The following is a 56,270-nucleotide window of genomic DNA, read 5'->3' on the forward strand; positions in this document are numbered from 1 at the left end:
TCTGTCCCGTACTGATGGAGGAAGGAAGTGTAATTTTTCCGTTTTTGAGGGGAATAGATAATAGGTATTTATCTACGGATTTATTAAAAAAACTGGCTTCCTGTCTGGATTTCGGATCCATAATAAGAGAATAGAAATCCGTATCCATGACAATTTTTTCTATTTCCTTGCCCGAGTAGCCGGAAGCATACAGACCGCCAACGATGGCGCCCATACTGGTTCCTGAAATATAATCCACTTTCACTCCCAATGAATCTAAGACTTTCAGTACTCCGACATGTGAAAAACCTTTGGCACCACCACCGGCAAGCGACAGTCCTATTTTTGGGTTTTTCGGAATCACCAGATTTTTTTTTATCTGAGATTGAATCCATACTAATTGGAATACGAAAAGAAGAATCAGGAGTTTTCTCATAGTTAATCTTTTATATAAATCCGTTTCACCCGAGGCGAAATGGACGTTAATACTTCATAGGTTATCGTTTTGCAGTAGCCTGCGAATTCTTTTAAACTTGGCTTGGTGTTGAAGACCGTTACAGTATCACCTTCTTTTACATTAGGAATATTGTCTACATTGATCATCATCATATCCATACAGATATTTCCGACGATAGGAGCCAGGGTTTTGTTGACCCCTAAATTTCCTACCTCATTTCCGATCATTCTAGGAATTCCGTCTGCATATCCTACCGGAACTGTAGCGATCCTTGTAAGATGATCCGCTTTATAGCGTCTGCTGTATCCAACAGATTCTCCACCTTCAACCATAGATATTTGTGAAATTACGGTTTTAAAACTTACCACGGACCGTAGTTGTTTCTGAATTTCATTGTCTGGCGATTCACCCAGCATTCCAATACCGATTCTTACCATATCATACTGATGATCGGTATAGCTTGTAATTCCCGAAGAATTCAGGATGTGGCGGATAGGAGTGTAGCCCAGTTTTTCTATCAGATAGCTGGAGTTCTTTTCAAAAACTTCGAACTGTTTTAAAGTAAATTCTTTTTCCTCCGGCATATCTGAAGAAGACAAATGACTGAACAAACTTTGAACCTTCAGATTTTTTTGGCTTAAAGTTTCACTTAGCTGATCCAATTCAAAATCTTTAAAACCAAGACGGTGCATTCCCGTTTCCAGTTTGATGTGGATAGGATATTTTTTGTCGTATCCTGATTTCTGTACCGCTTCATAAAACAGTTCCAGCACTCTGAAGCTGTAAATTTCTGGTTCCAGGTCATATTCAATGATGGTCTGGTAGCTGTGCTGTTCAGGATTCATTACAATAATAGGAGTAGTGATTCCTTTTTTGCGAAGCTCAACCCCTTCATCAGCATAGGCCACCCCAAGATAATCGATGTGGTGATGCTGTAGAAATTCCGAAACTTCATAACTTCCCAGACCATAAGCATTGGCTTTTACCATAGCCATCATTTTGGTACCCGGTTTCAGCAGTGACTTATGATAGTTGATATTATGAAGAATCGCATTGAGGTTTACTTCCAGAACAGTATCATGTTTTCTGAGCTCAAGAATATCTTTTAATTTTTCAATTTCAAATTTTCTGGCTCCTTTCAGAAGAATAATCTGATTTTCTATTTCACTAAGGTATTTACTTTCAATCAACTCTTTAGTATTTATGAAAGTATAGGTTTTAGATTTAAATAATTCACTAAACTTTGAAATTTCATCACCGATCAGGAATACCGAATCGAAACGCTGCTCGTTCACAAGGTCGGAAACTTCTTCATACAATTCTTTTGAATTTGCATTTACCCCAACAATATCTGTAAGGACTAAAGATTTTCCGGATTTGTTGTATTCGTTCAGAAACTGAAGGGCAGTCTTTAAAGAATCCAGATCAAGATTGAAAGAATCGTTGATGATAATATTCCCTTTAATTCCTTCGATGGATTCAAGCCTCATTTCGACGGCCTTTAAAAGGTTGATTTTTTCGACGATCTTTTTATTTTCGATGTTCAGTTCCTTGAGGACGGTAATAAGCGCCATAGCATTGGTTAACGTCGCTTCGTCTCTCTGATGGGCCGGAAAACTGATTTCTTCACCAAAATATTCAACGATGATGTTTTCATCTTTGGAAATATTATTTTTGATGAAGACTTTGTTCTCTTTTTTGAATCCGTAAGAAATTAATTTTTTCTCCGAATAGATTTTTTTTATTTTTTCGTCAACCAAAGAATGGTCACCATTATATATGATGACTTCCGAATCTTTGAAAAGTTTAATTTTTTCATCAATCAGTTGTTCCTCGGAAGAGAAGTTGGCAGCATGAGCAGTTCCGATGTGGGTAAGCAGCCCAATTTGAGGATGGAAAATATTTTCCAGTTTTTCCATTTCATCCGGCTTTGAAATTCCCACTTCAAAAATTCCAAGCTTGTGTGAGCTGTTGATCTGAAGTAGAGAAAGGGGAAGACCAATCTGAGAATTGAAACTTTTCGGACTTTTTACAGTAGGAAATTCATTCCACAGACATTGATACAGCCATTCTTTTAAAATGGTTTTTCCATTACTTCCTGTGATTCCGATAGATTCTAAATGAGAATTTTCAAAATGATATTTGGCTAATTTTTGAAGAAACTCAACGGAATTCTCAACTATGATCCAGGTTACATTTTGGTATTCGGGATCGTGATGCTCGGAAATAATGACATTGATACCTCTGTCAATTGCAGATTCAATAAATTTTTCACCAGAATTCTTATGCGTATTGATGGCTATAAATGCCGTATTCTTTGTAGAATAGATAATCCTGCTGTCGTAGGCTATATTTCTGATCATTATACTTCCGTCTCCAATAACCTGTGCATTGGTGATCTCTGCAATGTGCTGTACTGTGTAGTTCATTGGTACCCTTTCTGCTTTATTTTTATGCGGAACGGCAAAAAGGTAAAACTGCAAAAAGGATAAAGGTCACTACATAACCCCATTTCCTTTTTTCCTATTTTACAATAAAGCTTTTCCGCTTATCATTTAATATTAAGTAATAAATATATGTATGGTTTTTGGCTGCCAGTTTTTGCTATTCAGCAATTTTACTGTTCAGCCTTTTCACCTTTTATTTTCTTTTCAAAAGTACTTCATCAATAAAAACCCTGCGGCTTACCGCTTCATAGCTCTCAGTTTCACCAAGTTCTACAAGATTGTCTCCCTGAGACGTTCTCATAGAATAATTGGCTAGATTACCTGTTCTCTTGCAAATAGCATGCACTTTTGTAACATATTCGGCTGTCGCCATCAGATTGGGCATTGGCCCGAACGGACGTCCTAAAAAATCCATATCCAACCCTGCGATCACTACTCTGATACCGCTGTTGGCAAGCTGATTGGAAATATCTACAATGCTTTCGTCGAAAAATTGGGCTTCATCAATTCCTACCACATCACAATTGGAAGCCAGCAGCAGAATTTCATTAGGATTATCTACTGCAGTACTGCGAATTTTATTCTGATTATGAGAAACGACATCCTCTTCAGAATACCGGATGTCCAGTTTCGGTTTAAAAATTTCTACATTCTGTCCTGCCATTTCTGCCCTTCGTAATCTGCGGATCAGCTCCTCGGTTTTTCCCGAAAACATAGAGCCACAAATCACTTCCATCCAACCACTTTGTTTGGAATGATTAATTGTATTTTCTAAAAACATTTGTTAAATTAGCCGTATATTTTTAACATCAAAAGTAAGCAATTTTAATAAGAATCTTATTATGCAGAATATCCAAGATTTAAAGGAAAAGATTTTTTTTGAATCCATGAATATCATTGATAATCTGGACAAAATACATAACGTAGACGAATTACTTTCCAGGCAAGATCTTGTAGATGAGCTTGCTAACAGGATTTCTTTTTTGAAACTGCTGGAAAAAAATATGGAATATTTTGTGGCGGATGAACCGGCGCATCATCTGGAAAATCAACATATTTCTTTTGCGTCCGGAGAAGCAGACTATCATGACTCCGGAAATGAGGTTACAGAAGAAGAAGCCATCTTTAATAATGAACTGAACGAAATTGATGAGCATGAACATTTTGCAGAGGAACCGGAGGAAGAAGAGGCTATCTTCAACAACCAGCTGAATGAAATTGTTGAAAATGAATTCCATGAAAATATTGTAAGCTTTGTAGAAGAAAACAATATGGAAAATCCAGTTGAATCTCAGGGAGAAGCATCTCTCAATGAAGAGGAAACTGCATTCAGTAACCACTTGAGTGAAACTGAAGAACCTCGTGATGCTATTTTAAGCTTTGTGGATGAAGAAAAAATTCTTGCCGATGCTACTCCTGATTCAGATGAAGATATTAACGAAGATATGTTCAATGATGAAGTTACGGAAGAAGAAGCCATCTTCAATAATCAGCTGAACGAAATAGACATCAATGATGATTACCTTGCTGAAACCAAAGAAAAAGAAACTGATTTTGCAGCAGTAAATGAGGTAAAAGAAAATACACCCAAAGAAATCATCCCAAGTATTTTTGATACGGAAATGCTGGATGATGAAATACTGATTGAAGAAAATGAAGTAGAGTTTATTTCCCATACCTCGATAGAGCAAGGGGAGATGACTACAGAAACATCTAATGTGGAACACGTTCTGAATGAGATTAAAAATGACCATTCTGAAGAAGATAAAAAAGAAGAAAATATCCTTGCCGAAGTCTATGACAGAAGGAAAATAATGGATATTGACAAACCTGTTCCCGAAGAAACAGACCAACATCCTTCTGATGAAAGTTTTGAAAACTTAGACGAATATCATCAGGAGAGAAAAATAAAATTAGCCAATATCAAAGGATTAAAAGCAGTTCAATCGCTTTTTGATGACGATCCTCTGGAAAGAGAAACGTCGCAGAAAGAAGAACAGCCTGAAACTATGAAAGAAGATACAGGCAGTATCCTTAAATCAAATATTCCTACCCATCTTATGGAGGCTGAAAAGTTGAAGCCGGAATTCAAACTGGATCTGAATGACAGAATTGCCTTCTCCAAAATGTTGTTTGACGGAAGCCAGGCAGACCTGAATGAAACCGTAGCCCAGCTGAACCATTTCAGAACCCTGGAAGAAGCTAAAGAATATCTGAGCGATCTTTATTACGAAAGAAAATGGAATAAGGTGGATGAATATGCCCAGAGACTTTGGATATTGGTGGAAAATAAATTTTTATAATTTTGAGCGGAATCCTATATTTTGTTCCCACACCGGTTGGGAACCTGGAAGATATGACCTTCAGAGCCGTAAACGTCCTGAAAGAAGTAGATTATATTTTGTGTGAAGACACCAGAACTTCCGGAATACTTTTAAAACATTTTGAAATCTCCAAGCCTTTAAGATCATATCATTTGCATAATGAGCACCAGGCAACAGAGAAAGTGATTGCGGACCTTAAAAACGGTCAGAATATCGCTATTATTACCGATGCAGGAACACCGGGGATTTCAGATCCCGGATATTTGCTGGCAAAAGCCGGAGCAGATAATGGTGTCGAAATGATATGCCTTCCGGGAGCAACTGCTTTGATTCCAGCTCTTGTGGTTTCAGGACTTCCGAATAACGAATTTTTATTCGCCGGATTTTTACCACAGAAAAAAGGAAGACAGACAAAGCTGAAGCAGCTTGCTGAGGAGAAAAAAACAATCGTTCTTTACGAAAGTCCTCACAAGATCAATACGACATTGGAACAGATCAAAGAATTCTTTGGAGAAGAAACCAAAGTAAGCCTGAGTCGTGAAATCTCTAAGAAATTTGAAGAAACTAAACGCGGAACAATCAATGAATTAATTGAGTTCTCTAAAACCAAAACTTTAAAAGGAGAAATCGTTCTTATTGTCAACAATTCTATTTGATTTTCATTGAAGAAGCTTATTTTTGTATTGTGTTCTACAGCCTGTGTAGCACAGACTAACCAATATATGAAAGTGATTCTGTCGAAAAAGACAGGGAAGGAGGTCAGTTCTTATTCAGAAGGATATGGAACAGTTTATGATCCGGATTCTAAAAAGCAGGGAATTGTAGATTCATTGGGTACTATTACCTTTGAATCTCCTTATAAAGGGGGTATTTTACATGCTTTTAAAAATAGGTTCATTCTTTATTCGGAGGTTGGCAGCAAAAGAAAATCAGCGATTATTGATGAAAAAGGCAACGAACTGATTCCTTTGGATGATCAGGAATTCGACACCCCATGGTGGAGTAAAGAACGGATCATTGCTTCAAAACAGGGGAATGAAGCTGTTTATGATTATAACGGAAAAGAAATCATTCCTTATTCAGATAAAATCAGGTTTTCCGGAAAGAACAGATTTTTTGTTTTAAAAGATAAAAAATGGTTTCTGTATGATTTTAGCGGGAAACAGATTAGCGACCGGGAATTCAAAGAATATTACAGCTTTGAAGACGGTAGAGCACTGATCACGAATGAAGATCATCAGTCTGAGATCATCGGAAGCAATGGGGAAACTCTACATAAATTTTCGAAGCAGATAGTAGACATTAATGCATATCCTTATCTGATTACCAGAAATAAAGCTACCGGAAAATACGGGCTTATTGATACAGAAGAAAATATAATTGCAGATGAAGTTTTCAAAGAGATCACCCCTGAATATTTTGGGAAGAAAGAATATATTTATCTGATTAAAAACAACAAAACAACGGTTTTTAACAAGAAAGACCGTCAGCTTTATCCCAATAATTTTATCCATTTGAACCCTCTATTCGGGAATCTGTTCAGTACATACAATGAGAAATCAAAAAAATCCGGGATTATTGACCTGCAGGGAAATATGATTAGCCCTCAGGAATATGATTATATCAGGAATTTTAGCATTTCCGGAAGAAACTTTATCTACCTCAAAAAAGGAAATGAAGAAAAGTTTCTGGATAAAGACCTTAAGAACGTTATAGGTGAAGGAGTCAATATTATCGGATTTTATCCTGAAAGTCTTATTGTTCTGAAAGAGAATAGGTATTACAAATTTTCAGCAGCAGATCAGTCTATGACAGAGCTCAGGAATATCAGCCTGATCAAGGATGAAGATGTTGACTATTTCAGCTTTCTCAATGAATACTCAAAACCGCTTGTCTGTAAAAATTCAGAAGGTTTTTATGGTATTCTGAATGGAAAAGGAACAGAAATTGTACCGTTCATTTACGAAGATATAATCACGTTTGGCAATGCTGAAAATGAAATCGTTGTAAAAAAAGACGGGAAATACGGGGTTTCTAATTTCCAGCATGAACCTTTGAAAGAAATTGTTTATGATCAGTTTTTGTGGCAGAAAGAAGTTTTGAAATTGGATAAGAATAAAAAATCCGACTTTATTTATTTCACAAGATTTAAAAATAATGCTGTCAGGCTTTAACTAATATAAAAGAAATTCATCAAAAAAGTTCAGTATTTTAATGATTTGAATGTGTTGAATAACAATTTATAATATCTTTGCAAACCGTTTAATTCCGGAGGGAATTATATATATTGTATGAGTCAGCTCTCACAAGCTGAATGAGTTATAAAAAAATAATTATCAATAGATATGAGAATATTAGAAGGAAAAGTAGCACTAATTACCGGAGCTACAAGAGGAATCGGTAAAGGTATCGCTGAAATCTTTGCTCAGCAAGGGGCAAAAGTAGCATTTACCTATGCTGGCTCTGTAGACAAAGCTAAAGAATTAGAAGCAGCTTTAAGTTCTGTAACCCAAATCAAAGGATATCAGTCTGACGCATCAGATTACGATGCAGCTCAGAAATTGGTGGAAGAAGTAATGGCGGAGTTCGGGCAGATTGATATTTTGATCAATAATGCAGGGATTACAAAAGATAACCTGTTATTGAGAATGTCCAAAGAAGATTGGGATAAAGTAATCAAAGTAAACCTGGATTCGGTTTTCAACCTTACAAAAGCGGTGATCAAACCGATGATGAAGGCCAGATCAGGATCTATTATCAATATGACTTCAGTAGTTGGAGTAAAAGGAAATGCCGGACAGGCAAACTATGCAGCCTCTAAAGCTGGGGTAATAGGATTTACAAAATCTGTTGCATTGGAGCTGGGTTCCAGAAATATCAGATGTAATGCTATCGCTCCGGGATTCATTGAAACGGAAATGACGGCTGTTCTGGATGAAAAAACAGTTCAAGGATGGAGAGAAGAAATTCCGATGAAGAGAGGTGGGCAGCCTGAAGATATTGCCAATGCATGCGTATTCCTTGGCAGCGAGATGTCAGCTTATATTACCGGGCAGACTCTTAATGTAGATGGAGGAATGCTGACGTAGAAAGATGAAAACAGTACAGAATATTGTATTATTCTTATCAGTTATATTATGTATCGGTCTGGTGTATATTAGCATGTTTAATGTATACCAGACCGATGATTATATATGTGCCTACGGTACCCGTGTAGAAGGACTTTGGGGAAACTTTACCCATACCTATCTGTATTGGGGTGGGAGATATTTTGGATACACGGTAAATATGCTCAATCCTGTTGCTTATGATGTGAGCGGGATTGTTCCCAAAGTATATCCGCTTTTTTTAATGCTTTCCTTCATTGGTGTTTCAGTCATTAATTTTAAAGCTTATTTCAGATATTCGTCCGTAGAAGCTTTAAAGAAAAGCCTTATGCTTTTTTTCTTTTATACCATACTTCTGGTAAGTATTCCTGAGCATTATTTCTGGATAACAGGTGCTAATATTTACTACCTGCCAGTAATTTTATCTGGATTGCTTCTTTATTTTTTCAAAAGAAATGAAGATACCGGAAAACAGGTATGGAATTTTCTGTCTCTATTTCTGATTATACTTCTGATGGGATCCAACGAAATGTTGGCTTTGATTCTTGAAGGCCTGTTACTGGTAATGTATTATCAGAAAAGTAATAAGCAGAATTTGCTATTTCTATTGGTAGGAACTGTATTTTTACTTGTAAGCTTTCTGGCTCCCGGTAATTTTAACAGGATGGGAGATGCTGAAGGAGGATTGATGAAATGGCTGAAAAGAATTGCCCTTTTTGGGGCCAATACAGCATATGTTGGCTTTAAAGTTCTTTTGGTAATCCCGTTATTTATTAAAGTTTTTGAAAAAGAGCTTAAAAATATTGCTCAGAAAATAACAATTAAGAAGGCTGTCCTGTTCTGGGGTATTTCATTGATTCCTTTGCTTTTTACAGGGTATTTACTCAATTCTATTGCAAGACAGTTTGAAAATATAATATTTTATTTCTTCATCACTTTTGCGTTGTTGCTTATATTTAAAATCGAGAATATTAAAAGGCTTTGGTGGGTTTCATTATTCATTATTTTCCTTCCTGAACTTAAGATTTTTCCAGAGAAATATTCATATTTTAATATAGATCTTAATGCTTCCAATATAGCTATGGAACTTTGTACCACAGATCTGAAAGAATATAAAAGGGAAATGGATGAAAGAGTCCATACCATTAAAAATTCTCCTAAAGATTCTGTTGTAGTTGAAAAGATAAAAGTAACTCCAAGGATTTTACATTTTGCTGAAATGGCTTCAGAAAATGAAGATGAAAGTTTTATCAATGACCAGCTTCAGAAATATTTTGAAAAGAAATATATCAGAACAAAATAAACAAAAGCCTTTCGAAATCCCGAAAGGCTTTTGTTTTATAGTATTTTTTAGTCTTTGAAAACCTGGTTTTCCTGTTCCTGAACCCTGATAAATGTGGTTCTTTTAGAAAGTTCCTTCAGTTTGGATGCTCCTACATACGTACAGGTAGAGCGCACGCCACCCAAAATATCTTTCACCGTTTCGGCAACAGGGCCTTTATAAGCTACTTTCACCGTTTTTCCTTCAGAAGCACGATATTCTGCAACCCCTCCGGAATGTTTATCCATAGCGGTTTTTGAACTCATTCCGTAGAACAGGCGGTATTTTTTGCCGTTTTCCTCGATCATTTCACCACCACTTTCATCATGACCGGCAAACATTCCGCCCAGCATAACGAAGTCGGCGCCACCTCCAAAGGCTTTTGCAACATCTCCGGGAACTTTACATCCGCCGTCAGCAATAATATGACCACCCAGACCATGAGCTGCATCCGCACATTCAATAATAGCAGATAATTGTGGGTAACCAACTCCTGTTTTTACACGGGTGGTACACACTGATCCAGGCCCGATGCCTACTTTTATAATATCTGCCCCTACCAAAAGAAGCTCTTCCACCATTTCTCCGGTCACTACATTTCCCGCAATAATAATTTTATCAGGAAAATTAGCCCTTGCCTTCTTCACAAATTCAACGAAATGCTCAGAATAACCGTTGGCTACATCTATACAGAGAAACTCAATTTTAGGGTGCTTTTCGAGGATCAGGCGGATTTTTTCCTCATCTGCCTTTCCGGTTCCGGTACTTAAGGCGATATACTGATGAATACTTTCCGGCTGGCTGTCCAGAAACCGGCTCCATTCTTCAGGCGTATAATGTTTGTGTACTGCTGTGATGATCTTATCTTTTGCCAGTTCTACAGCCATTTCAAAAGTACCTACTGTGTCCATATTGGCTGCAATCACTGGAACTCCATTCCATTTTTTGCGAGTGTGTTTAAAGATAAATTCCCTTTCTAAATCTACTTCTGAACGAGACTTCAAAGTGGAACGTTTGGGGCGGAACATTACATCCTTGAACCCCAGTTTTATGTCATATTCTATGCGCATTTTGTAATTATTTGTCAGAATAAAGGTAGTAAATAATCTCAAATAGATTATTTTTGAAGCGATGGATTTTCCTGTAACTTTTCATATTTTCGGTAAAACGATCCTTGCGCATCCTCTTTTTGAGGCTGTTGGAATGTTTCTAGGTATGCGCTATTATTTTTATCTCAAAAGGAAATCCAGTGAAAAACTGTCTTTTAATACTTCTGCAGCTGTTTTGATAGGAGCTACAGCAGGCGCTTTACTGGGATCCAAGCTGATCGGAAACCTGGAGAATCCTTATACGATATTTGAAAATTTCAGTTTTCAGAAATTCTGGTCCAGCAATACCATTGTAGGGGGGCTGGCTTTTGGTCTTTTGGGAGTAGAGCTGGCAAAGAAGATTGTCCATCATAAAGAGAGCACTGGAGACCTTATTGTTTTTCCTTTAATGCTGGCCATTATCATCGGAAGAGTGGGTTGTTTTCTAACCGGGATTTACGAAGAAACCTATGGTATTCCTACAGACTCTGTTTTTGGAATGCATTTAGGAGATCAATATCTGAGACATCCTGTTGCGTTGTATGAAATTGGCTTTCTGATACTACTTTGGATAAGCTTAAAATATATTCAGTATCATAAAAAATACCATCCGGGCTTTCTTTTTCAGCTCTTCATGCTGAGCTATTTTACATTCAGATTCCTTTTGGATTTCATTAAACCAAGGGTAGAAATTGCCGGGAACCTCGGAACGATTCAGCTTGTATGTATTTGGGTAATTATTTACTACATTTATACAATTAAAAATACCCAGTCACCCTATTTAAAATATTCAAGATGAAAACTTTAACCATTTTAGAAGCTGGAAATCTGCTAGGTTTAGTCATTCTGATCATCGGAATGCTGATTTTAGGGGCAGTATTTATTTCCATTATTGTCACTTTTGTTGTAAAACTGATCTATGAAAGGAAAGGCGATAAGAAATTCACTAGAAAACAGTTTATACAGACCTTTGTGATTTGCCTTTTGATCTGTGGTCTTATCAGTGGCTATATTTGTGGATAAGGATTTTAAAATTAGATTATGCCGGTAAGAAACTATACCTATTACGATTATACCATCAGCCTTTGTCCGGAATGCCTGAAAAGGGTAGGAGCAAAGATTATCATAGAAGATGAAGCCGTTTTTATGACCAAAAGATGTCCGGATCATGGCTTTTTCAAAACGAAAATTGCTTCTGATGTTCATTATTATAAAAATATCAGAAACTATAACAAAGCTTCTGAAATGCCTCTTCATTTCGGAACAGATGTGGAATACGGATGCCCGTATGACTGTGGACTTTGTGTAGATCACGAGCAGCACAGTTGCCTCTCTATTGTAGAAGTTACGGACCGTTGCAATCTTACGTGTCCCACCTGCTATGCGATGTCTTCTCCACATTATGGAAGCCACAGAAGCCTGGAAGAGATTGAAGCCATGTTTGATACCATCGTTAAAAATGAAGGTGAGCCGGATGTTGTTCAGATCAGTGGAGGAGAACCTACCATTCATCCAGAGTTTTTCAAAATTATGGATATTGCTAAGTCCAAACCGATTAAGCACCTCATGCTGAACACCAATGGGATAAGGATTGCCAATGATCCGGGGTTTGCTGAAAAACTGGCAACCTATGCTCCGGAATTTGAAGTTTATCTTCAGTTTGATTCCTTTAAGCCGGAGGTACTTGAAGATTTCAGAGGTAAAGATCTTACCTCAGTAAGAATGAAAGCGCTGGAAAAACTGAATGAACTCAATCTTTCCACCACTTTGGTTATCGTTCTTCAAAAAGATAAAAATATAGACGAGATCGGAAAGATCATTGAATTTGCCCTGAAGCAGAAATGTGTAAGAGGAATTACCTTTCAACCGGTAGAGATTGCAGGCCGGAACAGAGAAGATTCTGCTTACGAGAAAATTACATTAACGGAGGTGAGACAGGAGATTCTCAATCAGTTTCCTCTTCTGAATTCTGATGACATCATTCCGGTGCCTTGTAATCCGGATGCTTTGGCAATGGGGTATATTTTAAAGCTTGAAGGAGAGATCATTCCATTGACCCGATATATCAATCCTGCAGATCTTCTGAACAATGAATCCAAAAATACAATTGTTTATGAACAGGATAAAGGATTGCATATGCAATTACTCGATATTTTCAGCACCGGGATTTCTGTAGATAAAGTAAAACCTAAAGTAAACCAGCTGCTTTGCTGCTTACCGGAAGTATCGGCTCCTGAACTGGATTATGATAACCTGTTCAGAATTATCATCATGAACTTTATGGATGCTCATGATTTTGATGTACGGGCAGTGAAAAAGTCATGTGTACACATTGTAAATAAAGATCTGAAACTAATCCCATTTGAAACGATGAATCTTTTCTACAGAGACGATAAAAAGAATTATCTCGAGGAGCTGAGAAAAGAAGATAAGGTGTTATTTTAAAAAATAATAAACAATAAAAAAGCGTGAAGTTTTATTTCACGCTTTTTCTATCTTTAAATAACAATTATTGAGCCTCCTTTGCGGTGTCAAAAACCATTACTTCTTCCAGAGTTTTCATATACTCATAAGCCGTAAGATCAAACTTTACAGGAACAATAGAGATATATCCGTTCGCCAAAGCTGTTTCATCAGCATCTTCAGAATCATCCATATTGTTGAAATAGCCTGTCAGCCAGTAATATTTTTTTCCATGCGGATTAACTCTTTCGTCGAAGCTTTCCTCCCATTTTGCATGAGCCTGTTTGCAGACTTTTACGCCTTTTATTTCTGAGGCAGGAAGTTTCGGGATATTGACGTTCAGAACAATTCCTTTCGGCATTGGGTTTTCAAGCGTTCTTCTTACAATATTCTGAATATAGTCTTTCGCCTGGGTAAAATCTGCTTCCCAGCTGAAATCCAATAAAGAGAATCCAATAGCAGGAATTCCTTCCACACCCGCTTCTACAGCAGCAGACATCGTTCCGGAATAAATGACATTGATAGACGAATTGGCTCCATGATTGATTCCTGAAACGACAATATCAGGTCTTCTTGTCAGAATTTTGTCAAGTGCCATTTTTACGCAGTCTACAGGCGTTCCACTACAGGAATAATCTTTCTGTGGACCATCAAGGGTAACTTCTTCGTAGCTCAACGTAGAATTGATCGTGATAGCGTGGCCTTTACCACTTTGAGGAGAGTTGGGTGCTACCACCACTACTTCTCCGATTTCGTTCATAAAACTGATAAGATTTCTGATACCAGGAGCTGTAATTCCATCATCATTAGTAACCAGAATAAGCGGTCTTTCCATATATTATCTTAATTTTTTATACAAATGCAGTACAGTCTGTTCATTTTGAGAATTGAACAAAAAGAATTTTCAACACATCAAATGTAGTTAAAAATAAGACGCAATAAAACAGCAGGTTTGCCATTTACTGATTTAATTTCGGCAATGAATATCCTGTATTTTAATAAGAAAGGAAAACTTTATACCAGAAAAAGGGAAATTCCTGAGGGGATATATTTTTTAAAATTTTAGCTCAGCTGATCATCTATCCCATGCCAGGTAACATTGAAATATGATGGCAGAAATAATTCATTATCTTCTTTGTCAGTCTAATGGTTTCCTTCCGGTAATGATGTTATAAAGAACGACAATAATAGCGATAACAAGCAATACATGTATCAGATAACCTGTGCTGATCCCGGGTACAATTCCCAGCATTCCTAAAAGCCATACAACGATACAAATGACTGCGACTAACCATAATAAGCTTCTCATAATATTACATTTTAAATTTATACACTTAAATATTAGCATATTTTATGCCTTTATAGCTTAAAAATAGTTTTTGTGGTATCTATTTATTTGCATTTAATGAAATGTTTTTTGTTTCGTTGCCAGGGATTTATACTTTTGTCCGATGGGAATAAACTACTTCGGAATCACTATACTACTGGCTATTGCTGCCATGGCTGTTTATTTTTGGAATAAAAGAAGAATCGTTGCCAATTTCCTTTTGGGCGGGCTTATCCTGATCGGACTAAGTCATCTTGATTTTCTGGACTTTGCAGGAAAACTTGGCCCCATATCAGTAGCTATCATGGTTGTTGGATACCTGGGGCTTAATCTGACGTACCTTTTTTATCTCATCAACAAAAAAGAAGGATGGCACATTGTATACGCGTGTTGTTTTTCCATTTTCTTTCTGTCTTTTTGCCTTGCCTATATGGACTATGGAAAGTATTATGAGCATAAAAGCGGTATATTGTTAAGGGTATTTGCTTCATTTTTCCCTCTTTACCTTCTTGAAATGAGAAATAATGGAAAAATTTGAATTAGTATTTCATAGAATAAAAAAATATAAAACTATACGATATTTGTAAATAAGGTCTTAAATTTGATCATTTGTAACAGTTCGCAAATTATTGCTACTTATTACAATACTTATTTTTTAAAAAATTAATAAATAAAGACAGTTTATGTGGAAAAATTTCAAACTGAATAAATTTTTACTCCTGATTCCATTAACCAGTCTAATGTTTTGCTTCAACTCGCCAAAGAACGATGATGAAAAGATGCAGACGATTATGGTGAGCGTAAAAAATACACTTTCTTATCTGCATTATAGCCCAAAATCTATCAATGATGCCTATTCGAAGGATGTTTATAAGCATTATTTCGAGTTGGTAGATCCTGCAAAAAGATATTTCCTGCAATCTGATATGGATGAATTCAGCAAGCATGAAACAAAGCTTGACGATTATATCAGCCAGGGAGACCTTACGTTCTATAAGCTTACGATTGACAGACTCTACCAAAGAGTAGACGAGATCGATAAGATTACACAGGATATTTTCAGCAAGCCTATTAACCTTAATGAGGATGAAACCCTTACCCTTGAGCCAAAGCTTAAGAAAACACCTGTGAACAAACAGGAGCAGTATAATGAGTGGAAGAAATTCATCAAATACAATATCCTTCAGGAAGTTGAATCGATGAACAGTAAGGAAGAAGCTCAGAAAGAGAAGAAAGACTCTGTACAGAAATACAAGCTAAAAGATACGATCAAGTTCAAAGTTCTTACTCAGGACGAGAAGATCAAAAAAGCTACAGATGAGGTAAAAGATCTTGTAAAAGATACCTTCACCCGATTCAAAAAAAGAAAGAAAATGGATTGGTTTACGGTGTATATGAATGCGTATACAGAAGTATTCGATCCGCATACCAACTATTATTCTCCAAAAGATAAAGAAGACTTTGATACTCAGTTTACCGGAAAAGTAATCGGTATCGGAGCACTGATTCAGGAGAAAAAAGGAAACCTTTATCTGGGGGCCCTTACCATTGGAGCTCCGGCATGGAAGTCTAAGCAGCTTTCAGAAGGGGATAAGATCTTAAAAGTAAAATCAAAGCCGAAAGATGACGCAGTGAATGTTGTGGGAATGCTTTCTGATGAAGCAGTAAGACTGATCAGAGGGGAGAAAGGAACACCGGTTACGCTGACTGTTCAGAAAAAAGACGGTACGATCAAAGATGTAACGATGATTCGTGAGGAGGTTGCCATAGAAGATACTTTTGCCAGAAGTATTGTAGTGAATACTCCAAACGGTAAGAAATACGGATTTATCAACCTTCCAAGCTTTAATGCCGATTTTGAAAATGCCAAAGGAAGAAATGCTTCCGATGATATTAAAAATGAAATCATTAAGCTTAAAGCTCAGAACATTGAAGGAATCATTCTTGACCTTAGAAATAACGGTGGAGGTTCTTTGACGGAAGTAGGTGATATTATGGGACTTTTCATGGATGCCGGACCTTATGTACAGGTGAAAGACGGAAACGGGAAAATACAGACCCTAAAGAACAAATATGAGACGCCTATCTGGACAGGTCCGCTTGTGATCATGCAAAATGAACTTTCCGCTTCGGCTTCTGAGATCCTTGCGGGAGTGATGCAGGATTATGGAAGAGCAATGATCATCGGATCTCCGCAGTCATTCGGAAAAGGAACCGTTCAGACCTTTGTAGACCTGAACAGATTCCTGAATACAGAAGATGATTTCGGATCTTTGAAACTGACGATCCAGAAGTTCTACAGAGTGACGGGAGAATCTACCCAGAGAAAAGGAATTGTTTCAGATATTCAGATGAAAGACTTCTTTACCTATGCTGAAGTAGGAGAAAGATATGATGATTTTGCATTGGCTTGGGATAAAATTCCACCTACAAAATTCCAGAAACTGAACTATTTCAATATCCAGGCCCTTGAAAAAGCAAGTGCAGCCAGAATGGCTAAAAACAGCAATTATCAATTGTTGCTTGAATCTGCTCAATGGAGAGAAAAACTGGATAAAGAGGAGAATATTACGCTTAATATCGATAAGTTCAATGAACTGATGAAGCACAGAAAATCTCAGATCGAAAAATTCAAGAGTCTGACGAAATTTGAAAACGGATTACAGTTTACCATGTATCCTAGTGAGGTTGAAAGAGAGAAAAAAGATGAAGCTTTCAAGAAGAAATCTGAAATGTGGATCAAGAATCTGAAAAAAGACCTTTATCTGCAGGAAGCAATGAATATTGTAGCAGAAATGGGAACAAAATCATAAACATAAAAAAACCGATAATGAAAATTATCGGTTTTTTTATTGAGTAAAATAAGTTGATTACTTGATTTCTACACATCCCACTCTTCCGCCTGCATTTCCTGTAGGCTGAGTATGGAAGTCATCTGCCGCCGCATGTACGATCAGGCCTTTTCCGATGATGTTTTTAGATTCATCAGTACAGCCAAGACACCATTTATCAGTCTTGAAAGTCAATGTTGCTGTTCCGCTCTGATCAGCCACCAGATTTCCTATATCTCCCATATGGAAATGTTCCGCACCCCATTTACCATGATCGTTCTTGGATGGATTCCAGTGTCCGCCTGTAGAAGTTCCGTCTGCAGCAGAGCAGTCTCCTTTTTCATGAATGTGTACAGCATGGATTCCAGGAGTAAGGTTGGTAATATCCAGTTTCATGATAACTTCATTTCCTTGTTGGGTAAACTTTGCCGTTCCGCCTGTTTGTGTTCCGCTTTTGGCATTTACGCTGTACGTTTTTGTAGTTCCGCATGAAACAGCAAAAACTGCACATCCTGCCAGTAATGCTAATGTTTGTACTTTCATTTTTAAAATGATTTATAGTGATTATACGATAAAATTATAAAAGTTTTTCCAATACTCTTTATGATTCCAGTCTTTTTTTCAGATGGAGTGGGAATGCTTCGGCAAAATCAGCTGAGGTTTGCCCCTGGTATTTAGCATGATGAAAACTTTGAGAAAAGAATGAAAATGCTTATTTTTAACATGATGTGCATTAGTTTTCATTATAATTACAACAGAGAGGCAGGAAAATGATCATTTTATATACATTCATACAGGAAGAAAAACATCAGGATCTTTTGAATCAATATTTAAATGTATTTTCTGAAGAGCTGAAAACAGACCTCCTGAAGTACAGAAGATGGCAGGATGCCCAGCTTTCGTTGCTGGGTAAGGTTTTGCTGCTGCACGGGCTAAGGACCTATTACGATATTTTTGAAACAGAAATCAGGTTTTCTTCAAATCATAAACCTTATTTAAAAGATGATCCTGTTCATTTCAATATCTCTCATTCCAAAGAGATGGTAGTCTGTGCAATGGGTGAATTTCCAATAGGAATAGATGTAGAATTTTACGACACAGCTGTGAACTATAAGGACTTCGAATTTCAAATGACACCGGGGGAGATAAAGAAAATTCATGAAGCTGAAGATAAAATCAAACATTTTTTTACCTATTGGACAGAAAAAGAAGCCGTTATGAAAGCTCATGGCGACGGAATGATGCTTCCGCTGGACTCTTTTGAAGTCCTGAACAATGAAAGCGTTATTGACAAACAAAAATTCTTCACAAAAGACATTTTAATTGATCAGAATTATTGCAGCTGTATCGCTTCAAACGATATTAATATCAATCATATAGTCCCTTTTATTGAGTATGTTGAATTTTAATTATTCTATCTAAATAGCAATAAAGGACAACTGAAATATCCTTTAGATCAATATCTTTGTCGCGCTATCTTATTTTATTTTGGAAGAATATAAAAAACGCATCGTAAAAACGATTCAATACATTGATACCCACCTTGACGCTGATCTCTCCCTGGAAAAAATTGCGGAGATCAGTGCCTATTCGCCGTTTCATTTTCACAGAATATTCAGGCTGATCACAGGAGAAACCCTTCAGAACTATATTATCAGGAAGAAAATAGAGAAAAGTGCTTTTTTCCTGGCGATGCGAAAAGAAGTGGAGATTAAGGAAATCTATTTTGAACTTGGGTTTTCCAACCATTCAGTTTTCAGCAAGACCTTTAAAAAATATTATGGAGTACCTCCTTCCGAATTCCGAAAATCTGCTCCTGAGAAATTTCACAAGATTTTACAAATACAAAGCAAGAACGGACAAATTGATACAGTTTTCAGCCAATACATTTGCAGTATCGATAACCTGTTAAACTGGACGAAAATGAATTTAAAAATCGAAGTAAAAGAAATGCCGGAAATGAATCTGGCTGCTGTAATGAGCTTGGGAATTGCTCAGGTGGAACCCTCTTACAATATACTCATTGATTGGGCAAAAAAGAAGCAGTTATTCCCACGGGAGCATGTAAAAATGATTTCTGTATACCACGACAGCTTCAAGGTGACTCCTCCGGATAAAGTACGGATTCACGCCTGTATGCTATTGGATGAAAAGCTGGAACACTCAACAGGAGAAGTTTTTTCAGAGACTATAGAAGCCGGGAAATTTATCGTAGGAAGAGGAGAAGTAACGCTTAATGATTTTGAGCAATGTTGGGTGTCTCTGTTCCTATGGATGAATGAGCATGGCTATTCTACGAGAAGAACATTTCCGTTTGAGATCTATCATTCCAATTTTAAAGAACATCCGGAAGGGAAAATGATCGTGGATTTCTGCATCCCGATTCAGTAAATACAGGCAAAAGATCTGAGGTCGGGAGCGGAAAGAAGGAAGTAACGAAGTTTAAGTAGTCTCCTTTCTTTCGGCTTCCGGCTTTTTTTACCATTCAGTAACAAAAGAATACCCTTCGGTAATAATTTTTTTACAAAAGGACCTTTGTTATAGTACTTTTGATCCAGAAAATAATAGCCATGAAAACGAAAGGACAAAAAATATTACTTCTGATTACTCTTCTCACTTTTATGATGGGATATTCCCAGGTAAAAGTCTCAGGAAGGGTAACCTTTAAAAATAAAGGGATAAGTGAAGTAAATGTCACCCTGAAAGATACTTATGATGGGACTACTACTGATGCACAGGGGAATTTTTCCTTTGAAACCTCAGAAAAAGGCGAGCATAAAATCGTTTTTACCCATCCCAAATATGAAGAAACTGAAAAAAGTGTCAATATTGAAAATCAGGATATTACCATCAGCACAGATCTTAAAGAGCAGATTAATGAAATTGATGCGGTTGTAGTTTCCGCAGGTTCCATTGAAGCCAGTGACAAAAAGCGGGCAACAGCATTACTTTCTCCTATTGATATTTATACTACAGCAGGTGCTGACGGGCAGATCACATCGGCTTTGACCTATCTTCCGGGAGTACAGAAAGTAGGAGGCACTGAAGGTTTGTTTATCCGCGGAGGTACCGGAACAGAATCCAAGATCTTTATGGATGGCAGTCTTATCAACAACTATTTCTCCAATTCTGTTCCGGGAATTGCTGGAAGAGATCAGTTCAATACTTCACTTTTTAAAGGAAATATATTCTCAAGTGGCGGATATTCGGCATTATATGGGCAGGCACTTTCAGGGGTACTGATGCTGGAAAGTGTGGATCTTCCGGATCAGACATCGTACAATATTGGTGTTTCCCCTATTTTTCTGAATGCAGGATTTCAGAAGCTGGGAGAGCAGAAAAACTATTCTTACGGAGCTTCCGCAGGGTATTCACTTCTAAGTTTGATGCAGAATATCTTTCATTTTAATACAGACTTTATTGATGCTCCACAGGGGCTGAACAGTGATTTTAATTTTAGATTTAAAACAAAATCAGGCGGATTTTTCAAATATTATGGAATGTACAACACCAATAAAATGGGAGTGAAAACGGAAAGTCTGGAACCAGGATATGACTTTGGGCTGGTAAGACTGAAGGGAAGCAGCAGCTATCATAACCTGTCTTTCAAACAAAAATTCGGAAAATACCTTTTGAATGTAGGAGGTTCCTATTCATACAACAGATCAGATCTTAATTTCTCTACTGAAACTGATGATGTAGAAAGCAATCGATCAAGATTACTGACGGATGGAAACTATATCAACTTCAAAGCGGTTCTTGAAAGAAAAATTAACAGAATCAGTGCTGTAAGAGGTGGTTTTGAACTGAATAATACCGACGAAAAACTGAATTTCGGGGAGGTTCAAAAGCATTACAAAGACCTGATTTCGGCAGCTTTTGTAGAAACAGATCTGGGATTCAGTAATGCATTGTCTGCAAAAATCGGATTGAGAGCGGAACATTCTTCTTATCTGGGACAAAATAATATTGCGCCTCGTTTTGCAATAGCCTATCGCCTGGCAGAGAACTGGACTACTTCTTTAGCATATGGTCTTTTTTATCAGAATCCGGAAAGCAAGTACATCAATGGACCCGCCAATCTGGATTTTCAGAAATCACAGCATTATGTTCTTCAGATTCAGAGAAGTTCGGAAGGAAGAAGCTTACGTCTTGAAGCTTTTTATAAGAAATATGACCAGCTTGTAAAAACTTATAATATTCTGCCCGGAAAGCAGCAAAGCCAACAGGTACAGACCGCTTTAAACAATGATGGCTATGGATTTGCAAAAGGGCTGGAGTTATTCTGGAAAGACAAAAAGACATTTAAGGATATAGATTACTGGCTGACTTATTCTTATCTGGATTCAAAAAGAGACTTCCTTAATTATCCGGTAAGTTTAAAACCGGAATTTGCTGCAGAACACACGTTTTCTGCCGTAGTCAAAAAGTTTATACCGGAGTGGAAGTTTGGAGCCAATCTTTCCTACACTTATGCAAAAGGGCGCCCATATTATGATATAGCGACTGAGTTTAATGATGGAAAAGCCGTTAACTATACCAGACACGAAGGGAGGCTTAAAGATTATAATGCGCTTAACCTGAGCTTCAATTATCTACCCAATATTGGAAAGAAAGGGGCAAAAGCATTTCCCATATTTGTATTGAGCATTACCAATATTCTTGGATCAAAAAATGTATATGGATATAATTTTTCTGTGGATGGATCCAGAAGCTCAGCAATTGTTCCACCCGTTAATACTTTTGTTTTTGTAGGAGCATTTATAAGCTTTGGAGTAGATAAAACAGAAGATGCCATCAATAATAATTTATAAAAACATAACTTCGGATCATTAATAAACTAACTTTTAAAATTCAATATCATGAAAAAATATCTTTTAAGTTTTGCTTTAGCTTTTATGAGCTTAACGGCTTTTGCTCAGTCAGATTATGAAAAAATAATGTCTGAAAAAATTGCGAAAATAGAAACCTGCAAAACTCCTGAGGAGTTCCAGGCGCTGGCCAATGATTTCCAAAGGATAGGAAGTAAAGAGAGTTCGCAATGGCTTCCTCAGTATTATGCTGCATTTTCTCAGATTCAGAAAGGAAGAGTTATGATGAGAAACGGAAATATGCAGGATCTGGATGGGATAGCTGCACAGGCAGAAAAATATCTGGGTACGGCACAAAGTCTTGCCGGAGCGGATAATGCAGAGATTCGCCTGTTGAAAAAAATGACCTATTCTTTAAGAATGATGGTCAATCCGCAACAACGTTTTATGACAGACGGAGTAAGGGCTACCGAAGAACTCAGCAGTGCAGAAAAACTGGATCCGGGAAATCCAAGAATTGCACTGATCAAAGCAGAAGATACGTATTTTACTCCTGAACAGTATGGGGGAAGTAAGACCAAAGGAATGGAAATGTTCAAAGCTGCAGTGGCAAAATTTAATGCATATAAGCCTAAAACAGCATTGGATCCGAATTGGGGGCGGGGAGAAGCAGAATATTTTATGAGTCTGCCTGCTGAAACTAAAAAATAAAGATAGAAAGGAGCCGGAAGTCAGATTCTTTGGAGAGCATATTTCTGATCAGTAAGATTTCCGGTTTCTTTATTTTCATCGGGAAACAGATCATCCTGTCCAGAGACAAATAACCTGTTTTTCAGTAAGAAATAATTTTTGATCCTTTAATAAAAGCTAATTTTGAAATAAGTAAATCAATCATGAAACGTAAGGATATTATAACAATGTTTTGGATTTCGCTCACCGTCTCCATGTTTTTCTTTTTTGCCTTTACATCAGAGAGAACCCTTGAGAACTTTGGGCTTACGATACTTATTTCTCTGCTTTATACGGTGGTGCTGGGAGGTGGAAATGGACTGCTCAACAGTTTTCTCAACAAAAGATTCCCCTGGTCTGAAAATACATCCAAAAGAGCCGCAATCAGCATTGTTTCTATCATTATTGCCAATATCATACTGGTCTATTTCTGTAATTACATCAATTTTGTATTGATTCAGAAAGGGGCTACTACCGAGGAGTATTTCTCAGGAAAGTTTAATCTTTCCAATTGGTTTACAATTAATATAGCGCTGCTTATATCTGCTTTTCTCCATGCCAAAAGCTTTATGGAGGAACTGAAAAAAACGTCCAAAAAAGAGGTTGTAGAGCAGAAACTTATTGCCAAATCTGCCAATGCCCAATTCGAAAGTCTGAAGAACCAGCTGGACCCGCACTTCCTGTTTAATTCTCTGAATGTTTTAAGTTCTTTAATTGATGAAAATCCTAATCAGGCCCAAAAGTTTACCGCTTCAATGTCAAAGATTTATCGGTATGTACTTGAACAAAAGGATAAGGAACTGGTGACGGTAGAGGATGAAATAGAATTTGCCAAAACCTATTGTGATCTTTTAAAAACCAGATTCGAAGACAGTGTCGATTTTGTTTTTGATGTCAAAAAAGAAGACTATCGGAAATATGTAGTACCTCTGTCATTACAGCTGCTTTTGGAAAACTGTATTAAGCACAATTTTGCAACGTCATCAAAACCTCTGGTCATTAGAATTTTTTCAGAAGGAGAGATTCTTTGTATTGAGAATAATCTGCAGGTAAGAGAGCAGATCAAAGAAAGTTCCGGAATTGGGCTGTCTAATATTGTACAGCGCTATTCTTTACTCACTAAAAGAAATGTTTTCATTGAAAAATCTGAAGATTATTTTAAAGTAAAACTTCCGATGCTGGCCAATAAGCCTAATATTGTCAGTGCAGAACAAAGTCAGGATTCCAAGAACTATAAAAAGGCACAGAAAAGGGTAAAGGAAATCAAGGATTTCTATATGAACCTGATCTCTTATTGCATTGTGATCCCTTTTTTGATCTTCATTAATCTTTTTACTAAAAGTTCATTTCACTGGTTTTGGTTTCCGGTGCTGGGTTGGGGAATAGGAGTGGCTTCTCATGCTTTTCAGGTTTTCGGAGTGGGAGAGTCCTGGCAGGAAAAGAAGATCCGTGAAATTATGAATAAAGAAAAAAATAAAAACAATGGAAACTTTTGACGAAGATGATATTCAATATCAGAAAGCAAAAAGACAAGTTGAGAGGTTAAGGGGCTTCTATGCTCACCTCTTTGTCTATATTGCGGTGAATGTAATGATTGTTTATTACAATTATACCCATCTGAAACCCGGAGAAAGCTATTTTCAATTCAAAAACTTCTTTACAGCTATCGTTTGGGGAATCGCTCTTGTGGCTCATGCAGCGGTAGTTTTTCTATCTAAGATCCCTTTTTTTCAGGATTGGGAAGAGAAAAAGATCCGTGAACTGATGGAAAAAGAAAAGAGAAGACTGTAGAGTAACGGATTGGTAAAACTTTAATACTACCTTCCTGATTGCTAGATACTCAATATTTCTTGCTCCTGTACTTTTGTCTAACTACTTTATCTTAATCAAAATGAACACATTAAAAACCCTCTTCATGATCTCTATGGTTGCCTGGTTTCTCAGTGAATTTTTGTACAAAAACATATTGAAGTCCAGCAAGAATGATCAAAAGGATAAAGATAAATCCACACTTAACATTTTGTGGCTGGCTATTCCTTTTTCTATTGCCTCTGCAATTACGGTTGATTCTATGACCACATTACCCATCGTTCATGGAATTTGGATCCGCTATGTGGGATTGGCATTCATTATTATCGGTATTATCGTAAGATTTATCATCATCAGGTCGCTGGGAAAATATTTTACAGTGGATGTTACCATTAGAGAGGATCATAAAATAAAGAAAGAAGGTTTTTATAAATACCTGAGACATCCTTCTTATGCCTTTTCGCTGCTTACCTCTTTGGGACTCGGATTGTACCTCAATAACTGGCTCTCATTGCTGCTTGCTTTTGTCCCTCCGTTTTTAGCCTTTATCTACCGAATCCAGATCGAAGAACAGGCTCTTGTAGAAAAGTTTGGCGAAGAATACATTGAATACAGAAAAACCACAAAGAAACTGATCCCGTTTATCTACTAACTTCTCTAAAGGGTTTTATCTGGCATAAAACATCATACCTATTTATATTGGCCACTAAAGCACGAATAAAAAGGATTCGTGTATTAGTGGCAAAATTATGCGGTTTATTTTCCACCAATTCAGAGATTCAGTAGATGTTTAGGAGAAGCCTGCTTGATCTACGAGAATCTTTAATTGCCACGAATAAAATTCTTTGATATTAAGATTAGTAAACATAATCAGTGATATTTGAAGAGTAGCAAGGAAAAAATTCGTGCATTAGTGGCAAAATCTATCAGCACAACTCTTGCTGAAAATTTTTGATCTTCTCACGTCTTCCAATAAGCAGCAATCCAGGTAATCCGTATAGTATAATGCTGTATTCTCCAAATTTTACCATTCGGAAAGCATATTCTACCGTTCGGTAACATAAAATTGATTTAAGGCCTTTTCCCATCCTATCTTTGACTCAGGAAAAACAAACAACTAACCTTAAAACAAAACGTTATGGAAATTTTATCAAACAAAGAGACCGCTTCTTATCAAAGAGCAGCAAAAAGAGTAAAAGAATTGAAAGAATTCTATGGAAACCTTACTTCATACTGTATCGTGATCTGCTTTTTAGCATTTCTGAATATTATGACTTCTCCGGGATATTTATGGTTCTTATGGCCAATGCTTGGCTGGGGAATTGGAGTCGCTTTTCACGCCGTAAATGTATTTGGGATTGGAAAAAGCTGGGAAGAGAATAAGATCAGAGAACTGATGAATGAAGAAAAAGGAAAAACTAAAACATTATAATCATTTAAAAAACTTTAAAAAACAATAGATCATGAATACTTACAAAACTTACAGCAGAGTTCAGCAATTGAAAAAATTCTATAAAAACCTTATGTGGTTTGGGATCATTGCAGTAATCCTAATTGGAAAAGACTGGCTACAGGATGATTTACAGTATGCCATATTCGGAGGACATCTGTTACTGGCTATCTGGGCTATCGTGTTAATTTTTAAAGGAATCTCCTTATTTATCTTTAACAACGAGTGGGAAAGAAAGATGCTGGAAAAGGAAACGGCTAAAAACTAAACATTATAATCACAAAATAACTTTTAAAAACGATACATCATGGATTACAACACAGCATATACCAGAGTTCAGCAGCTGAAAAAATTCTATAAGAATCTTATGTGGTTTGCCCTCATCAGCGCAGTGATCATTGGAAATGATTGGCTGAATGACGGGATTCATTACAAAATATTTGGCGGACACCTGTTTCTTACCATTTGGGCTATTATTCTTGTGGTAAAAGCATTTTTCCTTTTTATTCTTGATGATGAATGGGAAAGAAAGATCATAGAAAAAGAAACCGGGGAAAATAAAAAACCGATTGATTTTTAAAATCCGCCTGTTTTTATCTAATTTTATTTCCCAAACTTTATCACTAAAACTATAGACTCAATGATCAAAACTGTCATTATCGAAGACGAAAAACCAGCTTCAAGGAAATTAGAGAGAATGTTAAGTAATTTTCCTGATATTGAAGTGGTTGCTAAAATAGAATCAGTAGAAGAGGGGGTAGCCTGGTTTTCTGAAAATGAACATCCACAGCTGATCTTTTCTGATATTGTTCTGGGAGACGGGCTGTCGTTCGATATTTTTGAAAAAGTCCCTACCAGAGGCTTTATCATCTATACGACTGCATTTGATCAATATACCCTAAAAGCCTTTAAACTAAATAGTATAGATTACCTATTGAAACCAATTCTTGAAGAGGATCTGGCAGGCGCTGTGGAGAAATTTAAATCCTTTATTCCCTCCAATAATGATATTGGAACCCAGGATATAAAGCAGCTGATCAGAAAAGAAAAATCGATCCTTTCAAGAGTGCTGGTAAAAATCGGATATAATTTAAAAATTGTTCAGACCCAGGAAATAAGCTGTTTTTTCAGTGAGAATAAGATCGTTTATCTCCAGACCGAAGACCGTACTTATCCGTCAGATTTTACTTTAGACGAACTGGAAGATAGTTTGGAGGAGAAAAAGTTTTTCCGGGTCAACAGACAGTTTATCATCAATTCCGATTATATCAAAAACATCCATACTTCCCCTTATTACAAAGTTGATCTTGAGTTTCAGCCTCAGGAAGAAATCACGGTAAGCAGAGATCGTGTCAAAGATTTTAAGGATTGGCTTGTAAGCTAAACCTCTCAATAAAAAACTGATCGCTTCCGGCTCACATTCCGTATTATTTTATCCGGAACAGGAATTCTATATCCATTCACTCAAAAAAATACCATTATGGAGCTTATTTTATTCCTTTTTAAACTCTACCTCTCTATTTTCTATTAACGGGAATTATTGGGTATAAAAATCACTGACAGACTTGGTAAACTGGTGGAAGGCTTCAGTTACTTCTGTTTTGTGTTTATGAGTGAGCGGAAAAGGGACCATATGAGAATAATCAAAGGGAAAATCTTTTATTTCAACTTCTACATGGATGTTCCTGTAGCCTCCCTGTAAAGTATTCAGAGCTTCCATCGGTGGAGCAACAGTATCTTTTTCGAGAACATAAGCTTTTACCTGAGACCGGATCGCCTGAATTCTTTCTTCCCTTTCCTTTTGAAAATAATTGTACCGGAGCATCTTCTTGAACCAGCTTTCCTGGGGATGCAGATCATCATCCTGATAGTGTTTCAGGCGGGTATCGAACTTAAAATCAGAGCTCAGCAACTCTGTAAAGACAGATTGCATTTTGATCGTAGCCTGAGCATCCATAATGTATTTGGAAATGGGAAACATCCGGTCAATGGTCATTCCGCCACAGAAACAGAAAACCTTAGATTGGGTGAAGAAGCCATAAGGATCAGCCATTTTAATGATCATCGATAGGAAAGAGCCGATGGAATATCCGAACAGATCAAGACTTGAATCTGAAGCTATACTTTTGATTCTGTTGCTTTTAATTTCCTTTACGACCTCGATAATATCTGAATAAGTCTGTAATCCCGACCAGAAAATTCTCTGCGGATGGGCTTCCAGCCTGGAGCTTATGGCTGCATTTACATACGAAAAATGGGTGTTTTCCGGATACTGTCCCTTTCTGAACTTCACAATTTCCATCATATGATGCCGGTCACTCCAGATGGCTTCCGCACGGTCCATGTGAAAGGCAATAGGAAACAGAATAACCGCTTTATGGGTCTTTTGTACCAACTCATAGGCCCAGGGAAGGTATTTGTCCCATTTTTTTTCGTTCAGGCCATGGAAAAAGATGATACAGCCTTTAGCAGTTTCTACGTCAGCTCTTTTAAGGATATAGTACTCAAACTTTTTATTACAGGCTATATCAAAATCTTTAATGTCTACAGAAGGTTGATGATAGATCAGATAAGCATTCTCGTTGATTTTCAATGATTCCTGATGCACAGGGCACTCCTGATTTTCCGGTCCATGGAGCAGATCCGAAACCTTTGATTCAAAAGGAATGGATTCTATAGTAAGATTTAAATCTTTGATCTCAACAGTTTCTTTTACAGAATCAAAATGGCTTTTCAAAACTTCATACAATTCATAATACTCCATAGCAAGATCATTGAGGGTTCATATTTAGAACAATTAAATTAGTCAATTATTGCTGTAAAGTGTTGATTTTAAAAGTTTAAAAGTATTCCAGGCATAGGATTAGTAAAAATATACCCGAAACAACACTGTTCCGGGTTGATAGAGTGAATAGATACTTACTCTTTATTCTTTGCTCTTTGTTCTTTGCTCTTTCGGAATTCCGTATCTTCTTGCCACAGCTGAGGTGAGAGCCACTAATACTGCACAGAGGAAAAGATGTGATTTTTCCGGATGATAGATTTCCTGGTAAATATTATAGCCTAAAAGTACAGAGACGATAAAGATCAAAACACTGTTGGCAAATACGTATTGGCTGTTGTTGGTTGAAGTTTTCATAATGATATTTTTATTGTTATTTATCCAGTAAGTATGACAAATCAGAATACGTTACAGAAAAATTTCAAAAAAATTATTTTCTTTAAAAAACATTCACAAAAAAACAACATTATTCAATCATTGAGAGTTTTGTAATTTCAATTCAACTACCTGTAATCAATCCTGTTAGATTCAGTGTCTTCAAGCTGTTTTAAAATAGATTCCGGGATTTCATCACTGTCAATCGGAAGGCTGATAGAATCGGAAATAAAGGTTTTTCGGTCTGCTTTCCGGAAAATTTCAAACAGGGCGATCGGTTCCTGATTGAAGCTGATGCAGGTGCTGATGAAATGAAGTTCGTGAAGTTTATACTCCGGATTTTTAAGCTTTTCCTTACTATCTTTAATTCTGGAGATAAAATGCCTTTGCCGGATAAACGTATTACTGTTCATAATGATAAAAACATAATCCGAATAAGCAGTTACCTTTCCGAAATACTTATGATGATCACCGCCGCTTCTTTCGATGAAATATTCTCCGGTGGTTTCAGACTTATAGATCTCCATCGCAGAACGCCAGATGCGGTCTTCTTTTGCCTGTGTAGGGTTCTCCGGAAGATTTCTGTTATAAGAATACCAACAGCCCACCAAACGGTCCAGAAGAGCTGTATTCAGACTCACCTTATCCATGTCGATTCTCAGATCATTAAAATTGAATGATTCCGTATTCGAATTGATGAAGTCGATGTAATTTGAATACCCCAGAACTTTGACGATCAGGCTGAGTTTGGCGAGATTGGGTTTGCTTAGAACTGCCTTTTCATTTTGATGGAACCTTTTCAGTTTATTGATGATCAGATGTTCATAAAGATAATTATTCCCTAGAAGATCCGGGGCTTTTTTGATTCCTTTCTCTGCATGATCGTTGGTAATAAGATCATTAAGCTCTGCACAGATATAAGACCATTCGGTTTTTGTAACATCTTCCCAATGGTTTTTCTTTAAAAACTGCCTGCTAAGGAAATTCATCAGCTTCTCAAGATGAAGTATATCTTCCTTTTTCATATTATGATTTTATAAGACTAATTTAAGATTTTTATGATACTAAAAAAGACTTTTGAAAGACTTTTATATTGCAAAATGCACAGATATTTGAGTAGAAAAACAAAAGTTAGAACAATGGAAACAAGAATGTTATTAAAAGATGAATCCCTTTGGAACAGAATTCAGGGATTTTCATTAGACGCTCCTGATGCTGATTTTCCTTTTTCGAAAAAGCTGGCAAAAGAAGAAAACTGGAGTCTGGATTTTACCCGAAAAGCCATCGAAGAATACAAAAGATTTGTTTATCTCTGCTGCATTCTTCCCAACGGAGCTTCCCCCAGCAAAATCGTGGATAAAGTATGGCATATGCATCTGATCTATACCCAAAATTACTGGGAAGAATTTTGTCCGGATGTTTTAAAAAGAGCTTTGCATCACCATCCGTCTAAAGGAGGTACTAATGAAAATCATAAACATAAGCACTGGTTTACAGACACCCTGAAAGGATACAAAGAGATTTTCCAGGCCGATGCCCCAAAGGAAATCTGGTTACATCAAGAGAAGAGTCCGGATAAAAGCAGTTGGTGGAAAAAGTTTCGCGTCATTCCTTTATTTGGTCTTTTTTTTCTGCTGGCCTCCTGTTTTGGGGAACTGGTCATTACCCTTACTTCTATATTCATTTCACTATTTGTCGCTTTTCTCTTTGGAAGTCTTATGAACATCATTCAGACGAACAAAGATAAAAAAGATGGTGATTCCGGGACAAGCTGTGGTGGGAGCAGTTGCAGCGGCGGAGGCGGAGGTAGCTGTGGCGGCGGTTGCGGCGGTGGATGTGGCGGATGCGGAGGTTGTGGTGGGTAAAAAAGCAGATCACTTTAAAAATAATCATCATGAAAAAACTAATCATTCATTTCATTCCGGTCGGGATCAGTTTCCTATGGCTTGCCGGAGATTTTGGAACCCTTAATCCGATTACCTTAAAAGGGCCTGAATTCCTAAAGTTTTATTTAGTTCTTATACTCGGATTTTACCTTTCCGTTTTTATCTTAAAATTACTGAAAGAAAGCGTTTCTAAAACAACCTGTTATTATATACTGTTCATCTTTTTGCTCGGAATCATCAAGTTAATCAGAGGAATATGGCTGGAAAAACCAATAGGTTTTTTAGTCATAATATTACTAGGGGAGTGTATTGTAACACTGTTATTTATATTACCTCATTTCAAGAATAAAATAAAATACTAATATCAAAAAAAAGAAACCCGAAACAAAGTTGCTTCGGGCTTATTATATCTTGAGTTGTTATTACTCTTTATTTTCCTGTTGAATCCTTATTACGAAATGACACCGCTTCCGATAAGTTCTTCGTCAATGTACCATGATGCAAACTGTCCTTCAGCAATTGCAGACTGAGGTTCTTCAAACTCTACATAAAAAGCGTTTTCAAACTGGTAAAGCGTTGCTTTCTGCAAAGGCTGTCTGTATCTGAATCTGGCCATTACTTCCATAGATTCTCCATTTTGAAGCCTCATATCTTCACGTACCCAGTGCAGTTCTGTATTGTCAATTTTTAAAGCTTTTTTGAAAAGTCCCGGGAAATGGTTTCCTTCTCCTACAAAAAGGATGTTGTTTTCCATATCTCTGGAGATGATAAAACAGCTTTCTTTGTGGCCTCCGATACCAAGACCTTTACTTTGTCCGATCGTGAAAAACTGAGCACCCTGATGCTTTCCGATTACTTTTCCGTCGGATTTTTTATAATTGATTTTCCTTGAAAGGAATTCCAGTTCTTCTTCTTTGGATGAAAATGCAGGCTGTTCTTCAGCAAACAAAGGTGAATCTTTGAAAATTTCTACGATTTCCCCTTCATTTGGCTTCAATTGCTGTTGTAAAAACTGCGGTAGACTTACTTTCCCGATGAAACACAATCCCTGAGAATCTTTTTTGTCAGCGGTTACCAAACCGATCTCCTTTGCAATTTCTCTTACCTGAGGCTTGGTAAGCTCTCCGATAGGGAATAAGGCTTTTGACAATTGATCCTGGCTCAGCTGGCAAAGGAAATAAGACTGATCCTTATTATTGTCTTTTCCGGCCAGAAGATGGAAAATTTCTTTACCGTTTTCGTCAAAAGTGGAGTTTACCCTTGCATAATGTCCTGTAGCTACCTTATCAGCACCTAAAGACATTGCCGTCTTCATGAAAACATCGAATTTTACTTCTCTGTTACACAAAACATCAGGATTCGGAGTTCTTCCTTTCTGATATTCATCGAACATATAATCTACGATACGTTCCTTGTAAAGCTCACTCATGTCGATCACCTGGAAAGGAATTCCAAGCTTTTGGGCTACCATAAGAGCATCATTACTGTCCTCTATCCAGGGACATTCATCTTCTAGTGTTACCGAAGCATCATTCCAGTTTCTCATAAACAAAGCCACTACTTCATGGCCCTGCTGCTGCAGCAAATAAGCTGTAACGCTTGAATCTACACCTCCGGAGAGGCCTACTACTATTTTCATTTTTTTCAATTTTACGAAACTCTTAACGGGAGTTCTTAGTTTGATGCGGCAAAAATACAACTAAAAAAGTCGTAAAAAAACCATATTTTTAAACATTGATAAAAACGATTTTAATATCAAAAGTCATTACTAACGTTTTTTCAAGCCTGAAAAGAGGGCATCATTTTAAAACCAAATAAAGATCTATATATGAAAAAGTTTATTATTTCCATGATGCTGATCGTCTCAGGATCAGTGTTTTCTCAGGTTTCAATAGGAACACCCTCACAGGGGAATAACCGTTGGACTTTCGGAGGCGGAATTGGTTTAGGATTTGGGAGCAACAGCTCATTTAGCCTTCAGGCCTCACCAAGAGTGGGGTACAGACTTACCGATGATCTTGAAGGGGGAGTAGCCGGCAGTGTGACATGGCAAACCTCTGATTATCATTCGTCCACCATGTTTGGGGTAGGCCCGTTTGCCAATTATTACTTTGCGAGATCATTTTTCCTGAGTGCTAATTTTCAGCATTATTTTATCAATTATAAAGACAAATTTTTCGATTATAAAGAGAGTAGAGAAGAAAATGCCCTCTATTTGGGAGGAGGTTATATGCAAAGGATTGGGAACAATTCTTTTATGCAATTGGGGTTGATGTATAATGTACTTTGGAAAGAAAGATCGAGTGTATTCTCTAGCGGATTGGTCCCTAATATCGGTTTTGTCGTGGGATTGTAAGAAGTATTCCTTTAATTTAAGGATACCAGAACGGGTATCTGGAATTTATAAAAAATGAAAAGCACCGGAATTATTTCCAGTGCTTTTTTATTGCATTATCTTAAAAGGAGCTTATGTTTATTGAATGATCGCCCACATAGAGCCACCCATCGTAAACCATTGGCCATGAACAAGGGGATTTACATAGCCATTGAGATCAGGAATTAAAGGACCGTTGCACATTTGCCCCATGGTATAAGGTCCGCCTACCCCTGCTCCTATTGGATTCTGAACCGAAAACTGGATCTCTGTCCAGCTGGTAGCATGATTGAAAAGAAGGGGCAGTGGAGTTGGTGTTGCCGGATATACTCCATTGATAGACCAGGCATCTATAGTAGGGGTATCAGGATAATTGGTGTTCGGATCACTGGCAGAATTGAGATCCTTATAAAAGGCCTCAGCAGGTGTTATTCCTCCATCAGGAGAAGAAGGAAGGAATAAGGGCATTGTTGTATTGGCAGATTGTATATAAGGACTGCAATTTCCTATTGTATTGGCAGAATTTGATTTTACAAGGTTAAATACCATTGTATACTGGCTGTAGTTCTGTATATAAATACTTTGTCCGGATTGAGCAGAAAAGCAATAAGAAACAAGAGATGCCGCAAATAAAAATAACTTTTTCATAATTTTTTAGTTTTTAGATTTGTTGTTCTGATTGATCAATTTGTTGTAATCTCCGTAGACTTGTACTGCCCAGGTTAATATTTTTTCTCTGTCACCTCCGGTCTGTCTTTCAATTTCCCTTGCAGAAACGCCCGTAGAAGCAATCAGTTCCTTTGCGGCGGGAATAAGTTTATCTTTCTTGTAATCACTAAGCTCCATAGAGTTTGTTCGTGATACCGAAGCGGGTTCTTTTTCCAGCACAACGGTTTTCATGGCGGTGTTGAACCTTTGTACAGCTTCCGGTTTTGAAATTTCCGGATTGTTACCATTGGTGGCTAAAGTTTCATTGGTGCAGGAAATAATACTAAGTAATGGAATACTTAAAAGTAAAATTGCTTTTTTCATTATTATTTTGATTTTAATGTGTGATAAAATTAAAAAAAATTATCAATTAATCCTTATTTGGTGAAAAAAATAAACTTACTGTTTTGAATGGATTAAAAAAAAGCACCGGAAGTAAAATTTCCGATGCTTTTATTATCATTAAATTATTTATTGTCTTACGATTGAGACGATTTTTCAGTTGTTTTCTTCGCTTTCTGCGTTTTACCAACCAATCCGTCTTTTGCCTCATTAAGGTCAAGAACTACGGTTTCACCTTCGTTCAGTTGTTTATTCACAAGCATTTCGGCCAGTAAATCCTCAATGTACTTCTGGATGGCTCTCTTCAATGGTCTTGCACCGAAGTCTTTATCCCATCCTTTTTCAGAAATAAAGTCTTTGGCTTCTTCAGTCAGTTCTACTTTATATCCTAGCTTTTCAAGTCTGCCATAAAGTTTGTTCAGTTCAATATCAATGATTTTCTTGATGTCATCCTGTACAAGAGAGTTGAAGATCACAATATCATCAATTCTGTTTAAGAACTCAGGAGCAAATGCTTTTTTAAGGGCATTTTCAATCGTACTTCTCGCTCTTGAGTCTGAAGTCGTTTTCTTCGCTGAAGTTCCAAATCCTACACCATCTCCGAAATCTTTAAGATCTCTTGTTCCGATGTTGGACGTAAGAATAATGATGGTATTTCTGAAGTCGATTTTTCTACCTAAACTGTCGGTTACGTGTCCTTCATCAAGAATCTGTAACAAGATATTGAACACATCTGGGTGAGCTTTTTCAATCTCATCCAAAAGAACCACAGCATAAGGTTTTCTTCTTACCGCTTCAGTAAGCTGACCTCCTTCTTCGTATCCTACATATCCCGGAGGCGCTCCTACCAATCTTGATACGGCAAATTTCTCCATGTATTCACTCATGTCGATTCGGATCAGAGACTCATCAGATTCGAAGAGTTCTCTCGCCATTACTTTGGCAAGCTCCGTTTTACCAACCCCGGTTGTTCCAAGGAAAATAAAGGTACCAATAGGACGGTTAGGATCTTTAAGACCGGCTCTGTTTCTTTGAATTGCCTTAACAACTTTCTTCACAGCGTCTTCCTGACCGATCACTTTTCCGTTCAGTTTTTCATCCATCTGAGCTAATTTATCAAGCTCATTTTTGCCCACTTTCGTTACAGGAACTCCACTCATCATAGAAACCACTTCCGCTACATTTTCTTCCGTTACGGTTTCTTTTTTCTCTTTTACATCCTTATCCCATTTCTCCTGAGCTGCATTCAGTTCCATCTGAAGACGTTCCTCCTCATCCTTAAGCTTTCTTGCCTCAAGATAATCCTGAGCTTTTACCGCCTTTTGTTTCAATTCCTTAATATCTTCGATTTTCTTTTCAAAATCAATGATCTCAGTAGGAACTTTCATGTTTTTGATGTATACTCTTGAACCTGCTTCATCCATGGCATCAATCGCCTTATCCGGTAAGAAACGGTCTGTAATATATCTTGATGTCAGATTGACACACGCTGCAATGGCTTCCGGAGTATAAATTACATTGTGATGCTCTTCATACTTATCTTTGATCTGATTCAGAATCTGAATAGTTTCGTCAATAGAAGTAGGTTCCACCATTACTTTCTGGAATCTTCTTTCCAAAGCTCCGTCTTTTTCAATATACTGACGGTATTCATCCAGTGTAGTGGCCCCGATGCATTGAATTTCTCCTCTTGCCAAAGCAGGTTTAAACATATTGGATGCATCTAAACTTCCTGTAGAACTTCCTGCACCTACAATAGTGTGAAGCTCGTCAATAAATAAGATGACATCTCTGTTCTTTTCCAGCTCCGTCATGATGGCCTTCATTCTTTCTTCAAACTGACCACGGTATTTTGTTCCCGCAACTAAACTTGCAAGGTCCAAAGTGATCACTCGTTTTCCATAAAGAACTCTGGATACTTTTTTCTGTTGAATTCTTAAAGCAAGGCCTTCCGCAATCGCAGATTTACCAACTCCCGGCTCCCCGATAAGAAGTGGGTTGTTTTTCTTTCTTCGGGATAAGATCTGAGAAACTCTCTCAATTTCTTTTTCACGACCGATTACAGGATCCAATTTTCCATCTCTGGCCAAAGAAGTTAAATCTCTACCAAAGTTGTCCAATGTAGGGGTTTTACTTTTCGCTGAGCCTAAATTTCCTGTAGGCTTTCTCATTTGCTCAAATTCCTCTCTTTCATCATCGTCATCATAAGCACTCATTTGTGGTGACTGCCCGGAATTTTTAAGCATCGTCTGGTATTCTCTTGAAACTCCTTCGTAGTCGATGTCATAAGCTCCCAGAATATTTGAAGTAGGATCCTCATATTTATATAGAATGCCTAAAAGCAGGTGAACGGTATTAATTTCATTGCTCTTATATTGACGACATTCTAACTCTGCACGTTTAATAGCATGATCTGCCATCTTGGTGAAAGAAATATTGGTAACCTCCTCAGAAATAGGATTTAGACTTGCTGTATTTAAAGTTTCAATTTTTCTTCTGATTTGTGTTAAATCCGCATTGAGGTTTTGAAGGATTTCTTTTGCAGAGTTTTCCGTTTTTATAATACCTAAAAGTAGATGTTCTGTATTAAGAAATTCACTTTTCAGCCTCTTAGCTTCGCTTTTGCTTTGTTTGAACACCTGGCTCAAACCTTGTGAAAACTTATAATCCATAATATATCTCATTAGAATAAAAGCAACGTTGCTTTTTATTCATTATCTAAATTACAAATATTTTACCAAAAATCAATTAATGACTTTATGGCAGTAAAAAATTTTATTATCTTCTTGAAAATGATTAAGTTTGTTATCCTTAAAATTGCCTCATGAATCCTGAAATTACTACTTATATCGGATATTCTGCTTCAGTTTTTATCGTGCTGAGTTTCATACTGAAAGATGTACGAAAAATCAGAATAGTTAATATGATAGGATGTATCTGTTTTGTCATCTATGGCTTCTTTTTTAGTGAGCCGTTATGGCCGGTAATCATCCCTAATGGGCTGATTTGTTTCATTCAGGTGTATCATTTAATCGCTGGAAAGAAAGATTCATGAAGAAAAAAGTACTGGTTTCAGCCTTCAGCAGTCTGTATACGGATCAGAGAATAGAAAAAGTATGCAAAACGCTATTTGATCACGGGTATTCCATTGATCTGATTGGGAATGACTGGGGAGGAAATGAGAAAATGGAACGACCTTATCCTTTTTCCAGAATAGGTCTTAAGTCTAAAAGCCTGAAAACAGCTTATTTTGAATTCAACTGGAAACTTTACGGTGTATTGAAGAAAAAAGCTGACAAAGACACCATTCTTTTGGCCAATGATATTGATGCACTTCTGCCAAATTATCTCATTTCCAGAAAACTGAATATTCCGCTGGTCTTTGACAGTCATGAAATTTTTACGGAAATGCCTGCTATCCAAAACAGATTTTCACAGAAATTCTGGCGAATAGTAGAAGGAAGCCTAGTGCCTAAAGTGGAATTTATGATGACGGAAAGTGAAAGCTATGCAGAATGGTTTCATGAAAAATATAAAGTAAATCCTGTTGTTGTAAGAAATATTCCCCGAAAGATAGAATCTGTTCCCGAGTTTCCGGATAATAAGCCTAAAATAATTCTTTACCAGGGAGCCATCAACCAATCCAGAGGAATTGAAAAAATGATCATAGCTATGCATCATATAAAGGATGCTGTTTTCAAGATCGCAGGGGATGGGCCAAAGAAAAAAGAATATGAAGAACTTGTGGCTAAGGAAAAACTTCAGGATAAAGTATTTTTTCTGGGAAAACTGAAACCGGAAAACCTTCGCGAAGTTACCAGAACAGCAGATGCGGGTTTTAGCCTCGAAGAAAATAACGGGGTAAGTTATTATTATTCTTTACCTAATAAAGTCTGTGATTATATTCAATCCAGAGTACCGCTTGTAATGATCAATTTTCCTGAAATGCAGCGCATCAGAAATCAGTTTAATGTAGGGGAAATGGTGACCGATCATCACCCTGAAACGATTGAAAGAGCTATTAATTTAGTGCTGGAAAGAGGAAGAGGATATTACCGAAGCGAACTTGACAAAGCGGCAGACGTTTTCTGCTGGGAGAATGAGGAGAGAAATATCCTGCAACTTTTTGAAAAAGCAGCCCATAAATAATTTTTACAAAATTGGTTATCTTTGCATAAAGAAATTTGATTAAAAATGACCATTAAAGAAAAACAACAGGAAATAATCGACGAGTTTGCGTTTCTTGAAGATTGGGAGCAGAAGTACGAGTACATTATTGACCTTGGAAAAGAACTGAAAGGCTTACCTGAAGACAAGAAAACAGATGAAAACCTGATTAAAGGATGCCAGAGCAAAGTTTGGATTGATGCTGAGTTTAAAGAAGGCAAGCTTTTCTTTAATGCAGATTCGGACGGGATCCTGCCTAAAGGCATTGTTTCTCTTTTAGTAAGTATCTATAGTGGGCATCCCACTCAGGAAATTCTGGATTCTGATTTCAATTTTATCGGAGAAATAGGATTGCAGGAGTTTCTTTCGCCATCCAGAGCCAACGGACTGATGGCAATGACCAAGCAGATCAAGTTTTATGCAGTGGCATACCAACTGAAATCATAGCCGTGACCAGAATTTTAGCATATCGTTTTTCCGCATTCGGAGATGTTGCGATGACAGTACCTGTTTTCAGAGAATTTCTGGAGCAGAATCCTGGTGTGGAAATTATTATGGTCTCCAGAAAAAATTTTGAAGCTTTATTTACCGGACTTCCCAATGTAAAATTCAAAGGAATAGATCTTGATGATTATAAAGGGTTCTTTGGATTGAGAAGGCTGAGCAACGAACTGATCCATGAGTTTAATCCGGATTGTATTGCCAATCTGCATGATGTGATCCGGACCAAGATTTTAGACAAGATCTATGTGAGGAAGGGATTAAAGGTCTTCAAAATAGATAAGGGAAAGGAAGAGAAAGAACACCTTACGGACGTATGGAACCTGGAAAAAGTCCAGCTGAAAAGAACCGTAGAGCGCTATGCTGATGTGTTTCGTGAAATGGGATTCAAAGTAGAACTTTCCAATCAGCTTAGACCGCTTTCAGGCCATAAATCAGGGATTGGATTTGCCCCTTTTGCCCAGCACAAGGGAAAAATGCTTCCGTTGGAAAAATCGTTTGAGCTAGCCAGAATTCTCGCTCAGAAACACACGGTATATTTCTTTGGAGGCGGGAAACAGGAAACAGAAACCCTGCAAAAATGGGAACAGCAAATTCCTAATACTAAGAACCTTTCAGGAAAACTCAATCTTACCGAAGAGCTCAATAAAATTGCTGAACTGGAGGTGATGATCTCGATGGATTCTGCCAATATGCACCTGGCAAGCCTTGTGGGGACGCGATGTGTTTCCATTTGGGGAGCGACGCATCCTTATGCCGGATTTTTAGGATTTGGGCAGAAGGAAGAAGATGTCATTCAGGTGGAAGATCTTACCTGCAGGCCTTGTTCTGTATTTGGAGACAAGGATTGCTACAGAGGAGATTGGGCATGTCTTGAGGAGTTTGATATTCAGAAAGTGGTAGACAGGATTAATCTCTGAAAATAATAGCAACCATCTCTTTGGCTTTAGCAAAATCCGAATGTTTTTTTTCCAAAATGTTCTTTCTGTTTTCAAAAGAATCATAGTCTTTTTCGGCTACAGTAATGATCTGTTGACGAATTTCTTCTTTGGCAGAGCCATACAGGCATAAACTGATCAATGCGGGATCATCTGTGATATTTTCGTTGATAATAACAAACCGACTGTTGTAAAGGCTGTTGAATAGCTTCACTTTGGTTCCGGAATTCTGATACGAAAGCAGAATATTGGCGTGAGCCTTTTCCAAAAGAAGATGAAGATTTTCTGTAGTCTGAATAGGAGACAGGCTGATATTTTCAACAGCTGATATTCTCTTTTTAATATCTTCACTGGCTCTGTCCGAGGCCACGATAAGGCGATACTGCGGAAGATCTTTAAATAAATCAATGGTCTCATTCAATGCCCTTTTGTTGTCTGCGGTGGTGAGGTCTCCATGAAAAAGAAAATAATCTCCTTTCTTATCTAATGGCTTTACTGAAATATTTCCGTGGAAAATAGGAATCAATTGCGCATTTTTTGAATAAGCTTCCACTTCATGAAATTCTTTTTCCGACAGGCAGAATACGGAGGTAAACCTTTTTAAAAGCTTTTTCTGATACCTGACAAATTTTATAGATTCGATTTTGTAAATAACCTTTTTAAAGAGGCTTTTTTCTGATTGCGAAAGCCCTTTATAATACTCTGCTTCATTGTTGTGATAACGTAGGTATAATGGCTGTTGATAGCTCTTCAGATACTCAATAGCAGAGGTTGTTTGCAATCCTTCAAATAATACGGGAGCCGGGTTCTGCTGCAGGTTTTTAAGAAGCGTTTCCGAATTCCTTATTGCTGCTGCGAAAGGCACTCCTGAAAAATATAGTAAAGGATTCTTTTTCTTTTGATAAAAAAATAGATTTTCCGTACAATCTTTCACTTCCGGATCAATAGTCTCAGGAATCTGATCCACAAAACAATGAAGGTGAATTTTTACCCCAGCTTCAGATAAAGCTCTTATCTTATAATATACATCAATAATTCCACCGTAAGAAGGCGGGTAGGGATAATTGAATGATATGACATGAAGCTGCTTCAAAAAGAAAATATTTAACGTTGTAAAGTGACAAAGATAAGAATATCACCAATGGATTAAAGAAAAAAACTCCCCATTGTCTGAGAGTTTTCGGGTTAAGAGATTGAGGTCTCTTTATATGCGAAATGCTTTGTGTGAGCTAAATTTTTATTCCGGATTTCTATTTTGAGCTATCTTTTTTTCTAATGCGATATAAGTCTCTTTTGTTTTTTCATTGATTAACTTTATATATTCTCCTGATCTATCTATTTTCAGAATTAATGGTGTGTTATTTTTATGATTTTTAAGGATAAGAGATTGCTTTTTGATTTCAAAAGTAAAAATTTCTTTTTTCAATACAGTCTTGACATTAGAATCCTTTATGGAATGATTGATGAGCTTAACTTTTTCAGAGGGATAATTCTCCTGATAAAAGACCTTTTTTTCACCGATAAAAATAAAAATCTTTGAATATGCCTCCTCAGGATTAAGATACTCGAGGTTTTTAGTATTTAAAGCACTTTCAAATCTTCTGGCATTATCAAAATTTGGATCTACATTGTCTGAATTTTTTGTAATCACTGCTTTTTCAACACTTATTTGAGAATAAATTTTTGAAAAAGATAAAACAAAAATGAGGAATATATATAATGGTTTCATGCAGAAATATTAATCAGGATAAAAATAAAAAAATCTCCCGATTTCTCTGAGAGATTTTGGTGAGTTCTGAATGGGGTTTGAACCGGACTGGTCTAGAATTTAATATAAAAAGTGTCTTGCAATTTTTACTTAAAATCTAATTGTTTTCCTTTCCTTGCTTCAGATAAAAATTATTTTCTAACGGCCTCTATGGCTTTTAGATAAGCCTGCATTTCTTTAGCATAAAAGCTGGACCACGTTTTTCTTTTGTACTCTTTATTGGTTTTTCTGTCCAAAATAAAATATCTCTTTCCCGAAACATTTTGAGATTTGCCAGTAGCCCCATTGAAGCTGCTTGCGGTCTCCCTTTCATAATCCATGATATAACGGTATTTGTCAAGGTCACTGTATTTGTCTTTGATTTCGTTTTCTGTAGCCAGAACATATTCTCCGGTATAATTGGCAAACTCTTTTTTCACATATTTGTCATAGCTGCCTCTCTCTTTCAATACTCCCACTAAGGTAAAGCTTTCAGATTTCATGTCTGGAGGAATTTCCCCGGATTCAACGGTGATTTTATTGGCTACTGAACCTGTACTTGCACAGGATTGTAGAGTAGTAGAAAGAATGGCAATACTAGCCATACCCATAATTAATGCTTTCATGTTTATTATTTGTTGCAAATATATATTCTTTCACTCAATAAACAAGATCTTGTAAAATTCTGGGAACCGAATGAAGTAAAAAATTGAATGATGCTTAAGTCCGTGCCAAATTTAAATGAATATAAAGCAAAAAAAAATCTCCCAGAAATCTGAGAGATTTTTTGTGGGTCCTGAGGGATTCGAACCCCCGACCCTCTGGGTGTAAACCAGATGCTCTGAACCAACTGAGCTAAGAACCCGAATTTTTTTTAAAGGTTTCGTTTCCTTTCTGTGGGTCCTGAGGGATTCGAACCCCCGACCCTCTGGGTGTAAACCAGATGCTCTGAACCAACTGAGCTAAGAACCCGAATTTTTTTTAAAGGTTTCGTTTCCTTTTCTGTGGGTCCTGAGGGATTCGAACCCCCGACCCTCTGGGTGTAAACCAGATGCTCTGAACCAACTGAGCTAAGAACCCTCTAGACTTTTTTATTGTTTTCTCGTTTAGAGTGGTGCAAATATACAACTTATTCTTTAAACTCTAAATTTTTTTCTAAAAAATCTCCAACAACAAAGTTGCTTCCGCCAATAAAAATCATTTCTTCGTTTGTACATCGTTCTTTTGCAGATAGATACGCTTCCTGTACGGAATTAAAAATTTTATAAAAAATTTTCGCCTCCTTAAGTAGATATTCATAATCTTCGGGATGCCTTCCCCTGTTGATGGATGGTTTGGCAAAATAAAACTCAGAATTTTTAGGAAGCAAATTCATTACTTCATCTATTTTTTTGTCATTGACGAACCCCAAAATGATATGCTTGTGCCTGTCAATTGAATTTAATTGCGAAAAAACATACTCCAGACCTGCCTGATTATGGCCCGTATCACAAATGGTAAGCGGATCTGTTGAAAACTCAAACCAACGACCGATGAATCCTGTATTTTGATGAACCTTTAATAAACCATTCTCCAGAGCTTTATCAGAAATATTGATTTGCAGTTTTTTCAATTCTTCAACTATCGCCAGAACAACACGGATGTTTTTCTGCTGGTAATTTCCCTTCAGGTCAGAAGAAAGATGGGTTTGGATGAGGGTAGCGTCTATAAAAGGAGCATTTTCCTGAAGAGCCTTCTCCCTCATGATATTTTTTACCGTCTCATTGTCGTCACCGGAAATGATCGGAATATGATTTTTAATAATTCCAGCCTTTTCAGCAGCAATCTCTTCAATAGTATCTCCTAAAATATTCTGATGATCCAGCTGCACGTTGGTAATGGCAGAGAGCAATGGTCTGATGATATTGGTAGAATCCAGTCTTCCGCCTAATCCTACTTCAATAATGGCGAAATCTACCTGCTGCTGATAGAAATATTCAAAAGCCATAATGGTGGTAAACTCAAAAAACGACGGGCGGATGTCTTCCGGAATATTTTTAAGTTTTTGAATAAAATCAAAGACAAATTCTTTGTTACAGTTTTTTCCGTTGACCTTGATGCGCTCTGTAAAGTCAATAAGATGCGGTGAATTGTACAGTCCTACTTTATATCCGGCTTCCTGAAGAACTGAGGCCAGCATATTGCTCGAGGATCCTTTTCCGTTGGTGCCGCCAATGTGGATGCATTTTATCTTTTCCTGAGGATTTCCAAAAAAAGCACAAAGTTTTGTAATATTATCGAGTCCCGGTTTATAGGCCTTCTGTCCATCTATCTGATAGTTGGGCATCTGTACGAAAAGCCAGTCGATTGCTTCCTGATATTGTTCATTTGTCATGGTACAAAATTCCCAAAAGTTTTTTTAAAATAAAATATAATTTTTCAATCTGTAACTTTTTTATATTTAATTCGTCTAATATTGAAAAATCTTAATATGAAATCGCCGTGATAGGCAAGTACAGATACTGATGAAGATGACGCGATTGCATATGACCATTAAACAACAAATAAACATCTACATAATATGAAAAAAGTTTGGATCATCGTTTTTGGATTAGGTTATCTGGGTTTAAGCGCTCAGAAGAAATGGTCCTTAAAAGAATGTGTAAGCTATGCAGTGGAGCATAATCTTCAGGTTATCCAAAATCAATATAACAAACAATCACAGGAAGCCAATCTCAAAATTGCCAAAAAGGGGTCTTTGCCATCTGTTTCAGGAAGTCTTGGGAATACGGTGAGTTTCGGACAGACGTCTTTCGGTACGGGAAGTTTAAGAAATGACCGATTCAGTAACAATGCGAGTCTTTCAGCAGACATTTTGGTGTACAACAATGGAAGGCTGGAAAAGACTGTCAGAAAAAGCCAATATGACCTGGAAGCAAGCCAGTATGATGTAGAAACCATCAAAAATGATATTTCACTACAGATCGCTCAGCAATACCTGACTACACTTTTGAATAAAGAGATTGTAAAGATCTCTGAAAGTGCAGTGTCCAATGCTCAAAAGCAATTTGACAGAGCCAAGATAACCACTACAGTAGGAACAACGGCACAAACTGTGTTGGCAGAAGCGGAGGCAGCACTGGCAAGAGAAAAACAGAATTTAAAAACTGCTGAGGTGAATGTAGGGCGAAGTTTATTTGCTTTGGTTCAGCTTTTACAGTTGTCAGAATATAAAGATTTTGATGTAGAGGATGTTTCAGTTCCGGATCAATTGGCTCCGGAGATTAAATCGGTGGATGATGTTCTGACGATTGCTTATCAGTCTCAACCGCAGATAAAAGCTGCAGAAAGCAGAATTCATTCTGCAGAAGCACAAACGGAAGTTTCAAAAACAGCTTTCTGGCCTACCGTGACGGCGAGTGCCGGGATAGGAACTTTCTATAACAACCTTTTAAATACGGATAATGTTGGAAGTGCACTTATGTATGTTAAAGAAAAAGGCTTTTTCCAACAATATAATGATAACTTCGGACAGCAGGCGAGCCTTTCTGTCAATATCCCGATTTTCAATAAAGGGATTACGAAACTGCAGGTAGAGCAGTCCAGAATCAATGAAAGCATTGCTAAAAATACACTCGAACAGCAGAAACAGACTGTAAGACAGAATGTACAGAAGGCCCAGTTTGATGCAGATGCCAATTATGAAAATTATCTGGCAGCTGTAGAAGCGGAGAAGAGCTCCAAACTGGCTCTTGAGTTTGCAGACAAAAGCTATGCTGCAGGAAGAACGACCATTTATGACGTCAATGTGGCGAGAAATAATTATGCAAATGCACAGGGATCAGTAGCGCAGGCGAAATATAATTATCTTTTCAGTCTTAAACTATTGAATTTCTATGCCGGAATTCCATTAAGTTTGTAAAATGTCTATTCAATCATTAGAAAAATATTTACCACAAAATACACTCAGATATTTAAGAATATGGTTCTCAGATTACTATATTCACATTAAAGTTACGCGAAACAGAAATTCCAAACTGGGAGATTACAGAAAACTTCCGGATAACTCGCATGAGATTACGGTCAATTCCACATTGACTCCACAGCTTTTTTTCTTTGTACTTACCCATGAGCTTGCTCATCTTATCGCTTTTGAAAAATACGGCCGGAGAATCTCTCCTCATGGTAATGAATGGAAAGAAACCTTCAGAAATATGCTTCTTGAAAGCCTTGATGTGTACGACGAAGACCTGAAACCTATCATTGTAAGGTTTTCAAAATCACCGAAGGCCAATTTTATGGCCAGTCCTGATCTTGTAAGGTATTTTCATACTGAAAAACAGGATGATAGCCTTCAGTTTATCGAAGAACTTCAGAAAGGAGAATTCTTTATGTATCGCAACGAAAAGTATTTATTCGAAGGTCTGGTTAAAAAAAACTATCTTTGTCAGAACCTGGCTACTGGAAGGAAGTATTCTTTCAAACCTTTGGCTAGGGTAGAAAAATGTAGCTAAGAATGTTAAAATCAGACAGATACTGCGTTATAATGGCGGGAGGGATCGGAAGCCGGTTCTGGCCAATGAGCACGCAGAAATTTCCAAAACAGTTTCAGGATATTTTAGGAACGGGGCGCACCATGATCCAGCAGACCTATGACAGGATCAGCAAGATCATTCCTAAAGAGCATATATTCGTGATTACGAATAAAGAGTACGTGGCACTTTCTCATCAGCAGCTTCCTGAAGTTCCTGAGGAAAACATTGTGGGCGAACCTCTTATGAAAAATACGGCAGCTTGTAACCTGTATATGGCAAACAAAATTGCTGAGATCAATCCGGATGCTACCATGATTGTACTGCCGGCAGACCATCTGATCCTGAAAGAAGATGTGTTTTTGGAAAAAGTGGAGCTGGCCTTTGAGGTTGCTTCAAAACATGATTATCTGGTGACGCTGGGGATTACTCCTACAAGACCTGATACCGGATACGGATACATCCAGTTTGTAGAGAAAAAAGGATCAGAATATTTTAAAGTAAAAACATTCACGGAAAAACCGATTCTTGAGATTGCACAAAGCTTTTTAGAAAGCGGTGATTTTCTTTGGAATGCAGGGATATTTGTATGGAATGTAAAAAGTATTCATCATGCTTTTGGACTATATCTTCCTGAAATGATGCAGCATTTTATGGCTTGCGAGTACAATTCGGAGAAAGAAAACAACTGTATCGAATTAATTTATCCAAAAGTTCAGAAAATTTCGATTGATAACGGAATTTTAGAAAAGGCGAAAAACGTATATGTAATTCCATCAGATCTGGGGTGGAGTGACCTTGGAACCTGGACTTCTGTGTATGAGAATACCGAAAAAGATGAGGATGGAAATGCTGTAAAGCTGAAACATTTATTAGCTTACAATTCAAAGGGAAACATTATCCGTTTAAAAAATAATAATAAGGCAGTGATCATCGACGGCCTTGAAAACTATATTGTTGTAGATACGGATAAGGCACTTCTGATCTGCCCTCGTGACAACGATCAGTTGATTAAAGACTATGTTCTTGATTTAAAGAATTTTAAAAAAGGGGATAAGTTTATGTAATATTTGGTATATTTTCTGCTGATTTTAAAATTATGATTAAAGCCGCCACCCGATTTTTCATTTTTATATGTTTACTTTCAGGAGTTTTGGGATATGCCCAGAACAAGAAAAAGTTTGCAAGTATTCCGAGTATTTTACAACAGATCAACCCTGATGACAAAATTGGCTCATGGGTATTGGTGTACAATAATTATGGAAAAGGGGAGGAAGTGAAAACTTCCGGAGGAAAGCTGAGTTATACGCCTCAGTTTTCAGGATTTAATCTGTTTCCAAGTGAAGACAGTTTTTATTATATCGCTTATTCAGAAGGAGGGAAGATCAATTATATCCTTGATATGGATGGGCTTAAAAGGTTTATCGGAAAGATAGACAACGCTCAGGAAGCTGCTGTAATGCTGGCTTCAGAAGGATACGTTGTAGATGAAGAATTTAAAGATCTTGCCGGTAATTATCATGAAGATTCATCGAATTATTATCTGGATTTAGGAAAAGTAACTTCAAAAGAATGTCCTTATCAAAAGACCCACTATACTCTGACTGTAAATAAAGCAACGGGTAAAGTGACTCAGACGAAAGATAACGGGACCTACATCGAGCTTTATAATAAAAAATGTGCTAATAACCCGAGACTTTTAAAAATCGAAAAAAAGGAAGAACCCAAAAAAGATGAGCCTAAAAAAACACCCAAACGCAGATAATACTTATGAGACTGAGCGATTAATACTTCGCCCGATGTCTCCTCGTGAAGACCGCGATTTTATTTTTGAACTTTATAACAGGCCTAAATTTATTCAACATATCGGAAACCGTAATGTGAATAGTATTGAAGATGCTGAAAACTATATCCTGAACAGATTTGTTCCACAGATTGAAAGACTCGGATTCGGAAACTATCTTCTGGTGACGAAAGAAGGCAACGAGAAAATAGGAGCTGTTGGGATTTTTGAAAGAGAGGGGCTAGACGTCGTAGATATTGGCTATTCTTTATTGGAAGAGTTTGAAGGAAAAGGATATGCTTTTGAAGCCGCCCAAAAGGTAAAATCCATTGGAATGGATGATTTTGGATTATCAAAAATATCAGCCATCATTTCCCAAGACAATCTTTCTTCTCAGAAACTGATCGAAAAATTAGGTTTGAGATTCCAGAAACTGGTTACTCTTCCCGGAGAAACCGAAGAACTTAACTATTACGAAACCGAATAAAACAGATATAAAAAAGCTTTCACAAATAACCTATAGATTTTAAATCGTGTTATTGGTGAAAGCTTTTGTATTATTTGTATTTCAAAAATGATTATCCTTCCAGAATCTGGTCAGCAGCTGTTTTGGAAGTCACTTTCTCAATCACTCTTGTACAGACTCCGTTTTCATCAAAAATGAATGTAGTTCTTACAATTCCCATATAGGTTTTTCCGAACGTCTTTTTTTCCTGCCAAACGCCGAATTTTTCAATGACATCTCTATTTTCGTCAGCAATAAGATCATAAGGAAAGGCAAATTTGCTGTGAAAATTCTTTTGTTTCTTCACAGAGTCACCGCTTATTCCCAATAGCTGAAATCCCGCTTTTTTAAGCTTCGAATAATTGTCGCTCAGATTACAGGCTTCTACCGTACAAGTTGGCGTATTCGCTTGCGGGTAAAAGAAAATAACCAGTTTTTTCCCGATTAGTTTTGATGAGGTTACTGTTTCTCCGTCTTGATTGAGACCTTCAAATTCAGGTAATTTATCTCCAACTTTCAGCATAATAATTTAATTTTGTTCAAATTTAAGGGTAAAATGACAAAAAAGCAAAGAGCTGAACTCGTTCAGACAGAACTGGATAAATTATATCCTACCACACCTATACCACTGGATCATACCGATCCCTATACATTAATGGTTGCCGTAGCACTTTCTGCACAAACCACAGATAAAAAGGTAAATCAGGTGACGCCTGATCTCTTCGCCGTTGCAGGAACTCCACAGAGAATGGCAAAACTGGAAGAATTTGAGATCAAAGAACTGATCAAAGAAATAGGACTCTCCAATACAAAGGCTAAAAACCTGAAAAGAATGGCCGAACTTTTATTAGAAAGGCATAATGGTATTGTTCCGCAGACTTATGAAGAATTAGAGGCGCTTCCGGGTGTAGGACATAAAACGGCTTCAGTTGTAATGAGCCAGGGATTCGGTTTTCCCGCTTTTCCCGTAGATACCCATATTCATCGTCTGATGACCCAGTGGAAGCTTACCTCAGGGAAAAATGTAGTAGAGACCGAGAAAGATGCCAAAAAGTTATTCCCTGAAGAAGTATGGAATAAGCTTCACCTTCAGATCATTTTCTATGGAAGAGAGTATTCTCCGGCCAGAGGGAAAGGGGAGAAGGATTTTATTACCAAAATGATGTTTGAGAAATAACACCGTTTTATCTTAACGCATAGGTCGCAAAGATTTATAAAAACTATATTAAAAACAGTTCGCAACGGCACTTCGTTCAGCTAAGACAATCATTTCCTTGCTGAGTGAAACACCCTTGCGAACTCAAAATAAAACACAACCAATTATTGGCTCGTGAATGCTGCGCTTATTTTAAATGAAATGACAAGGTTTTAGGATTAAAAGTCCAATAACCTTCTATGGTAATTGATCTGTCCCAAATGATAGTCTAAATGAGCAACCAGGTGAATTAAAAAATAACCTGTTGACATTTTACCTTCGGAAGGAATACGTGAATATTCTTTTTTCAGATCCTCTTCAGATAATTGGCTTAATACTGTGTCAATCATTGCTGCTGTGGCAGTAACTTTTTCAATGAGTTCAGTTTTGGGAACATTTTTTAGTGAAAATTCCAGATCACGTTCTCTTACGTAGCCTGTATTTCCAAGCTGTTCACCTATGAAATGATTAAGGTTTCCTACCAAATGAAGACATAAGTTTCCTGCAGAATTAGAGATGTTTTTATCTGTTATCCAAAGGTTTTCTTCTTTCTGATAAGCTTCAATTTCTTCTTTTAATTTATTTAAATCTCTATTGTAAAGAGATTTCAGGCTTTCTATGATCATAGCTTTTTATTGTATTACGGTTTTAAAATATCCTTTGAAGTGCTTGTCAACCAGACTGTCAATGCTGCATTTATAATCTATAAAGCCATAAATGCTGTCATTTTTGCTGAACTTATTCTTGTTGAGAATCAGTTTTTGATTTAAAGCAGTTGTTTTAATAAAATGGACTTCATTTTTTAGTGCTTTAGGATTAATATCTCTGATTCTGAATTGATTGTTGAATACCTGAACAAGAACTCCGTTCCCGAAATATCCGTTATTATTGTTCAGCCATATTTCTAATGTATCTTTCCTGTATAAGGCTTTACATTTATAATCATCAAACATAATATTTTTCTGAAAGTGATTGACATCATAATAGCTGGCGACCTGGGTGATCAGAGCAGTTCTTGTTTTACTCTCAACGATTTCGCTGTTATATAACTTTAACTCAGGATATGCTGAAAGAAGTTGTATAGTGTCGTTAGAAGATAGATGCTTATCAACGATAAATCTCTCGAAATTTTCATTTTTTTGACAGCTTAAAACGGTCAATGCAATCCCTGTAAAAAATAAAAATAGTCTCATAAGAAACTATTTTTGTTTTTTCGCCCAAAGCTCCATCTTTCTGTTCAGAACGTCCAGAGGAAGACATCCCTGGCTTAGAACTTCATCGTGGAAACTTGCCAGATTAAACTTGTTTCCAAGCTCTTTTTGGTACTTTTCTCTCAATTCGCGGATTCTTAAAGACCCGATTTTATAGCCTAAAGCCTGGCCTGGCATGGCCATATATCTCTCCACTTCTGCCACAGCAGCTCCTTCATCATAAGAAATGTTGCTCAGGAAATATTTGATAGCTTCTTCTCTAGACATTTTTCCGGTGTGAAGACCTGTATCTACTACCAGTCTTACGGCTCTCAGCATCTGATCACTTAAATAACCCATTTTCTGGTACGGATCTGTATATAGCCCGAATTCAGGTCCTAAAGTTTCACAATAATGTGCCCATCCCTCACCATAAGCTCCAAACCATCCGAATCGCATGAACTTTGGAAGTTTGGTGTTCTCCTGCTGCAGGGAAACCTGATAATGGTGTCCTGGGATTGCTTCGTGAAGGAAAAGAGATTCCATTCCGGAAGTAACATTGAATTTCGTTGGATCAGGAAGCGGAACATAGAAAATTCCCGCTCTTTTTCCATCCGGAGTTCCCGGAATATATTCTGCGCTGGCACTTGCTTCTCTGAATTTCTCCGTTTGTCTGATCTCAAACTTTGTTTTCGGAGTGACATTGAACATGGTTTTCAGCTTCGGAGTGATTTTCGCCAAAATACTGTTGAATCCGTTTAAAACATCCTTAGACGTTTTATAAGGCATTGCTTTCGGGTCTGTTTTCACATGAGTGATAAACTCTTCCAGTGTGCCGGAGAAACCAACCTGCTGTTTTACCTTTTCCATCTCTGCACGAAGCATAGCGACCTGCTGCTGTCCGATCTTATTGATCTCTTCAGGAGATTTTTTAGTCGTTGTCCAGGTTTTTACGTAATAGCTGTAAATTTCATTTCCGTTAGGAAGACTGTTGTATCCGTCGGTATCTCTTCCTTTTGGTAAATATTCTTTCTCAAGGAATGTTCCCATTTTGGTATAAGCAGGAATGATTTTCTTAGTGATCGTTTCCTTATATTGTGCTGCAAACTTATCCTTCTGAGCCTGAGTGAAGTTTTTTGGGAAATTTTTTACCGGTCCGTAGAAGATATTTTTTTCCATATCCGGAGTAATGATTTCTTCGGCCTTCATCTGAGGAATCATTTTGATCACCAGCTTTTTAGGAAGAACGATTTTATTATTGATCCCTTCACGGAAATTATCTGCCGCAGCATCCATCCATTCCGGGAATTTTTCCATTCTTTTAAGCCAGTCGCTATAGTCCTTTTCAGTTTTGAAAGGTTGGCTTCCCTGTCCGCTTCCATACAGAGGAAAACTAAGTGGAAGACCTCCGAACTGAGTGAAAGGGATGTATTCAGGATGATAAGCATAGGCCTCAATCTTATCTTTCAGGGTATAATCCAGAACGTCATAGACTACTTTGTCTTCGTCAGAAAGTGATTTGTAATCTACGTTGTCAAGTTGTTTCTGTACAGAATTGTAAAAGGCGACTTCTCCGGAGATAAAGTCTTTGTCTATATTGATCGGAAGCTGGTCATTGTATCTGGTATCTCCCTGGGCCGTAGCTTCCAGAGGATATAATTTGAGATACTGCTCGTAATAATTGGATGCTATAGAATCCAGATTACTGGGCGTCACTTTGGTGAGAGGGGAATCCGACTTTTTGCACGAGGCAAGGCCGATCATCAGTCCCAGCCCCAGAATACCTTTTGATAAAATGTTTTTCATTTTCAGAAACTTTATGAAACAAAATTAAGTATTATTGGGAGATTCCGACCCATTGTCCGAATTGATTTTAAAAAATAATTTTCAAAATCCTTTTCACATTAAATCAATTTTTTATCTTTGTCTAAAACGTTTAACAATCATATTATTACAGTTCTTTTTTAAGAAAAATGAAAGGGATTTTAAAAATTTACCATCCGGACGAAACGCTAAAATACAATATCAGAAATACTTATTGTAAGGCAGTTTACAGCAACCAGCAACATTTTTTAGAGGTTGAAATTATAACGGATGACAGTTTGGATCACGTAGACGATGATTCATTACAGTACAACTTTCCACAGCTATCACTTGAAATTTTCGATTTTCCTATTGAATCGACGGAGATAGAAGGAAAAACCATCAAAATCAGTGATTCTGACGAAGAAACCTACACAGAAGTAGACCTTTTCGATGATGAAGAGGCTTATATCTATGACAATGAGCTTCTTTTCGAGAAAAATGAAGACGGAGAGCTTCAGGTGATCTGGAAGGGAACCATTGATGATTTCTATACCGGATCAGAAACTCCGCTTCCTTTTAGGTTAAAATGCGAATTCAAGCAGGATGATATAGAAGTAGACGAAGATTAATAGCGTCTTTCATTCTTTTTTATACTCAATTTCTTTTCAAAATTTCTTTTGGAAAGAAATTTGCTGTTTACAGATCATAACAAAATTTAAGTTGTTTTTAAGCAATTTTTAAGATATCAATTCATAATATTCCACTACATTTGTCGTTGAAACTTTAATAAAATTCACATTTAATGCTGTTAACGGAACTTTCTCAGATTTTATTTGCACAAATTGCTACACCAGCAGTTGCTACAGACAATTTAGAATTTTCATTTTGGAAGATCATGTTCCACGGAGGGGCTTTCGCTAAAATAGTGATGGTAACCGTATTGCTGTTGGGCGTATTTTCTCTGTATCTGTTTTTTGAAAGATTCTTCTTTATCAAAAGGCTGACTTCCAAGACAGACTCCAACTTTATGAATAATATTGAAGACTTCATCAAAGCCGGAAAAATAGAAGCGGCATCCGATTATTGTAAGACTCAGAATTCTCCTGAAGGAAGAATTTTAGAAAAAGGAATTTCAAGATTGGGACGTCCTGTTTCTGATATTGTAAGTGCTATGGAGGCTCAGGCTCAGGTAGAAGTGGCAAATATGGAGAAAAACCTGAATCTTTTGGCTGTTGTTCCGAGTATCGCACCGATGTTGGGGCTTTTGGGTACGGTAATAGGGATGATTATTGCATTTTTCAACCTATCTCATGCAACGGGATCTTTCTCTCCTAAAACACTTTCGGAAGGTATTTATACAGCATTGGGACAAACGGCGGTAGGTCTTGCGGTGGCTATTCCTGCAAACTTCTGCTACAATATTCTTTTGACAAGAATTGATAAGTTTGTCTTGAAAGCTCAGAATATGTCAGGAGAATTTTTAGACCTTATCAACAAACCTTTATAAATCTTTCTTAAGATGAAAATTCAGAGAAGAAATAAAGCAAATCCGGAATTCAGTTTAGCAGCGATGACAGATGTTATCCTGTTGATGCTGATCTTCTTTATGATTACCTCTTCTGCGGCCAATCAGAGTGCCATAGAAGTGAATCTGCCGAAAGCCGGAGCGGTTGAAGATAATATTCCTAATCCTGTTATCGTAAGCATTAAGCCTGATGGATCTTACTTTGTGGACGATAACCCTGTAAATAAAGGCGAACTGGAACAGATCATTACCGATAAATTAAATGGACAAACCAATAAGTCTTTCACGATCAGAGCTGATGAAAACACCATGCATAAAGATGTTGTTTTCGTTATGGAAATCGCTGAAAAACATAAATTTAATATTGCAATCGCAACCGTTAAAGATAAGTAACAGACCCGAATTTCGGAAAGAATCAGTATTGTAAGATGAAAAGCTATACAGCAAATAGAAATGAACAGAATAAAGACAGGGTAAAAAGCGCATTGCTTTCTATTCTGATCTGGGCTGCCATTCTGCTTTTTGTTTTTTTATATAAATTAAAGCCTGAGCTGGATAAAGAACCGGAAGTGGTAACTACCATGCTTGTCAATTTCGGGGACAACAGAAACGGAAAAGGAATCGAAGAACCTGCTGAGCAACCGGGAAGCCTAGCTGCTGCTACAGAAGAAGTGACCCCGGAACCTGCAGAAACTCCTGTACCCGAAACAAAGACTGTTGTAAAACCAGAACCGGTACCTACACCAGAGCCAAAGAAAGCAGAAGTGAAGGAGAAGGTAATTACGGGAAACAATTCAAAAAATACAGTTCCTAAAAAAGAGGAATCTAAAAAAGCTGAAAAAAAGGAAGCTACCAGTACAAGTGCTTCTAAAAATACTAAAAAGTCGGGAGCTACTACTGCCAATTCCAAAACAGGCAATGGAGACGGAAAAGGGAATGCAGCCATTGGAAACCTGATCAGAGGTAGAGGAACCAAAGCTGGAAGCCAGGGAACAGGTGAAGGAATCGGAAATGCAGGAGATCCTTTAGGAGGAGATGGAAATGGAGACAGTAAAGTAGGGATCGACAGAAAACTGGTTGGATATATTCCGGGTACCATGGGAAGAGGAGGAGCACAGCCTTCACACAGTTGTACTGCCAGCGGATCTATTACCATTGCTTACACTGTAGATAAAGCCGGAAATGTGGTTTCTGCAAGAAGGGCAGGAGGTACTTCAGACCCTTGTGTAGCTTCTACATCGGTAGCCTGGGTAAAACAATATGTAAAGGCAGAGAAAGCCAGTACATCCTCTACAGGAACTTATAAAATTACCTTCTAAAAATACAAAAGCACTTTATTCAAGTGCTTTTTTTAATTCATTGATTCTGTTGATCACCGGAAGGGCAAAAATTCCGCTGGTCTGAAGATAGAGCTCATAAAATGTTTTGGCTTTATCCTGAAAGTCTTTGTTCTCACCTTCTCTGCTCTTAAAGTAGAAAAGATTCCCAAGCATCTCATAATAATCCTTACGGTCTCTTTCCTGTCTTTCATTGACAATGGCGATCATATCTTCTTTAGTCATTGAGGAAACCTCAGTGAAACTCATTTTGAAAATATCCCGCATCAGCGTGTCAAAATCCAATTCCTTCTGCATTAAACTTTCCTCCGGTTTATCCAGAATCAGTTTTTCTAATGCCTGCGACAATTGTCGAATAAGTCTTAGGGTAAATTCTTTATCTGTAATCATATACTGATGTTTATTTTAATTAAAAGTTTAAATAGTCTTCTGTGCCGGTAAGCTCACTCCATCTG

General features: G+C 37.2%; 62 protein-coding genes and 3 tRNA genes (2 of these 65 cut by a window edge). 38 read left to right on the forward strand and 27 right to left on the reverse strand.

Annotation, left to right across the window (positions count from 1 at the left end; genetic code table 11):
- The 3 genes from AC106K_RS21320 to AC106K_RS21330 all read right to left on the reverse strand — a co-directional run.
- Positions 1-415: the 5' end (the start) of a patatin-like phospholipase family protein gene (locus tag AC106K_RS21320; RefSeq protein WP_482447453.1), read on the reverse strand. The gene continues 1,745 nt to the left of window position 1, outside the view; the window shows 415 of its 2,160 coding nt (coding positions 1-415); its start codon is at positions 413-415; the stop codon falls past the left edge of the window.
- Between the two features lie 2 nt (positions 416-417).
- Complete coding sequence (locus AC106K_RS21325; RefSeq protein WP_482447455.1) at positions 418-2,865, reverse strand: bifunctional UDP-N-acetylmuramoyl-tripeptide:D-alanyl-D-alanine ligase/alanine racemase; 2,448 nt, start codon at positions 2,863-2,865, stop codon at positions 418-420.
- A gap of 211 nt (positions 2,866-3,076) precedes the next feature.
- Positions 3,077-3,664: a thymidine kinase gene (locus AC106K_RS21330; RefSeq protein WP_482447456.1), complete on the reverse strand. Its 588-nt coding sequence runs from the start codon at positions 3,662-3,664 to the stop codon at positions 3,077-3,079.
- A gap of 61 nt (positions 3,665-3,725) precedes the next feature.
- Between AC106K_RS21330 and AC106K_RS21335 the strand changes: the two genes are divergently transcribed.
- The 5 genes from AC106K_RS21335 to AC106K_RS21355 all read left to right on the forward strand — a co-directional run bounded on the left by AC106K_RS21335 (position 3,726) and on the right by AC106K_RS21355 (position 9,617).
- Complete coding sequence (locus tag AC106K_RS21335; protein WP_482447457.1) at positions 3,726-5,186, forward strand: hypothetical protein; 1,461 nt, start codon at positions 3,726-3,728, stop codon at positions 5,184-5,186.
- A 2-nt stretch (positions 5,187-5,188) separates the two neighbouring features.
- A complete protein-coding gene (gene rsmI, locus AC106K_RS21340; RefSeq protein ID WP_482447459.1) occupies positions 5,189-5,863 on the forward strand; it encodes a 16S rRNA (cytidine(1402)-2'-O)-methyltransferase in 675 nt (224 codons plus the stop codon).
- Positions 5,864-5,869: 6 nt separating this feature from the next.
- Positions 5,870-7,381: a WG repeat-containing protein gene (locus AC106K_RS21345; protein WP_482447460.1), complete on the forward strand. Its 1,512-nt coding sequence runs from the start codon at positions 5,870-5,872 to the stop codon at positions 7,379-7,381.
- 171 nt (positions 7,382-7,552) lie between these two features.
- Complete coding sequence (gene fabG / locus AC106K_RS21350) at positions 7,553-8,296, forward strand: 3-oxoacyl-[acyl-carrier-protein] reductase (RefSeq protein WP_482447461.1); 744 nt, start codon at positions 7,553-7,555, stop codon at positions 8,294-8,296.
- A 4-nt stretch (positions 8,297-8,300) separates the two neighbouring features.
- Positions 8,301-9,617 (forward strand): hypothetical protein, encoded by a 1,317-nt coding sequence (locus tag AC106K_RS21355; protein ID WP_482447462.1) that lies wholly within the window; start codon positions 8,301-8,303, stop codon positions 9,615-9,617.
- Positions 9,618-9,664: 47 nt separating this feature from the next.
- Here AC106K_RS21355 and AC106K_RS21360 read toward each other — a convergent pair whose 3' ends face one another.
- The gene (locus tag AC106K_RS21360) at positions 9,665-10,705 is read right to left on the reverse strand and encodes a GMP reductase (protein WP_482447463.1); all 1,041 of its coding nucleotides are present in this window, start codon (positions 10,703-10,705) and stop codon (positions 9,665-9,667) included.
- 61 nt (positions 10,706-10,766) lie between these two features.
- Here AC106K_RS21360 and AC106K_RS21365 point away from each other — a divergent pair, with 61 nt between their 5' ends.
- Genes AC106K_RS21365 through AC106K_RS21375 form a run of 3 tightly spaced genes read left to right on the forward strand, consistent with a single transcriptional unit; the run spans position 10,767 to position 13,168 of the window.
- Entirely contained in the window at positions 10,767-11,522 is a 756-nt protein-coding gene (locus AC106K_RS21365) for a prolipoprotein diacylglyceryl transferase (RefSeq protein WP_482447464.1), read from the forward strand.
- A complete protein-coding gene (locus AC106K_RS21370; protein WP_482447465.1) occupies positions 11,519-11,746 on the forward strand; it encodes a hypothetical protein in 228 nt (75 codons plus the stop codon). Before AC106K_RS21365 ends, AC106K_RS21370 begins: the two co-directional genes overlap by 4 nt.
- A gap of 18 nt (positions 11,747-11,764) precedes the next feature.
- Entirely contained in the window at positions 11,765-13,168 is a 1,404-nt protein-coding gene (locus tag AC106K_RS21375; protein ID WP_482447466.1) for a radical SAM protein, read from the forward strand.
- 64 nt (positions 13,169-13,232) lie between these two features.
- Here AC106K_RS21375 and surE read toward each other — a convergent pair whose 3' ends face one another.
- Positions 13,233-14,021 carry a 5'/3'-nucleotidase SurE gene (surE, locus tag AC106K_RS21380; protein WP_482447467.1) on the reverse strand — a complete coding sequence of 263 codons (789 nt, stop codon included), beginning with the start codon at positions 14,019-14,021 and terminating at the stop codon, positions 13,233-13,235.
- A gap of 303 nt (positions 14,022-14,324) precedes the next feature.
- Positions 14,325-14,495 carry a lmo0937 family membrane protein gene (locus tag AC106K_RS21385; RefSeq protein WP_482447468.1) on the reverse strand — a complete coding sequence of 57 codons (171 nt, stop codon included), beginning with the start codon at positions 14,493-14,495 and terminating at the stop codon, positions 14,325-14,327.
- Between the two features lie 142 nt (positions 14,496-14,637).
- On the opposite strand from AC106K_RS21385, the gene AC106K_RS21390 reads away from it, so the two are divergent.
- Together AC106K_RS21390 and AC106K_RS21395 are read left to right on the forward strand one after the other, a co-directional pair.
- Complete coding sequence (locus AC106K_RS21390) at positions 14,638-15,051, forward strand: hypothetical protein (RefSeq protein ID WP_482447470.1); 414 nt, start codon at positions 14,638-14,640, stop codon at positions 15,049-15,051.
- A 145-nt stretch (positions 15,052-15,196) separates the two neighbouring features.
- On the forward strand, positions 15,197-17,326 hold the full coding sequence (locus AC106K_RS21395; RefSeq protein ID WP_482447471.1) for a carboxy terminal-processing peptidase: 2,130 nt from the start codon (positions 15,197-15,199) through the stop codon (positions 17,324-17,326).
- A 57-nt stretch (positions 17,327-17,383) separates the two neighbouring features.
- Here AC106K_RS21395 and AC106K_RS21400 read toward each other — a convergent pair whose 3' ends face one another.
- A complete protein-coding gene (locus AC106K_RS21400) occupies positions 17,384-17,887 on the reverse strand; it encodes a superoxide dismutase family protein (protein ID WP_482447472.1) in 504 nt (167 codons plus the stop codon).
- Between the two features lie 227 nt (positions 17,888-18,114).
- Between AC106K_RS21400 and AC106K_RS21405 the strand changes: the two genes are divergently transcribed.
- The 11 genes from AC106K_RS21405 (at position 18,115) to AC106K_RS21455 (ending at position 27,527) form a co-directional block, all read left to right on the forward strand.
- Positions 18,115-18,753, forward strand: a complete 639-nt coding sequence (locus AC106K_RS21405; protein ID WP_482447473.1) for a 4'-phosphopantetheinyl transferase family protein — start codon at positions 18,115-18,117, stop codon at positions 18,751-18,753.
- A gap of 79 nt (positions 18,754-18,832) precedes the next feature.
- Positions 18,833-19,735 carry an AraC family transcriptional regulator gene (locus tag AC106K_RS21410; protein WP_482447474.1) on the forward strand — a complete coding sequence of 301 codons (903 nt, stop codon included), beginning with the start codon at positions 18,833-18,835 and terminating at the stop codon, positions 19,733-19,735.
- Between the two features lie 179 nt (positions 19,736-19,914).
- Complete coding sequence (locus AC106K_RS21415) at positions 19,915-22,158, forward strand: TonB-dependent receptor (RefSeq protein WP_482447475.1); 2,244 nt, start codon at positions 19,915-19,917, stop codon at positions 22,156-22,158.
- Positions 22,159-22,206: 48 nt separating this feature from the next.
- Positions 22,207-22,866: a hypothetical protein gene (locus tag AC106K_RS21420; protein ID WP_482447476.1), complete on the forward strand. Its 660-nt coding sequence runs from the start codon at positions 22,207-22,209 to the stop codon at positions 22,864-22,866.
- Positions 22,867-23,048: 182 nt separating this feature from the next.
- Positions 23,049-24,380: a 2TM domain-containing protein gene (locus AC106K_RS21425; RefSeq protein WP_482447477.1), complete on the forward strand. Its 1,332-nt coding sequence runs from the start codon at positions 23,049-23,051 to the stop codon at positions 24,378-24,380.
- On the forward strand, positions 24,367-24,675 hold the full coding sequence (locus tag AC106K_RS21430; protein ID WP_482447478.1) for a 2TM domain-containing protein: 309 nt from the start codon (positions 24,367-24,369) through the stop codon (positions 24,673-24,675). Before AC106K_RS21425 ends, AC106K_RS21430 begins: the two co-directional genes overlap by 14 nt.
- A 100-nt stretch (positions 24,676-24,775) precedes the next feature.
- On the forward strand, positions 24,776-25,345 hold the full coding sequence (locus tag AC106K_RS21435) for a methyltransferase family protein (protein ID WP_482447479.1): 570 nt from the start codon (positions 24,776-24,778) through the stop codon (positions 25,343-25,345).
- Between the two features lie 486 nt (positions 25,346-25,831).
- Positions 25,832-26,125, forward strand: coding sequence for a 2TM domain-containing protein (locus tag AC106K_RS21440; protein ID WP_482447480.1), 294 nt, complete (start codon positions 25,832-25,834; stop codon positions 26,123-26,125).
- Positions 26,126-26,156: 31 nt separating this feature from the next.
- The gene (locus AC106K_RS21445) at positions 26,157-26,411 is read left to right on the forward strand and encodes a 2TM domain-containing protein (protein WP_482447481.1); all 255 of its coding nucleotides are present in this window, start codon (positions 26,157-26,159) and stop codon (positions 26,409-26,411) included.
- 39 nt (positions 26,412-26,450) lie between these two features.
- Positions 26,451-26,723 carry a 2TM domain-containing protein gene (locus AC106K_RS21450; protein WP_482447482.1) on the forward strand — a complete coding sequence of 91 codons (273 nt, stop codon included), beginning with the start codon at positions 26,451-26,453 and terminating at the stop codon, positions 26,721-26,723.
- 60 nt (positions 26,724-26,783) lie between these two features.
- A complete protein-coding gene (locus AC106K_RS21455) occupies positions 26,784-27,527 on the forward strand; it encodes a LytR/AlgR family response regulator transcription factor (RefSeq protein WP_185288427.1) in 744 nt (247 codons plus the stop codon).
- A gap of 153 nt (positions 27,528-27,680) precedes the next feature.
- Here the strand turns inward: AC106K_RS21455 and AC106K_RS21460 are convergent, their stop codons facing one another.
- The 3 genes from AC106K_RS21460 to AC106K_RS21470 form a co-directional block, all read right to left on the reverse strand.
- On the reverse strand, positions 27,681-28,907 hold the full coding sequence (locus AC106K_RS21460) for a DUF6051 family protein (protein ID WP_482447483.1): 1,227 nt from the start codon (positions 28,905-28,907) through the stop codon (positions 27,681-27,683).
- A gap of 162 nt (positions 28,908-29,069) precedes the next feature.
- Complete coding sequence (locus tag AC106K_RS21465) at positions 29,070-29,282, reverse strand: hypothetical protein (RefSeq protein ID WP_482447484.1); 213 nt, start codon at positions 29,280-29,282, stop codon at positions 29,070-29,072.
- 146 nt (positions 29,283-29,428) lie between these two features.
- Entirely contained in the window at positions 29,429-30,325 is an 897-nt protein-coding gene (locus AC106K_RS21470; protein WP_482447485.1) for a hypothetical protein, read from the reverse strand.
- A 114-nt stretch (positions 30,326-30,439) separates the two neighbouring features.
- Here AC106K_RS21470 and AC106K_RS21475 point away from each other — a divergent pair, with 114 nt between their 5' ends.
- Entirely contained in the window at positions 30,440-31,165 is a 726-nt protein-coding gene (locus tag AC106K_RS21475) for a glycine-rich domain-containing protein (RefSeq protein ID WP_482447486.1), read from the forward strand.
- Between the two features lie 29 nt (positions 31,166-31,194).
- On the forward strand, positions 31,195-31,548 hold the full coding sequence (locus AC106K_RS21480; RefSeq protein WP_482447487.1) for a hypothetical protein: 354 nt from the start codon (positions 31,195-31,197) through the stop codon (positions 31,546-31,548).
- Between the two features lie 89 nt (positions 31,549-31,637).
- Here AC106K_RS21480 and mnmA read toward each other — a convergent pair whose 3' ends face one another.
- The gene (gene mnmA, locus AC106K_RS21485) at positions 31,638-32,825 is read right to left on the reverse strand and encodes a tRNA 2-thiouridine(34) synthase MnmA (protein ID WP_482447489.1); all 1,188 of its coding nucleotides are present in this window, start codon (positions 32,823-32,825) and stop codon (positions 31,638-31,640) included.
- 189 nt (positions 32,826-33,014) lie between these two features.
- Here mnmA and AC106K_RS21490 point away from each other — a divergent pair, with 189 nt between their 5' ends.
- Positions 33,015-33,542, forward strand: a complete 528-nt coding sequence (locus tag AC106K_RS21490; protein ID WP_482447490.1) for a hypothetical protein — start codon at positions 33,015-33,017, stop codon at positions 33,540-33,542.
- Positions 33,543-33,659: 117 nt separating this feature from the next.
- On the opposite strand, the gene AC106K_RS21495 is transcribed toward AC106K_RS21490, so the two are convergent.
- The 3 genes from AC106K_RS21495 to AC106K_RS21505 all read right to left on the reverse strand — a co-directional run bounded on the left by AC106K_RS21495 (position 33,660) and on the right by AC106K_RS21505 (position 37,282).
- Complete coding sequence (locus AC106K_RS21495; protein WP_482447492.1) at positions 33,660-34,208, reverse strand: hypothetical protein; 549 nt, start codon at positions 34,206-34,208, stop codon at positions 33,660-33,662.
- 6 nt (positions 34,209-34,214) lie between these two features.
- Complete coding sequence (locus tag AC106K_RS21500; RefSeq protein ID WP_482447493.1) at positions 34,215-34,592, reverse strand: hypothetical protein; 378 nt, start codon at positions 34,590-34,592, stop codon at positions 34,215-34,217.
- A gap of 155 nt (positions 34,593-34,747) precedes the next feature.
- Complete coding sequence (locus AC106K_RS21505) at positions 34,748-37,282, reverse strand: ATP-dependent Clp protease ATP-binding subunit (RefSeq protein WP_047095066.1); 2,535 nt, start codon at positions 37,280-37,282, stop codon at positions 34,748-34,750.
- Between the two features lie 152 nt (positions 37,283-37,434).
- Here AC106K_RS21505 and AC106K_RS21510 point away from each other — a divergent pair, with 152 nt between their 5' ends.
- From AC106K_RS21510 to AC106K_RS21525, 4 genes are read left to right on the forward strand one after another with little or no spacing between them, the layout of a single operon-like run.
- Positions 37,435-37,665, forward strand: a complete 231-nt coding sequence (locus tag AC106K_RS21510) for a hypothetical protein (protein WP_047095065.1) — start codon at positions 37,435-37,437, stop codon at positions 37,663-37,665.
- Positions 37,662-38,759: a glycosyltransferase gene (locus tag AC106K_RS21515; protein ID WP_482447494.1), complete on the forward strand. Its 1,098-nt coding sequence runs from the start codon at positions 37,662-37,664 to the stop codon at positions 38,757-38,759. The genes AC106K_RS21510 and AC106K_RS21515 overlap by 4 nt, the downstream gene beginning before the upstream one ends.
- A 45-nt stretch (positions 38,760-38,804) precedes the next feature.
- A complete protein-coding gene (locus AC106K_RS21520) occupies positions 38,805-39,224 on the forward strand; it encodes a SufE family protein (protein ID WP_482447495.1) in 420 nt (139 codons plus the stop codon).
- Positions 39,225-39,226: 2 nt separating this feature from the next.
- Complete coding sequence (locus AC106K_RS21525) at positions 39,227-40,198, forward strand: glycosyltransferase family 9 protein (protein WP_482447496.1); 972 nt, start codon at positions 39,227-39,229, stop codon at positions 40,196-40,198.
- On the opposite strand, the gene AC106K_RS21530 is transcribed toward AC106K_RS21525, so the two are convergent.
- From AC106K_RS21530 to AC106K_RS21560, 7 genes are all read right to left on the reverse strand, one after another.
- The gene (locus AC106K_RS21530; RefSeq protein ID WP_482447497.1) at positions 40,188-41,309 is read right to left on the reverse strand and encodes a hypothetical protein; all 1,122 of its coding nucleotides are present in this window, start codon (positions 41,307-41,309) and stop codon (positions 40,188-40,190) included. The two genes, AC106K_RS21525 and AC106K_RS21530, sit on opposite strands and share 11 nt — an antisense overlap.
- Before the next feature lie 144 nt (positions 41,310-41,453).
- Positions 41,454-41,945 (reverse strand): hypothetical protein, encoded by a 492-nt coding sequence (locus AC106K_RS21535; protein ID WP_482447498.1) that lies wholly within the window; start codon positions 41,943-41,945, stop codon positions 41,454-41,456.
- A gap of 170 nt (positions 41,946-42,115) precedes the next feature.
- Entirely contained in the window at positions 42,116-42,589 is a 474-nt protein-coding gene (locus AC106K_RS21540; RefSeq protein WP_482447499.1) for a hypothetical protein, read from the reverse strand.
- 164 nt (positions 42,590-42,753) lie between these two features.
- Positions 42,754-42,828 (reverse strand) — tRNA-Val (locus AC106K_RS21545).
- A 32-nt stretch (positions 42,829-42,860) separates the two neighbouring features.
- Positions 42,861-42,935 (reverse strand) — tRNA-Val (locus tag AC106K_RS21550).
- Between the two features lie 33 nt (positions 42,936-42,968).
- Positions 42,969-43,043, reverse strand: a tRNA-Val gene (locus tag AC106K_RS21555).
- A gap of 49 nt (positions 43,044-43,092) precedes the next feature.
- Complete coding sequence (locus tag AC106K_RS21560; protein WP_482447500.1) at positions 43,093-44,337, reverse strand: bifunctional folylpolyglutamate synthase/dihydrofolate synthase; 1,245 nt, start codon at positions 44,335-44,337, stop codon at positions 43,093-43,095.
- A 186-nt stretch (positions 44,338-44,523) separates the two neighbouring features.
- Between AC106K_RS21560 and AC106K_RS21565 the strand changes: the two genes are divergently transcribed.
- Genes AC106K_RS21565 through AC106K_RS21585 form a run of 5 tightly spaced genes read left to right on the forward strand, consistent with a single transcriptional unit; the run spans position 44,524 to position 48,744 of the window.
- Positions 44,524-45,864: a TolC family protein gene (locus tag AC106K_RS21565; protein WP_482447501.1), complete on the forward strand. Its 1,341-nt coding sequence runs from the start codon at positions 44,524-44,526 to the stop codon at positions 45,862-45,864.
- 1 nt (position 45,865) lies between these two features.
- Positions 45,866-46,456 carry a SprT-like domain-containing protein gene (locus AC106K_RS21570; RefSeq protein ID WP_047095057.1) on the forward strand — a complete coding sequence of 197 codons (591 nt, stop codon included), beginning with the start codon at positions 45,866-45,868 and terminating at the stop codon, positions 46,454-46,456.
- A 2-nt stretch (positions 46,457-46,458) separates the two neighbouring features.
- The gene (locus AC106K_RS21575) at positions 46,459-47,541 is read left to right on the forward strand and encodes a mannose-1-phosphate guanylyltransferase (RefSeq protein ID WP_482447502.1); all 1,083 of its coding nucleotides are present in this window, start codon (positions 46,459-46,461) and stop codon (positions 47,539-47,541) included.
- A 32-nt stretch (positions 47,542-47,573) separates the two neighbouring features.
- Positions 47,574-48,239 carry a hypothetical protein gene (locus AC106K_RS21580; protein ID WP_482447503.1) on the forward strand — a complete coding sequence of 222 codons (666 nt, stop codon included), beginning with the start codon at positions 47,574-47,576 and terminating at the stop codon, positions 48,237-48,239.
- Complete coding sequence (locus AC106K_RS21585; RefSeq protein WP_482447504.1) at positions 48,208-48,744, forward strand: GNAT family N-acetyltransferase; 537 nt, start codon at positions 48,208-48,210, stop codon at positions 48,742-48,744. The genes AC106K_RS21580 and AC106K_RS21585 overlap by 32 nt, the downstream gene beginning before the upstream one ends.
- Before the next feature lie 91 nt (positions 48,745-48,835).
- Here AC106K_RS21585 and bcp read toward each other — a convergent pair whose 3' ends face one another.
- On the reverse strand, positions 48,836-49,285 hold the full coding sequence (gene bcp / locus AC106K_RS21590) for a thioredoxin-dependent thiol peroxidase (RefSeq protein WP_482447505.1): 450 nt from the start codon (positions 49,283-49,285) through the stop codon (positions 48,836-48,838).
- Between the two features lie 33 nt (positions 49,286-49,318).
- Between bcp and nth the strand changes: the two genes are divergently transcribed.
- Positions 49,319-49,939, forward strand: coding sequence for an endonuclease III (gene nth / locus AC106K_RS21595; RefSeq protein WP_047095053.1), 621 nt, complete (start codon positions 49,319-49,321; stop codon positions 49,937-49,939).
- A gap of 197 nt (positions 49,940-50,136) precedes the next feature.
- Here the strand turns inward: nth and AC106K_RS21600 are convergent, their stop codons facing one another.
- From AC106K_RS21600 to AC106K_RS21610, 3 genes are read right to left on the reverse strand one after another with little or no spacing between them, the layout of a single operon-like run.
- Entirely contained in the window at positions 50,137-50,583 is a 447-nt protein-coding gene (locus tag AC106K_RS21600) for a DinB family protein (protein ID WP_482447506.1), read from the reverse strand.
- Positions 50,584-50,589: 6 nt separating this feature from the next.
- Positions 50,590-51,150: a hypothetical protein gene (locus AC106K_RS21605; protein WP_482447507.1), complete on the reverse strand. Its 561-nt coding sequence runs from the start codon at positions 51,148-51,150 to the stop codon at positions 50,590-50,592.
- Positions 51,151-51,156: 6 nt separating this feature from the next.
- Positions 51,157-52,953 carry a DUF885 domain-containing protein gene (locus AC106K_RS21610; protein ID WP_482447509.1) on the reverse strand — a complete coding sequence of 599 codons (1,797 nt, stop codon included), beginning with the start codon at positions 52,951-52,953 and terminating at the stop codon, positions 51,157-51,159.
- Between the two features lie 167 nt (positions 52,954-53,120).
- Between AC106K_RS21610 and AC106K_RS21615 the strand changes: the two genes are divergently transcribed.
- The 4 genes from AC106K_RS21615 (at position 53,121) to AC106K_RS21630 (ending at position 55,797) form a co-directional block, all read left to right on the forward strand.
- Positions 53,121-53,582 (forward strand): hypothetical protein, encoded by a 462-nt coding sequence (locus AC106K_RS21615; RefSeq protein WP_482447511.1) that lies wholly within the window; start codon positions 53,121-53,123, stop codon positions 53,580-53,582.
- A 173-nt stretch (positions 53,583-53,755) separates the two neighbouring features.
- Positions 53,756-54,460, forward strand: coding sequence for a MotA/TolQ/ExbB proton channel family protein (locus AC106K_RS21620; RefSeq protein WP_047095050.1), 705 nt, complete (start codon positions 53,756-53,758; stop codon positions 54,458-54,460).
- A gap of 12 nt (positions 54,461-54,472) precedes the next feature.
- On the forward strand, positions 54,473-54,871 hold the full coding sequence (locus tag AC106K_RS21625; RefSeq protein ID WP_047095049.1) for an ExbD/TolR family protein: 399 nt from the start codon (positions 54,473-54,475) through the stop codon (positions 54,869-54,871).
- Between the two features lie 35 nt (positions 54,872-54,906).
- Positions 54,907-55,797, forward strand: coding sequence for a ferric siderophore ABC transporter substrate-binding protein (locus tag AC106K_RS21630; protein WP_482447512.1), 891 nt, complete (start codon positions 54,907-54,909; stop codon positions 55,795-55,797).
- Positions 55,798-55,812: 15 nt separating this feature from the next.
- On the opposite strand, the gene AC106K_RS21635 is transcribed toward AC106K_RS21630, so the two are convergent.
- Together AC106K_RS21635 and AC106K_RS21640 are read right to left on the reverse strand one after the other, a co-directional pair.
- Entirely contained in the window at positions 55,813-56,205 is a 393-nt protein-coding gene (locus tag AC106K_RS21635) for a hypothetical protein (RefSeq protein WP_482447513.1), read from the reverse strand.
- A 19-nt stretch (positions 56,206-56,224) separates the two neighbouring features.
- Positions 56,225-56,270, reverse strand: partial view of an ATP-grasp domain-containing protein gene (locus AC106K_RS21640; RefSeq protein WP_482447514.1) — the 3' portion only. The gene runs 689 nt beyond the window's last position; 46 of the gene's 735 nt are visible here — the last part of the coding sequence; its start codon lies beyond the right edge, outside the window; it ends in the stop codon at positions 56,225-56,227.

The organism is Chryseobacterium sp. FR048, from assembly GCF_056844665.1.

Excerpts from the sequence above, each read along its gene's own strand:
- AC106K_RS21325 (WP_482447455.1), bottom strand. The coding sequence starts at position 2,865 with ATGAACTACACAGTACAGCACATTGCAGAGATCACCAATGCACAGGTT.
- AC106K_RS21330 (WP_482447456.1), bottom strand. The coding sequence starts at position 3,664 with ATGTTTTTAGAAAATACAATTAATCATTCCAAACAAAGTGGTTGGATG.
- AC106K_RS21335 (WP_482447457.1), top strand. The coding sequence starts at position 3,726 with ATGCAGAATATCCAAGATTTAAAGGAAAAGATTTTTTTTGAATCCATG.
- fabG (WP_482447461.1), top strand. The coding sequence starts at position 7,553 with ATGAGAATATTAGAAGGAAAAGTAGCACTAATTACCGGAGCTACAAGA.
- AC106K_RS21355 (WP_482447462.1), top strand. The coding sequence starts at position 8,301 with ATGAAAACAGTACAGAATATTGTATTATTCTTATCAGTTATATTATGT.
- AC106K_RS21360 (WP_482447463.1), bottom strand. The coding sequence starts at position 10,705 with ATGCGCATAGAATATGACATAAAACTGGGGTTCAAGGATGTAATGTTC.
- AC106K_RS21365 (WP_482447464.1), top strand. The coding sequence starts at position 10,767 with ATGGATTTTCCTGTAACTTTTCATATTTTCGGTAAAACGATCCTTGCG.
- AC106K_RS21370 (WP_482447465.1), top strand. The coding sequence starts at position 11,519 with ATGAAAACTTTAACCATTTTAGAAGCTGGAAATCTGCTAGGTTTAGTC.
- AC106K_RS21375 (WP_482447466.1), top strand. The coding sequence starts at position 11,765 with ATGCCGGTAAGAAACTATACCTATTACGATTATACCATCAGCCTTTGT.
- surE (WP_482447467.1), bottom strand. The coding sequence starts at position 14,021 with ATGGAAAGACCGCTTATTCTGGTTACTAATGATGATGGAATTACAGCT.
- AC106K_RS21385 (WP_482447468.1), bottom strand. The coding sequence starts at position 14,495 with ATGAGAAGCTTATTATGGTTAGTCGCAGTCATTTGTATCGTTGTATGG.
- AC106K_RS21390 (WP_482447470.1), top strand. The coding sequence starts at position 14,638 with ATGGGAATAAACTACTTCGGAATCACTATACTACTGGCTATTGCTGCC.
- AC106K_RS21395 (WP_482447471.1), top strand. The coding sequence starts at position 15,197 with ATGTGGAAAAATTTCAAACTGAATAAATTTTTACTCCTGATTCCATTA.
- AC106K_RS21400 (WP_482447472.1), bottom strand. The coding sequence starts at position 17,887 with ATGAAAGTACAAACATTAGCATTACTGGCAGGATGTGCAGTTTTTGCT.
- AC106K_RS21405 (WP_482447473.1), top strand. The coding sequence starts at position 18,115 with ATGATCATTTTATATACATTCATACAGGAAGAAAAACATCAGGATCTT.
- AC106K_RS21415 (WP_482447475.1), top strand. The coding sequence starts at position 19,915 with ATGAAAACGAAAGGACAAAAAATATTACTTCTGATTACTCTTCTCACT.
- AC106K_RS21420 (WP_482447476.1), top strand. The coding sequence starts at position 22,207 with ATGAAAAAATATCTTTTAAGTTTTGCTTTAGCTTTTATGAGCTTAACG.
- AC106K_RS21425 (WP_482447477.1), top strand. The coding sequence starts at position 23,049 with ATGAAACGTAAGGATATTATAACAATGTTTTGGATTTCGCTCACCGTC.
- AC106K_RS21430 (WP_482447478.1), top strand. The coding sequence starts at position 24,367 with ATGGAAACTTTTGACGAAGATGATATTCAATATCAGAAAGCAAAAAGA.
- AC106K_RS21435 (WP_482447479.1), top strand. The coding sequence starts at position 24,776 with ATGAACACATTAAAAACCCTCTTCATGATCTCTATGGTTGCCTGGTTT.
- AC106K_RS21440 (WP_482447480.1), top strand. The coding sequence starts at position 25,832 with ATGGAAATTTTATCAAACAAAGAGACCGCTTCTTATCAAAGAGCAGCA.
- AC106K_RS21445 (WP_482447481.1), top strand. The coding sequence starts at position 26,157 with ATGAATACTTACAAAACTTACAGCAGAGTTCAGCAATTGAAAAAATTC.
- AC106K_RS21450 (WP_482447482.1), top strand. The coding sequence starts at position 26,451 with ATGGATTACAACACAGCATATACCAGAGTTCAGCAGCTGAAAAAATTC.
- AC106K_RS21455 (WP_185288427.1), top strand. The coding sequence starts at position 26,784 with ATGATCAAAACTGTCATTATCGAAGACGAAAAACCAGCTTCAAGGAAA.
- AC106K_RS21460 (WP_482447483.1), bottom strand. The coding sequence starts at position 28,907 with ATGGAGTATTATGAATTGTATGAAGTTTTGAAAAGCCATTTTGATTCT.
- AC106K_RS21465 (WP_482447484.1), bottom strand. The coding sequence starts at position 29,282 with ATGAAAACTTCAACCAACAACAGCCAATACGTATTTGCCAACAGTGTT.
- AC106K_RS21470 (WP_482447485.1), bottom strand. The coding sequence starts at position 30,325 with ATGAAAAAGGAAGATATACTTCATCTTGAGAAGCTGATGAATTTCCTT.
- AC106K_RS21475 (WP_482447486.1), top strand. The coding sequence starts at position 30,440 with ATGGAAACAAGAATGTTATTAAAAGATGAATCCCTTTGGAACAGAATT.
- AC106K_RS21480 (WP_482447487.1), top strand. The coding sequence starts at position 31,195 with ATGAAAAAACTAATCATTCATTTCATTCCGGTCGGGATCAGTTTCCTA.
- mnmA (WP_482447489.1), bottom strand. The coding sequence starts at position 32,825 with ATGAAAATAGTAGTAGGCCTCTCCGGAGGTGTAGATTCAAGCGTTACA.
- AC106K_RS21490 (WP_482447490.1), top strand. The coding sequence starts at position 33,015 with ATGAAAAAGTTTATTATTTCCATGATGCTGATCGTCTCAGGATCAGTG.
- AC106K_RS21495 (WP_482447492.1), bottom strand. The coding sequence starts at position 34,208 with ATGAAAAAGTTATTTTTATTTGCGGCATCTCTTGTTTCTTATTGCTTT.
- AC106K_RS21500 (WP_482447493.1), bottom strand. The coding sequence starts at position 34,592 with ATGAAAAAAGCAATTTTACTTTTAAGTATTCCATTACTTAGTATTATT.
- AC106K_RS21505 (WP_047095066.1), bottom strand. The coding sequence starts at position 37,282 with ATGGATTATAAGTTTTCACAAGGTTTGAGCCAGGTGTTCAAACAAAGC.
- AC106K_RS21510 (WP_047095065.1), top strand. The coding sequence starts at position 37,435 with ATGAATCCTGAAATTACTACTTATATCGGATATTCTGCTTCAGTTTTT.
- AC106K_RS21515 (WP_482447494.1), top strand. The coding sequence starts at position 37,662 with ATGAAGAAAAAAGTACTGGTTTCAGCCTTCAGCAGTCTGTATACGGAT.
- AC106K_RS21520 (WP_482447495.1), top strand. The coding sequence starts at position 38,805 with ATGACCATTAAAGAAAAACAACAGGAAATAATCGACGAGTTTGCGTTT.
- AC106K_RS21535 (WP_482447498.1), bottom strand. The coding sequence starts at position 41,945 with ATGAAACCATTATATATATTCCTCATTTTTGTTTTATCTTTTTCAAAA.
- AC106K_RS21540 (WP_482447499.1), bottom strand. The coding sequence starts at position 42,589 with ATGAAAGCATTAATTATGGGTATGGCTAGTATTGCCATTCTTTCTACT.
- AC106K_RS21560 (WP_482447500.1), bottom strand. The coding sequence starts at position 44,337 with ATGACAAATGAACAATATCAGGAAGCAATCGACTGGCTTTTCGTACAG.
- AC106K_RS21565 (WP_482447501.1), top strand. The coding sequence starts at position 44,524 with ATGAAAAAAGTTTGGATCATCGTTTTTGGATTAGGTTATCTGGGTTTA.
- AC106K_RS21570 (WP_047095057.1), top strand. The coding sequence starts at position 45,866 with ATGTCTATTCAATCATTAGAAAAATATTTACCACAAAATACACTCAGA.
- AC106K_RS21575 (WP_482447502.1), top strand. The coding sequence starts at position 46,459 with ATGTTAAAATCAGACAGATACTGCGTTATAATGGCGGGAGGGATCGGA.
- AC106K_RS21580 (WP_482447503.1), top strand. The coding sequence starts at position 47,574 with ATGATTAAAGCCGCCACCCGATTTTTCATTTTTATATGTTTACTTTCA.
- AC106K_RS21585 (WP_482447504.1), top strand. The coding sequence starts at position 48,208 with ATGAGCCTAAAAAAACACCCAAACGCAGATAATACTTATGAGACTGAG.
- bcp (WP_482447505.1), bottom strand. The coding sequence starts at position 49,285 with ATGCTGAAAGTTGGAGATAAATTACCTGAATTTGAAGGTCTCAATCAA.
- nth (WP_047095053.1), top strand. The coding sequence starts at position 49,319 with ATGACAAAAAAGCAAAGAGCTGAACTCGTTCAGACAGAACTGGATAAA.
- AC106K_RS21600 (WP_482447506.1), bottom strand. The coding sequence starts at position 50,583 with ATGATCATAGAAAGCCTGAAATCTCTTTACAATAGAGATTTAAATAAA.
- AC106K_RS21605 (WP_482447507.1), bottom strand. The coding sequence starts at position 51,150 with ATGAGACTATTTTTATTTTTTACAGGGATTGCATTGACCGTTTTAAGC.
- AC106K_RS21610 (WP_482447509.1), bottom strand. The coding sequence starts at position 52,953 with ATGAAAAACATTTTATCAAAAGGTATTCTGGGGCTGGGACTGATGATC.
- AC106K_RS21615 (WP_482447511.1), top strand. The coding sequence starts at position 53,121 with ATGAAAGGGATTTTAAAAATTTACCATCCGGACGAAACGCTAAAATAC.
- AC106K_RS21620 (WP_047095050.1), top strand. The coding sequence starts at position 53,756 with ATGCTGTTAACGGAACTTTCTCAGATTTTATTTGCACAAATTGCTACA.
- AC106K_RS21625 (WP_047095049.1), top strand. The coding sequence starts at position 54,473 with ATGAAAATTCAGAGAAGAAATAAAGCAAATCCGGAATTCAGTTTAGCA.
- AC106K_RS21630 (WP_482447512.1), top strand. The coding sequence starts at position 54,907 with ATGAAAAGCTATACAGCAAATAGAAATGAACAGAATAAAGACAGGGTA.
- AC106K_RS21635 (WP_482447513.1), bottom strand. The coding sequence starts at position 56,205 with ATGATTACAGATAAAGAATTTACCCTAAGACTTATTCGACAATTGTCG.